Below are 56,351 nucleotides of genomic sequence, written 5' to 3'. Positions count from 1 at the left end.
AACCGCCGGGCACCACGTCGGTGCCGTACGGGCCGCCGGCGAGGACGATCGGCGGGCCGGGCGGCGCCCCCTCCCGGAGGGTGACGCGGCCGGCCGCGTCGGCGAGCGCGAGGTGCCGGCCGTCCGGACTGAAGGCGGCCGCGAAGAACGCGGATCCGCGAAGGTCCGTCGGGGTCTCGACGCGCTCGCCGGGCAAGGTGACCAGCCGGCCGTCGGACAGGACCAGCATCCCGCCGTCGGGCCGCACCGCCATCGGCAGCGCGCCGGTCGACTCGATGGTCACCAGCCGGTGGGCGGAGAGGTTCCACAGGGCGGCGACCTCCCCGAGGACGTCGAGGATCCCGTACACCACCGGTCGGCCGTCCCGCAGCACCGGAGCCAGGGCCGTGACGGTGGGGCGGCCGGACACGCCGGGTGCCGGGGGAGCGGTGGGCACCGGCAGGTCGGGAAGCGGCCGGGCGCCGGGCACGTCCCAGACCTTCACGGTCTCCCCGGCCCCGCCGCTGCGGGCCGGCCCGTAGGCGAAGAGGCGGCCGTCGGGGCTGAACGCGGCCACCACCGGGCCGCTGCCCCCGGCGGGGAGCGCCGGCAGTCTGCGCAGCGGCTCGACCCCCTCCGGGACCCGGCCGCCGGCGCACGCCGAGCCGGGGTACGCCTCGGGCACCACCGCCGCGCCGTCGCGGCGCAGGACGACGGCCACGGATCCGTCCGGTGACAGGTGGACCTGGTCGGACCCCTTCCCGGGCCACGGGACGCCGCGCAGCGGCCCCAGCCGCAGCACGGCCACGCTCCGCTGGTCGGCGCGCACGTACCGCAGCACCCCCGCCCGGTCGTCGACGCGGACGTCCGTGGGCCGTTCGCGGCGCAGCCCCTGGTGGAAGACGAGCGGGTCGGGCCGGTCGTCCGCGGTGCGCCAGACGCGTGCGGCGTCCGGCCCCACCGCCGCCAGCAGCGTGCCGTCCCGGTTGAAGGACAGACCGGTCACCCCGGCGGCGGGGAGCACCCGGTCGGGAGCGCCGCCGCCCCCGGTGGACGCCAGGAGGACGCCGGTGTCCAGACCGACGGCCAGCCGGGCCCCGTCCGGGCTCAGGCGCAGCACGTCCGAGCGGCACGAGCGCGCCGGGACCCCGGCCGCCGACCGCCCGGCCGCGACCCTGCGCCGCCCGGGTACGTCCCAGACCTCGACCCCGTGCCGTCCGCACAGTGCCGTGCGGCGGCCGTCCGCGCTGACGGCCGCGCCCGTGAAGTCCTCGGCGGCGGGCACGGTGAGCAGCGGCCGGCGGCCGCCGACGTCCCAGACCTGCACGGCCCCGGGCAGGGCCACCGCCACCACCCGGCTGCCGCCGCCCCACGCGAGGTCGGTCACGGCCGGTACGCCGGGCAGCACGAGCGAGGACGCGCTCCCGGTCCGCAGGTCCAGCAGCCGGATCCGGGCCCACCGCCGCTCCGGGTCGGTGGCGTCCCCCTGGCTGACGGAGGCCACCCGCAGGCCGTCCGGGCTCGGCCGCGCGCGCTCCGGCCAGTCCCATGCCGACGGCTCCGGCGCCGGGAACAGGCCCCCGTCCGGGGGCCGGAGCCGGCCCGGGGACGAACTGGAGGGCGAGGCCATGAACCCCGCCAGCGCGTGGACGGCCACCCGGCTGCGCGCGCGGAGGTCCCACAGCTCCACCCCCTGGTGCCGGGTCACCGTGAGCATCCCGCCGTCCGGGTCCGTGAACTCGCTGCGCACGACCGAGCCGCCCGAGCCCACGGTGACGTCGGCCGCGGTCCGGTCGGTCAGCGCGGCGTACAGTCCGGCCCTGGTCTGCGGGGTGCGGGCCAGGCGCCAGGCCGCGACGTTCAGCCGGGCGGCCGTGCGGGGGTCGCCGGCCCGCAGCCCTTCGGCGACCGCGGCGGCCCGCAGGGCGAGGGCGAGGTTCCGGCGGACCTCGGCCGTCAGGCCAGCCTGCCAGGCCAGGGTGCCGGCGACCAGGGCGGCCACGGTCAGGACGGCCAGCACCCCCCGGCCTGCCCGCCTGCGCGCCGCGGCCCGGCTCCGGGCCCGGCGGCTCGCTTCGAGGAACTCGGCCTCGACGGGCCGGAACCCCGGTGCGTCCCCGTCCGCGGTGCGCAGCGGCGCGAGCGCCACGAGCAGCGCCGCCGGGGCGAGGGCGCTGGGGTGCCGGCCGAGCCGGTCCCAGGCCTCCGCGGCCGTGGTCAGCCGGTGGCGCAGGCGCAGGTGCTCCCGGCTCTCCTCGAGCCAGCCGTGCAGGCGGGGCCAGGACGAGATCAGTGTCTCGTGGGCGAGCTCGACGGTGTCCTGGCCCAGCGTGACCAGCCGGGAGGCGGCGAGTGCGTCGAGGACCGGCCGGACGTCCTCCTCCGGGCCGAGTTCGTCCAGCCGGGCCGGGCGGCGCGTGTCGGGCAGGCCCTCCTCCCCGGGGTTGACCAGGCGCAGCAGGATCCGGCGGGCGGTGCCGGCCCGCTCGGCGTCGAGCGCGCGGTACGCCGCCTCGGCGGTACGCACGACGGCCCCGTACACCCCGCCGGCGGCCTCGTACGCCTCGACCGTGAGGCGGCGCGCCGAGCGGCGGCGCCAGGTCTCCAGCAGGGTGTGGGAGAGCAGCGGCAGGGCGGCGGCGTCGCCGTGCAGCTCGTCGACGAGCAGGGCGGTCAGCGCCCGCTCGACCACGGTGGCGCGGGCGGCCGCCGGGGCGACGATCGCCCGGCGCAGTTCGTCCCGGGTCATGGGCGTCACCGGCAGACTGGCCTCCCGCACCACCGCCGCCAGCGCGGGGTCGGCGAGGCAGGGGGCGTAGAAGTCCGCCCGGACGCCGAGGACGACCCGGACCCGTGAGCCGTCCGCCTGCGCGGCGGTCAGCAACTCCTTGATGAACCCGGCCCGTTCCTCCGGGTCGCGGCAGAGCGTGAAGACCTCTTCGAACTGGTCCACGACCAGCCAGGTGTCGCCGGGCGCGTCGGCCGGCGCGACGGCCGACCGGTGCCGCTCCAGCGGATGCGCGCCGGGGGAGAGCAGCCGGATCGCGGCCGCCCCGTCCCCGGACTCCTGTAATCGCGGCACCAGCCCGGCCCGCAGCAACGAGGACTTGCCGCTGCCGGACGGCCCGAAGACGACGACGACCCGGTGCGCCCGGGCGAGTGCGACGAGGTCGTCGACGAGTCGGTCGCGGCCGAAGAACAGCTCCCGGTCACCGGGCTCGTACCGGGCCAGGCCCCGGTACGGGGCGGGCTCGTCGTCGCGCTGCGCGGCGAGCGCGGCCAGCCCGTCGGCGGCCCGCTGCCACCGGGCCCGCCAGAGCGCCGGGTCCCCGCCGCACGCCGCGGCGTACGCGAGCACCACGGGCAGGGTGGGCAGCTGGTCGCCCGCCGCGGCCCGCGAGAGCGTCGCCACCGAGTAGGCCCCGGCCCGTCGCGCCATCGCGGCGTACGTCGGACCGCCCGCCGCGCGGCGCAGCTCCCGCAGCGCCACCGCGAACTCCGCGACCGGTCCGTCCCCCGGGTCCAGCGGCTTCTCCTGTCGGCCCATGCCACGTCCCCCCTCGACGCCGGCCCCGCCGGCCCTGCTCCCCTTGATCACGCACCCAACACGCTCGGCTCCCCGTGCCACAAGGCGTCTTCGCGCCGTGTGCGGGCGTGGCGGCCCTGTTGTTTCACGGCCCGATCGGGGCAGCGCAACAACCGTCCGGCGGCCGAGAGTCGGATCGGCCGATCGCCGGCCGGGGGCCGCACCGTCGGCCCGACCCGAGGGGGAGGAACCCCGCATGCCCCGACCCATTGCCCTGTCCACCCGTCCCCGCACCCGCCCGCCCGGGCCGCGCCGCCCGCTCCGCCTGGCGGCCGTCATCGCGGCGGTGCTGTCCGCACTGGCGCTCAACCTGCTGGCGGCGGGCACCTCGCAGGCGCGGACGGACTCGGTGTACGGCGTCCTGCTGTTCAACTACACGACGCACAAGTGCCTGGACGTGCCGGACTACGGCGCCCCGGACATGGGGAGCATCGTGCAGCAGCACGATTGCCTCCGCGGCGCCGGCGACAACCAGATGTGGGACCTCACCGACGGGGTCGACGGCTTCCTGATCCGCAACGTCAAGAACCAGTCGCTGTGCCTGGACCTGCCCGGAACGGGCGTACCCGGCAACTCGACGGTCGGCTTCTACCCCTGCCAGAACACCACGGCGGACAACCAGCTCTGGTACCAGTGGTGGGACTCCGCCGGCCGCGCCTTCCGGCTCGTCAACGCCCGTTCGTACAGCGCCGGCCGACCCGTGTGCCTGGACGTCGCCGGCCTCGCGGACGGTACCAACGACCTCCGGGTCGGCGTCTACACGTGCAGCACCAGCTACGGCGACGACCACTGGTGGCAGACCGCCTGACGGTCGCCCGCCGCGGACCGGCGCCGCCGGGCGCCGTGCGGTGCCGTGGGGGACGCGCACCGCAACGGGGGAGGGGGCGCCCGACCATCGGGGGAGGTCGGGCGCCCTTGCGGCGTGCGCGCCGCGCGGCGCACCGCTCCCTGACGCGGACCCGCGTCCCGCGAAACCCGCAGCCTCGACCGGGACCCACGACCGCTGTGACCGCCCCGGCATCGGGGACGCCCGCCGGCCGTTCGTATGATCTTCGCTCCCTCCCCAGAGCGAAGGTCGGACAATCAGCGATGTCACCCCGTAACGCCCGTCGCAGGTACGCCGGTTGGACGGCCGCCGCAGTCGCGGCGGTCCTCTCGGTTCCGGTGATCGGTTCCCCCGCCCAGGCGGCCCCCGGAGACCCGGCGCCCGCGGCCTCCTTCAACCTCACGTCCGGACCCGACCTGAGCGGCCAGGTGGCCGATCTCAGAGCGGCCCTGCCCACGGCGGGCGTTCAGCTCCTGCTCGACCAGGGCAACAGGGTCGCGAAGACGGGCGCGTCCTGCACCACGGACCCGTTCGGCTCCGGCGACGACGGCAAGGTGCTGGCGCCCGCCAGGAAACTCTGCTGGGACCCCGGCGACTCCGCCACCGAGGAATGGATACCCCAGGGCATGACCGGCGTCTCGGACGCCCAGTCCGACGAGCTGTGGGGCTCCCGCAAGCCACTGGTCACCGCCTGGTACGACAAGGTCGGCGGCAAGGGCGTGCGGCTGTCGTTCCTCGACCCGGAGACGGCCGTCCCGGGCGACCCCGACGGCCGGCGGTACCGCCACGTCCTGCTGGTGGAGCCGTACCACAACAGCTACGGACACGTCTCCTACAAGGCGATCGACGTCCACGCGGGCGGCCTGGCCTGGTACAAGTACTACCTCTACGTCGCGGACACCCTGAACGGCCTCCGGGTCTTCGACATGCGGTCCATCCTGGACCTCAACCCCGACCAGAACGCCTCCGTGGACGACACGACGCTGGACGGCCTGAAGAGCAACGTCCGGGACGACACCCGGATCGGCCGGCAGGACAACGTCTACTACAGCTACACGTACCGGTACGTGATGCCGCAGGTGGCCTCCTACACGTTCGTCAGCAGCCAGGGCAACTCCTCCGCTGCGACGTGTGCGGCCACCGGAGCCCCGAAGGCGTCGTACGTCTCCGTCGACCGCAGTGCCCCCGCCGCCCCGGCGCTGATCATGGGCGAGTACTGCGACTCCGACGACACGCACCCCGAGAAGGGCCGGGTCGGCGCACTGCCGATCGACGACACCACCGGCCTCTTGAAGTCGACCAACGGCGTGGTCACCGCGACGGGCGCGTTCTACCTGCCCCGCGACCTCACCCAGGGCGCGGCACGCTACGGAGGCATGTACTACTTCAACCGCAGCTGGACCACCCACAGCGGCAGCCTCCGCCGGGCGACCGTCTCCGGAGGCCGCCTGGTGGACTACGGAGCCAACATCACCAACGCGGTCGGTCCGGAGGACCTGTCCTTCGAGCACGGACAGGGTGTGCCGGGCGGCGGTACGCAGTACCTCTGGTCGCTGACCGAACACCGCATGGACACCGCGGACCCGACCTGCACCGATTCCGGCTCGCCCTGCGGCCGGGTGATCTACGCGCACCGCGTGACGGACATCCTGGCCCGCCCGTAGCCGCCCGTAGCCCGCGCAGGACTGCCGGCGGGCCGGTGACACGGGGAAGCCCGGGTCCCGACCGCTGATGACCGCTGACGACCGGTTGCGACGGGTTCCGGCGGCCGCTTGGCCGGCGGAACCCGGCAGCCGGTACCCGGACTGCTACCACCCTGCTACCTTCCGGGTATGAGCACTGCGAAGAAGCAGACCCAACTCCGCCTGGAGCCGGCCGTCCTGGCCGCCGGGAAGGACGCGGCCGCCGCTCGCGGCCTGGACTTCAACCAGTACGTGCAGCGGCTGATCACCGAGGACACCACCGGCGCCCGAGCCGCCGGCATGGCCGCCGCGCAGCGCCTCCTCGACGCCCACGGCGCCTTCCTCCAGGACCTGGAGGAGCAGCTCGACGCCGAGCACGCCCCCGGCATGCGCCACGGCCGGGGCGCCGCTGCCTGAGCACGTCCCTGCACACCGAACCCCGGCCTCCGCGCCGGCTACCGCCGCCGGTCCGCCAGGGTCCCGGACGACGCGTCCCGCTGGTGCGGCACCGGCGGAAGGGACGGGGGCGCTCCGCCCTGGTCCCGCTGAAGCGCGACCGTGCGCGTGGGCGCGGGGATCGAGATGCCCTCGGTCCGGTAGCGCTGGTGCAGGCGCTTGATGAACTCGTGCTTGATCCGGTACTGGTCGCTGAACTCGCCGACGCCCAGGATCACCGTGAAGTTGATCCTGGAGTCCGCGAAGGTGTGGAAGCGGACGGCGGCCTCGTGGTCGGGTACCCCGCCGGTGATGTCGGCCATCACGCTGTCGACGACGTCGAGGGTGACCTTCTCCACGTGCTCCAGGTCGCTGTCGTAGCCGACCCCGACCTGGACCAGGATCGACAGCTTCTGCTCGGGCTGCGAATAGTTCGTCATGTTCGTCCGCGCCAGCCGGCCGTTGGGGATGATCACCAGGTTGTTGGACAGGTTCCGCACGACGCTGTTGCGCCAGTTGATGTCGACGACGTACCCCTCCTCCCCACTGCTGAGCCGGATGTAGTCACCCGGCTGGACCGTCTTCGAGGCGAGGATGTGCACTCCCGCGAACAGGTTGGCGAGGGTGTCCTGCAACGCCAGCGCCACGGCCAGGCCGCCCACCCCGAGGGCGGTGACCAGCGGGGCGATGGACACCCCGAGGGTCTCCAGTGCCACGAGGACGCCCATGGTCAGCACCACGATCCGGGTGATGTTGACGAAGATGGTCGCCGACGCCGCGACGCCCGTCCGGGACGCGGCCACCGACTGCACCAGCCCGGCCACCACCCGAGCCGCGCTGAGCGTGGCGATGACGATGAGCACCGCCGTCAGCGACTGGTCGACCAGCCCCCCGACGCGCACGGTGAGCGGCAGGGCGGAAGCGGCCACCGCGGCCCCGGCGATCACGGCCGCCCAGGGGACGATCGTGCGCAGCGCGTCGACGAGGACGTCGTCCCCGCTCCACTTGGTCCTGCTCGCGTGCTTGCCCAGCCACTTCATCAGAGCCCGCAGCACCAGACCGGCCGCACAGCCGGAGGCCAGCGCGATACCGGCCACCACCCAGTCGTGCAGGACGAGGTCGCGGATCACCGGCCGGCCCCCCGAGTGCCGAGGGCGAGGGAGCGGGCCGCCGCGGCCCGCCGTATGTGCTGTGTCGTCACCTTGTCACCTGTCAGGTCGTGTCGCGCGCAGTCACGTTGAGCGGACGTACGCATTCCGAACGGACTTCCATCCTGGCCCATGGCCCCACAGCCCCCGCAGCCGGACCCCAGTCGCTCGCGCGGCACCCCTTCCCGGCCGGCCAGGTGCTCGACGAGGTCGGCGCGGGTCGCCGCGAGCAGCGCGTGGGCGGTGAAGCCGGGTTCGGCCAGGCCGGCGACGTCCGTACAGCGCCCGCAGCAGGCCGGCCCGGTCGCCGAAGGCGCGGAAGAGGGTGCCCTTGCCGACGCCGGCCGCTGCCGCCGACTGGTCGAGATCCGCTCGGTGCACACGACTCAGGAGAACGGATCCTCGGTCAGGTGGGGCGGGTGGGTCAGCGCCCGTACGTAGGCGTCGCGGTCGAACGCGTACGGCCCGAGCGGCAGTACGTCCCCCACCGGTCGGTACGGCATCCGGAAGCCGGACCAGGTCACGGTGTCGGCGGTGGCGTCGATGCGCGCGTACAGCGGCCCGCACTCCCACACCCCGCACACGCAGCCGAGCACCACCGTCGTCCCGGTCGCCAGGTCCCACAACCGGCCCCGCGCCCCGCCCAGGAAGTGGCGTGCCGCCGCGTCGGGCCCGTCGGCGAAGTCCTCGGCGGTCAGGCCGCCGTACTGGTGCCGCAGGAACTGCTCCCGCTCCTGCGGGGACTTCTCCCGGAAGAAGTCCTCGGCCTCCCACACCCCCCGGACGGCGTCGACCAGCGGCTCCCGCAGGTCCGTCCCGTCCACCCGGACGCCCCATCTGGCGTTCGCCCCGTACGTGAAGAACTCGATGCGATGCACGGCAGCATTCTGTTCGCCCGCAGACCCCTCCGCCCACCGCCGCGCGCAGCCCCCGCCCACCGGCGCGCGCAGCCCCCGCCCCACCGGTGGCGTTCCGCCGCGCGGGGTAGTCCGGCGCGCCGGTCCTGGTGCGCCGGTCCGGCGTGCAGGAGTGTGGAGCCACCCCCACGAGACGTACCCGACCGGGAGGCGTCAGGACATGCGACCCCACTTCAGGACGCAGAACGTGGCCTCGGTCCCCGGCTTCCTGTCGGCCGAGGAGTGCGCCGACGTCATCCGGGCCATGGACCGGTCACCCCGTGAGCCGGCCCAGGTCGTCCGCGCGGGCGAATCGCTCCTGGACGAGTCCCTGCGCCTCTGCTTCGACCACCACTTCCCCGAAGACCGCAAACGGCGCATCGGCGAGCGCATGGCGTCCTACTTCGACGACCACCGCGCCGCGTTCGACTCGGACGCGGACTTCCTGTACGGCCCGTACTTCATGTCGTACGAGAAGGGCAGCTACTTCCGTGCGCACCGCGACGTCGCCAACCACAAGGACGATCCGCCGCGGCTCGCGGCCCACCGCTGGTCGCTGCTCCTCTACCTCAACGGCCGCCGCGCCACCCCGGCGCTGCCGACGTTCGACGGCGGCGCACTCACCGTCTACGAGACCGACCCCCGCCTGCGCGACCGGCGCGTCGTCGTCGTGCCGGAGCCGGGGATGCTGCTGCTGTTCCGGTCCGCACTGATGCACGAGGTGGCGACCGTGCTGGACGGTACGCGCTACGCGGTCGCCGGGTGGATGTCCAGTGCCAGCTCCCCCGCGCTCGGAGGCCCGCGATGACCGTCCACTCTCCCGCCAACGAGTCGGTCCGGATGCGTGTGTCCGGTGAGGCCGACCTCGAGACGCGGACCGCGCTCGCGACGTTCTGCCGCCGCAACGGCTACCCGTACCTCTTCACCGAAGTACTGGAGCCGCTGCTGTCCGGGCGCGGCCTCGTCCTGGCGCTGGCCGCGACGGAGCGGCCGTGGCCGCCGAAGGGCATCGGGTCGCAGACGATCGAGGCGGTGGCCATCGCCGTGCTCGGAACCGAGGACCGGGCCCACCTCACACCGGTCCTGACCGACCGGCGCAACGCCACCAACATCGGCCTCGTCGGCGCCCTGACGAAGCACCTGCTCGAGTACCTGCACGAGGCCGACGTGCCGTCGGCGGGCTATCTGGTGCGCCAGGGCGACCGGGTGGTCGAGCGCGCCCTCGAGCAAGCCGGCTTCGCCGAGGCGGACTTCCGGTCGTCCACCGACTTCGCCGACTACCTGGAGTTCTCCGCCCCGCCCCGGAACGTGATCGACGCGCTGGGCCTGGCCCGACTCCGGGTCGGCGACCTGCTGGCGCTCAGCCTGGACGGTGCGGAGCTCGACCGGCTGGCGTCCTACCACTTCGCGCTCGCCGCCGGACTCACGGCCTACCTGCAGGACTCGCTCCGGTACGCGGCCGTGCTGCCCGGACTGATCGATCCGGTCGCCACGCTGCCGCCCGCGGGGGTCCCGCCGGGCACCCCCGGCCCGGCGGCGACATGAGCCGTACGTCGTCGGCGCCGTCGCCCGCTCCCGTACGGGTCGGCGCGCGGGCGTCGACGCTCTCGCTGGTCGTCTCGACGCTGGACGAGGGCGCGGAGCTGCACGCGACCCTCGAGTCCGTGTTCGCCGGATCCGTGGTCGCGGACGAGACGGTCGTCGTCGACGACGGCGGCACCGACGGCAGCTGCGAGGTGCTGCAGCGGCCGGAGTGGCGGGCCCGCGGGGTCGTGGTCCACCGCATCCGGCGCAGCGGGGTCGCGGCGGCCCGTAACGCCGGCGCCCGGCTCGCCCGCGGCACGCACCTGGTGTTCCTCGACGCACACTGCCGGCTGGACCGGGACTGTCTGGCCCTGCTGCGGGCCGCGCTGGACGCCGGGCCCGACGCCGTCCTCGCGCCCGCCGTGCGCGACGTCGGCAGCCCGGCGGAGGGCTGCGGGGCGCGGCTGGTCGACGCCCACCTACGGGTGCGCTGGCTGCCTCCCGAGCCCGGCTGCACCGCCCCGTACCCCGTGCCCCTCGCGCCCGGCGGCTGCCTCGCGGTCCGCCGGGCGACGTTCGAACGGCTGGGCGGCTTCGGTGACTTCCGCGAACTCGGCCTGGAGGACGTGGACTTCGGTCTCCGGGCGTGGCGCGGCGGGGTCGACGTGCTGGCCGTCCCGGGGGCGCGGCTGGCACACCGGTTCCGCCCGCACCCCCCGTACCGCCTGAGCTCCACGAGCCGCGCGTACAACGTGGCGCGGGTCGCCCTCGTCCACTTCGACGGTCCTCGTCGTGAGGAGTGCCTGCGCAAGGTGATCGGCACACCGAGGGCCGCCGAGGTGCTGGTCGAGGCGTTCGCGGGCGACTGGGAAGCACAGCGGGCCGCGGTCGGTGCGACCGGTGTGCGCTCCGTGGAGGCCTACTTCAAGCGGTTCGGCGACTGGAGATGACGCCCGCGTCCCGAGGCGACCCCCGTGCCGGAACGCCCGGGCCGCCGGCGAGCCGGACCCGGCGAGCAGCGCCCCGGCGAGCAGCGCCACGGGCGGGGCCCGCGGTCCGGCCCTCAGGACGGAGGGGAGCGCCGGAGCACGCGCGCCCGGCGCAGGGGCCACACCACGAGAACGACCAGGCCCGTCACCTGGCGTAAAGGGATGCACCCGTACTCCCGCGAGTCGCGCGAAACGGGCCTGTTGTCCCCGAGCACGTAGACGCTGCCCGCCGGTACGTCGACGCGTCCGACCTCGCCCACCCGTCCCTGTCCTCGTGGCCGCGCCGCGTCGTGGACCACGCCGTCCGCCGGGAGATCGGCACCGGCACTGATGCTCTCCCCGCCCGTGGCGGCCACCCGCTTGACCATCCTGCGCCGGACGCTTCCTCCCGCGGCGTCAGCGGTGAAGACCACGATCTGGCCGCGAGCCGGGAAGCACCGCGTCAGCGCGGCCCTGCGGATCACCAGGAGCCGGTCGTCGACCAGGAGCGTCGGCGCCATCGACTCGGACACCACGCGGACGACACAGGTGAACGACGTGACCACCGAGAACGCCAGCGTCAACCCGGCCAGGTAGACAAGCTCTGCCGTTCGCACCCGTCACCTCCCCGGCTCGTCGAGCCCGTTCTCTCCCTCGGCCGCCAACCCTGGGAGGGCCGACCCGACCAGCCGGCCCTCCCCGCGGCGGGGCCCGTGGCACGCGCCGACGACACGACGCGGAACGGCCCGGTCAACCCAGCGGCATCCTGAAGTCCGGGATGGCTGCTTGTTGACCTGCACCCACCTTGAAGACGGCAGAGGCGCGCCGCACCTGGTACTTGACGTCCCCGAGGAGCACGGGCCCGCTCGTCCGCCCCGAGAACGGAGCCGGCAGAAGAGCCTCGTCGAACTCCTCGGGGGTGACGATGTCCAACTCGACGTAGGAGGCCGGTTCGGAGATCAGGCGGGTCAGCTCCAACGGGAACCACGCCGTATCCGTCTTGAAGGAGTAGTGCACACTGCCACCGGGCGCGAAGTTGACGTACTCCGACGAGTCGGTCCGCGCGCTGTGGAAGTACGAACGCAGGAACAGGTCCTGCCGGCGGCCGTTGTAGACGATCACGGCCCGCTGGAGCACCAGGCTGCACGCCACGAACGATCCCGGATCCGAGACGTTCGGATGGTCCACCAGCGTCATGAGAATGCGGTGACCGGTGTCGAGATAGTTTTGGAACACGCTCATGGCCTCGGGTTCCATCTCGATTCCGTGGCGTTCCTGCCAGCGCACCAGCTCGTCAGAGGTCCACGCCATGCTCGCGTTGAAGACCTCGGATGTCCGAAGGTTCTCCAGGTATTTCTCCGGATATGCCGCCGGAATCCCCGACCCGGTCACCTGCTCCACCTGTGTGAATATGTCGCCGTTTCCCAGCTTCACCCGCGCTTCTTCGGGTGCCGGCCCCGCCCAGGTGACCACGAGTCCGTCGTCGAAATGCATCGGGGCGTCGCCGCACTTCAGGTCCGCGTGCACGGACCGCGCACAGCGCACCATCAAGCCCATCAGGCCGATTGCCGCGCACGTCATGATGACACTGAGCATGAGACCTCTCCACATCCTGGCAGTCCGAATCCCATATCCGGAGTCCCGATTGTTCTCCAACGGCCCCCGCCCGGAATTTCGCAACACCTTTACCCGGTAGAAGGCGAAGGCCCCTCGATGCGCCTTTCCGCATATCGAAATCACCGTAACTTCCGCCGCCGGGATCCGCATCTGCGCGGCGCATGCCGTCCCGGGGTCGCAGAAAAGTCGAGAACGGCGAATATTCAAGCCTTCGATCCGCAATAGTTGCCGATTGTGGCGGCTGTTCCGACGTGCGGCCGGCCCGACGTTCTCCTAGGGTGAATTCCATGCCGATCACTGCCGGTCGGAGCCCTCCCCGGGATCACCGGCCTGTCGGCACGGCCCCGGCGGGAACCGGGGGTACCACCGCGGCGCCCCCGCCGCCGTCCCCATGCGCATCCTGCCAAGGAGTACGATCATGCGCGCAGCACGCTCCCTCGTTCGCCGCTCCGGCTCCTCGTCCACCTCGTGGGCGTGGCGAACCGCCGGCGGCCTCGCCGAGTACGTCGACCGGCGCATCGGCTGGGACAGGCTGGCCGTGATACCCGGCCTGGCGGTGCTCTACGGACTCCGCGTGAGGCTCCGCCAGGAGAACCTCCACGACACCACGCACCTGCCCTCGGTCAACCTTCCCGATCCCGGGCCGAAGTCCGAGAACCACAAGGTCAACCGAAGCGCCGACGGCAGCTTCAACGACCTCGACGAGCCTCGGATGGGCATGGCGGGCACACGTTTCAACCGCAACATCCCGCTGGACAAGATCGCGCCGGCCACGCCCGAGGACGTCCTGTCCCGGCCCAACCCGCGGGAGGTCAGCCGAGCCCTGCTCACCCGTCAGGAGCTGATCCCGGCCGAGTCGGTCAACTCCCTCGTCGCCACCTGGCTGCAGTTCATGATCCGTGACTGGTTCAGTCACGGTACGGGTCCCGAGGACCGGCCCTGGGAAGTGCCCCTCATGGACGACGACCCCTGGCCCGAGAACCCGATGCGGATCATGCGGACGCGCGAAGACCCGACCCGGGACCCGCAGGCGGGTACCGACATGCCCGACACGCGCGTCAACGTCTCCTCCCACTGGTGGGACGCCTCGCAGATCTACGGGTCGAGTGAGGCGGAGCAACGCCACCTGCGCACCGGTGAGATGGGCAGGCTGCGGCTGTGGGACGACGGGCAGACCCCGTTCGCCGACCCGTCCCGCGACCCGTCGCGGGTGCCCGGCTTCTGGCTGGGCCTGATGATCATGCAGAGCCTGTTCGCCCGCGAGCACAACGCCATCTGCGACCACCTGCACGCCGCATACCCGTCATGGGGGGACGAGGAGCTGTTCCAGCGGGCGCGGCTCGTCAACTCCGCACTCATCGCCAAGATCCACACCGTGGAGTGGACCCCGGCCGTCATCAGCCATCCCACGACGGTCAAGGCCCTGCGGACCAATTGGTGGGGTCTCGCGGAGGAGCGCGTCCACGAGCTTCTCGGCCGGATCAGCGACAGCGACCTCGTCAGCGGCATCCCCGGCGCGGAGACGGACCACTACGGCGCCCCGTTCGCCCTCACCGAGGAGTTCGTCGCCATCTACCGCATGCACCCGCTGGTCCGCGACGACTGGCACCTGCGCTCGGCCGCCGACGACGGGACCCTGCGCCGGTGCTCCCTGCGAGAGATCTCCGGACCCGAAGCGCTGAAGGTCCTCGGGAGCACGAACATGGCCGACCTGCTCTACAGTTTCGGCACGCTCCACCCGGGTCTGGTCACCCTGCACAACTTCCCGAAGTTCCTGCAGGATTACCAGCGACCCGACGGGCACGTGCAGGACCTCGCCGCCACCGACATCCTGCGCAGCCGGGAGCTGGGAGTTCCCCGCTACAACGAGTTCCGGCGGCTCCTGCGGATGAAGCCGGCGGCGGACTTCGAGGATCTGACGGACAATCCGACGTGGGCCAGGGAGATCGCGCGGCTGTACGGGAACGACATCGAGAAGGTCGACCTGATGATCGGGATGTACGCCGAGAGGCTCCCGGCCGGGTTCACCTTCAGCAACACCGCGTTCCGGATCTTCATCCTGATGGCTTCGGTCAGGTTGAGCAGCGACCGCTTCTTCACCGCGCACTACACCCCGGAGGTGTACTCCAAGGCCGGCATGGCTTGGATCGAGGACAACACCATGGCCACGGTGATCCTGCGACACCACCCCGAACTGCGCGCGGCCCTGGCGGGGCTGACGAACGCGTTCGTGCCCTGGCACAGGGCGCAGGACGGCACGAGCCGTTCCTGACCGCCGAGGAGGGTCCGCTCGGCCCGGGGGCAGAGCCGCCGCACCGCAGGAGGAACGAGTCGCACGGCCCGCAGGGGGGAGCCCCCGCGGCACCTGCTCCGGGCGCCGCTCGCCGACGTGCTGCGTCGCGGGTGTCGTGTGATGATGTGCGTCCACTCCGGGGAGGCGATGGTGCTGAGCAGGGGCGCGCGGTGGGCCGCGGGCGCGATGGCCGCGGTCTGCACGGTCCTGCTCCTGGGCCCCGGTGCGCCGCCGGCCGGGACCCCTCCCACGGGGCGGCTGCCGCGTGCCGCCGCCGAGGAGGTCGTACCGGGCCGGGTCGGCACGTGGAACGTCTGCAATCCGTGCGGGAGCGGGAACGACTTCGGCCGGGCGACGGAGATCGCCACGTACGCGCCGCAGGTCATCGGCCTGCAGGAGGCGTGCGTACGTGACGTCGAGCAGATCCGCAGGTACCTGGAGGAGGTCTACGGGCTGGTCTACCGGGTCGCGTACGGGCCGGTCCTGCGGAACTGGAACCGCTGCGGGGGGCTGCCGTGGCGGCCGGGCGGTTTCGGCCAGGCGATCCTGTCGGCTGCGCCGATGACGGACCGGGTGAGCGTCGAGTACCCCGACGGCGGCTCCGAGGACCGTGGTTACCTGGCCGTCACCACGCTGGTGGGCGGCCGGCCCGTCCGCGTCTTCAACACCCACCTCGCCGAGCGTCGGCAGGAGGACGTACGGGCGGGCCAGGTGGCGGTACTCGCCGAGGAAGTCGCCCGTCACGACCGTGCGGTCGTCCTCGGCGACTTCAACGCCGTGCCGGACGCGCCCGAACTCGGCCCGATGTGGGCCCTGGCCGCGGACGCGGATCCCGGCTGCCGGCCCTCGACCGGCGGCGACGACGTCTGCACGGCGACCACCGATTGGAACAGCAAGTTCGACTACGTGTTCCTGCGCGGCATCACCAGAGCCGCACACCGCGTCCGCCCCAGCCCCTACTCGGACCACCACCTGCTGTACGCCGACCTGGACCCGACCTAGACGTAGGGCTCGACCAGTGCCCTGACCTCGGCCGCCGTCAGCGGCCCGGTGGCGGTGGCCACCGCCTTGCAGTCGCGGATGACGACCAGGGTGGGGGCGGACTTGACCTCGAAGCGGCGGGTGGTGGTGGGGCATCGGACGAGGTCCGTGCGGACCAGCGAGAGGCGGCCGGCGTACTCCCGGGCCAGTTCGCGCAGGACCGGCTCGAGCTCCTTGCAGGCCTCCGACCACACGCCCCAGAAGTACGCCAGCACCGGCCCTTCGACGTGCGCCATCACGAAGTCGAACTCCGCGTCCTCCAGTGCCTGGTGCACCCCGACCGCCGCCATCGACCGCCCTGCCTCTCCTCGATCCGCGGACGGGCGCCTCCGTGCGCTCCGCCACGGCCATTGTCCCGGACCGGGTCGCCGGGCCGTGCGGAGCCCCGCCGGGGTGGGGCCGGTGCGCAGGTGCACGGTGCGTCCATGTCGGCCCGTACCGCGAGCGCCGCCTGCCCCGCCGATGTCCGAGAGCGCGACTCGCAGTCCTCTGGCCTGCGTCAATGGTCGGTCGAGCCACCGGCATCGGCTCATAATCGTGCGGTATGCACCAGGAGTTGGAGATCGCATGGACGTGCTGGACGTGTCGGATGTCGGACTGTCGAGACGAGACCGGTTCGAGTGGTTCCGGGACACGGTCTCCGATGAACTGATGCCGTTCAGCATGGACACGAGAGACCGGACGAACTTCCGTGCCCGGATCACCGATCTGGAACTCGGGGCCACGAGGGTGTCGACCTTCACGTTCTCGCCGGTCAGCTCACGCCGCACGGCGGCCGACATCCGCCGGGGCGATCCCGAGGACTACCAGTTGGCATGGGTCCGGCGGGGGAGTCTGAAGATATCCCAACGGGACGTCAGATCGGTGATCACGGCGGCGGGGGACTTCGCGTTGACCAGCAGCTCCATGCCCTTGGCCAACGACGGGGGCAGCCCGGACGGGCTGGCCTCGGTTTCCGTGCTGAAGATTCCCCGCTCGGCTCTGGCACTGCGCCCCGACAGGGTCGACCGCCTCCTTGCACAGCCCATTCGCGGCGATCGCGGCACCGCAGCGGTCTTCAGGAGCTTCCTGAGTACCCTCCTCACGCAGGGCGCAACCTGCGAACGGCCGGAGCTGGCGGCAATGGAGTCCATCGCCGTCGACTTGGCGACCGCGTGTCTGGCGCAGCAGCTCGGCCGTCCTCAGGATGCACCCGCCGAAGCCCGCGCTCAGGAGATGTTGCAGCGGGTCATCCGGTTCATCGACACCAACCTCGGCGACTCCGAGCTGACCCCGCGAGCGGTCGCCGACCACCACAACATCTCCCTGCGCACGCTGTACAACCTCTTCCGGGACCAGCCCATGAGCGTGGCGGCCCGCATTCGCCACGGCCGACTCGAAGGCGCGCGCCAGGATCTCGAGCGCCCGGAGTCGAGCGGGCGGGCCGTGCAGACCGTTGCGCTCCGGTGGGGCTTCACCAGCGCCCCGGGCTTCGGCCGGGCCTTCCGGGAGGCGTACGGCGTCACGCCTACCGAACATCGCGCGGCTGCCCTCGCAGCACGGCCCGAGGCGGCCTAGCACCGGAGACGTCGTGGCTTCTCCCCTGGTGCGCGACCTCGGTCGTCGTCAGCCCGTGGTGTGGTTCCAGTACTGGTTGGGCTTGTCGTTGCGGTACCAGAGACCGACGGCAGAGCCGCCGGCGGTGGCTTCGCCGCCGACGTCGACGACCAGGTCGTTGGCTTGACTGGTGATGACGTGCTGGGCGTCCATGGTCCACTTCTGGGTGAGGCTGCCGTTGCAGTCGCGGATGACGAGTCTGGCGCCGGCGGCGGAACCGGCAGTCGCGTCGAGGCACTTGCTGCCGTACACGCGCAGTTCGTCGGCTTCGGTGTAGGTCCACTGCTGGTTGGCGCCGCGGTTGCAGTCCCAGATGATCAGCCCGGTGCCGTTGTCCGTCGCGGCGCCGGGGACGTCCAGGCAGCGTCCGGAACCGGTCCCGCGTATCGCTCCTGTCGGACGGGCCGGCGCCCCGGCGCCCCATGCCCAGGTGAGTCGGTGCAGCCCTGTGGGGTTCGTGACCTGCAACCTGAGGTCGGAACCGGCGCTCGCGGGATCGATCCGCGTCAGTGAGTACCAGTCGCCTGTGCGCAGCCCCGGCCACAGGACGGAGCCCATCTTCAGTTCGCGGACGGTGTTCGTGGTCGCCTGCAGGTATGCGATCGAGGCATCGCCGTTCGACGGACCGTCGTAGTCCGAACCCGTCGTCATGAGCGAGCCGAACTCGTCCAGGACGGTGCGCGCGGCGCAGCGCCCGATGTTGCTCCTGAGCTCCGCCGCCCACTGGGCGGGGCTCGTCCAGCTGGGGTGCCAGAAGCCGTAGAAGTGGAGGGAGAGGTACGTACCGTCGAGGCGCGGATCCGCGCAGACCGGTTTGACGTCGCCGTTGTAGCCGACTCCGCTGACGAAAACCCGGTTCCGGGGAACCGATGGATGCTCCCGGAGCCATGTGGCGGCCACGTCGGCCCACTGGCCCGCCGCATACCCGAAGGGTTCGTTCATGGGCTCGAAGTGGATGCGGCTGTCACCGGCGTATGCAGCGACGACTGTCCGCCACATGTTCCCGTAGGCCGCTTGGTCGTCGATGAGCCCGTCAGGTTTTCCGGTCGTCGGGCTGGGAGACTCCCAGTAGCTGAGAACGACCTTGAAGTCATGGGCGGAAGCGGCGTCGATGGCGCCCTTGTACGCCCCCCAGCGCGGCCCGTTGACCGTGTGCGGGTTGACCGGCAGTCGTACGGTGTCGGCGCCGAGTCTGGTCCGGAAGCCCTCGATCACCGCGCTCGCCTTGCGATAGACGGTGTCGTAGTCGTCGGTCGGCGCCAATCCCGACAGCACGACCGCGTCGGGAGTGAAATTGTCACGCTCATCGGCCCAGTTCACCCCCTTGAAGGCGGTGGTGCCGGGATCGGCTGCTGCTGCCGCCGGGAAACCGGCCGGGAGGGCGAGCCCGGAGTCGGAGCGGGCCGGGTGGACGCCGGCCTCGACCGCGAACGCCGCCCCGACGTGGGCGGGATGGACCGGGTCCGCCGATGCCGACGGCGCCCCGACGGCGGCCGTGAGGGCGGCGGTCAGGGTGGCCGCAGGTATCCATCTGCGCATGTGCACGAGTGGTGGTGACCTTCCAAGGCGATCCTCACGAGGAACACGTGAGGGGAGACGAACAGAAGCGACCGCGCCGCAGTGTGCGGACGGTCGGAGATCGCCTGGGGGCCGCGAAGAACACTAACCCCTCGGATACGGGTCCGCATCCCGGGGCGTCACGAAATCCGCGACCCCCCTCACGAACTCGCCGCCTCGGGGGTCGGCTGCACGGATCGTCGGGAAACCCTGCACGCCGCGCGTACCGCGAGCACGATCCAGCGTCTTGGATATTCGGTGCAAGCGACGTGCTCCAGACCGTCTTCGTCCGGAGTGGGGATCCGCCGCCTCCAGGCCTGGGGAAGCCGCAACACGGAGGCCGGCGGAGCCCCACCCGCCTCGGAGCCGGGCTGCGGGCGCGCGTGGAGCGGGACGCGCTCGCTGGCCCTGCCCGTCGGGCTGCACCGGTGTGACCGGTACGGGCGGCGGTGCGGGAACGCTCACGGACGAGCGTCGAAGGCGCAGCGCCGGCCCTGGCGCACCGAGCCCCGGACGGCGACCGCCCGATCGCTGTCTGCCCCGCGGAGCAGACGGCTTTGGCCAGGGCGCTTCCGTGGGCCGCACGGCTCGGTGGTGACCGTGCGCGGGCCGTGCCGGTGCGGCGTCGATGGGCCGGCTCATGCCGCGGCCTCCCGTCCGGGGCCCGGGGCGGTGGCGGCGCGGGCGGCGCGGCGCAGATCGACGCCGCCGGCCCGCCGGCCGCCGCCGGGGAGGGCGGTCCAGTAGGGGTGGGTGTACAGGAGCCCGGAGAGGGCGATCAGGCGGCGCCGTAGGACGGTCGTCCCCGCGGTGGCGGGGGCCTGCGCGAGGTCGGCGTACGTACGCGACCACGCTGCCTGGAGCGCGATCAGGTCCTCGGGGAAGCGGAACGTGGGCCTCACACCCCAATGGAAACACGTGTTCGATTATCTGTGCGAGTCCCACCCGGGTGGCGGCCACAGTCCGTGGCCGACCTGTCACAGCGAGGTGGCCGGCGTGCGACCGGTTCGACGTGTTCTCGGGCTCTGCCGCACCCACCGCCCGGTCCGCGGCCGTCAGGTGCCCACGGGTTCGGGTGTCACGGCTCGGCGAGGGGTGCCGGCGAGCACGGGATAGTCGGTGTACCCGGTCGCGCCGCCCGTGTACATCAGGCCCTCGTCACGCACCGGGTTCAGCGGTGCGCCGCTGCGCAGCCGTTCGACCAGGTCGGGGTTGGCGAGGAAGGAACGGCCGAGCGAGATCAGGTCGGCTCCCGCGGCGAGCAGCCGCTCGGCCTCGTGCCTGCCGCCGTCGGCGGGCAGCGGGCCTCCCCACCCCAGTACCGGGTTGGCGATCAGCGTGCCTGGCCAGCCCCTGCGGATGTCCTGGAAGAGCGGCTGGTCCGGGTCGGCGAACACGACGTGCAGATAGGCCAGGTCGGCATCGGCCAGTGCTCCGACGAGCGCCGGGTAGATGTCCTCGGTGTCGCCCTCGTCGATGCCGTTGACGGTCAGTCCGGGCGCGACCCGCACACCCACCCGCTCGGGGCCGATCGCGTCGGCGACGGCTCGGGCCACCTCGACCGTGAACCGGATGCGGCCGGCCACCGAGCCGCCGTAGGCGTCGGTGCGGTGGTTGGTCCCCTGTGCGAGGAACTGGTGCAGGAGGTATCCGTTGGCGGCGTGCACCTCCACTCCGGCGAAGCCCGCGTCCATGGCGTTGCGGGCGGCAGCGGCGAAGTCGGCCACGGTGGAGCGGATCTCGTCGACCGTCATCTCACGGGGTACGACGGCCGGTTGATGCCCGCTCGGGGTGAAGATCGTCCCCGGGAGCGGGACCGACGAGGGTGCGACCGGCGTCAGCCCGCTGTTGTCGGGGTGGCCGACCCGGCCGCCGTGCTGCAACTGCAGGAACATCCGGCCGCCCGCGGCGCGTACGGCGTCGGTGACGCGTCGCCATCCCGCCACGTGCGCCTCGTCGTGGATCGCGGTGATGTTGGGGTACGTCTGTCCCACGGCGTTCGGTGTGGAGGCCTCGGCGATGATCAGTCCTGCGGAGGCCCGCTGGGCGTAGTAGGTCGCCATGACGGGCTGCGGGACGCCGTCGGCCGTGGCGCGGTTGCGGGTCATGGGCGCCATCACCAGACGGTTGGGCAGGTGCAGGGCGCCGAGGCGGGCGGGTTCGAAGAGGCGGGAGTCAACCGGGGTGTTCGTCATGCCGGTACGGTAGAACCTGACATCAATGTCAGGTTCAAGTCCCCCATTCAGCATGCGAGGTGGAATGCGGATCGGTGAACTGGCGCGGCGCAGTGGGGTGAGCGAGCGGTCGCTGCGCTACTACGAGACGCAGGGGCTGCTGAACGCCGAACGCACTCCCGGCGGCCAACGGCACTACGGTGACTGGGCGATCGACCGGGTCATCCGCATCCAGGCACTCTACGCTGCCGGGCTGAACAGCAGGAAGATCGCGCAGTTGCTCCCGTGCATGCGCGACGCGGACGGTGCCCCGAACGAGATCGCCACACCCCAGCTGGTCGACGAACTCACCGCGGAGCGGGACCGCATCAATCGGACGATCACCGACCTGGTCCGGTCCCGCGGCGTGCTGGACGAAGTCATCGCCACGGCCGCGGCCGCCCTGCACGCCCCCGCCACCCGACGCACCGACACGGTCGAGGCTGCCCGCGGGGAGGGGGCTCGTCGCCAGGCTGCCGACACCGGCTCGGTGACCGAATCGGGCGGTGCCGGCAGCCGGATGCCGGCGGGACCGGGCTGCTGACCTGCCCGGACGGGCCCCGGCCCGGCCGGGACATGTCCCGGACAGCCGATCGCTTGTCCGCCCCCGGCGAGCTCGACCAGTCTTCCGGTCTGTCAGCCGGGCCCGGTCACGGACCCGGACGGAAGACGACGAGAGGACGGACGGATGTCCGCAACGGGGTCCATACGACGGGGTCGCACGCTGAGGGCCGTGGCCGTCACGGGGGTGGCCGCGGCCCTCACCGCGGGCGGCGCGCTGCTGGCCGGCCCGGCTCGGGCGGCCGCGGAGTTACCGTCGCAGACCGGGACCGGGACCGGGACCGGGACCGCGACGGCCGCGGCCGGCACGGGCGCCAAGGTCGCCGAGGTGGCGCTGGGCCAGTTCCTGACGACCAACCCGGAGGTCAGGAAGCGCCGGTACGAGGGCGACGCCAAGGGCGGCACCGAGCGCAACAACTGCAACTTCTACACCGGCTTCTGGACGAACAGGGCCAACTTCCGCTGGGACCGCACCAGTGCGCCCCGCCACGGCACCATCACCAACAGCCGGGCGTGCGGCACCAGCAAGGGCTTCATGAAGATCAAGAAGGGCGGCGTCTGGAAGAAGACCTGGGTCGACGTCCCCTGGACCTCCCGGGCCTGGTGCGCCGACTTCGCCAAGTTCACCTGGTACTGGGGCGGCGCGAAGATCACCGGCCTGAACGCCGGGGCCGACTCCTTCCGCCTCTACGGTCTCGATCCGCACAACAAGACCTGGCACACCAGGAGCCAGGTCGCCTCGGGTGCGTACGTGCCCAGGGCCGGCGACGTCGTGGCCTACGACGACAACCACGACGGCAGGGCCGACCACGTCGGCGTGGTCACCAAGTACAGCACGCGCCTGCGCAAGTACCACTCCATGGAGGGCAACACCTCGGTGGAGGGGCTCCAGTACAAGAAGGCCCAGAACGCCGTCGCGCCACGCGTCCTCGGGTACGTCTCGCCCCTGACGCTGTGACGCTGTGACGCGCGGCACGGACGGCCCGCTGACACGCCGACGTTGTCCTGAACGCGCGTGGCACCGATGCGGGCCCGCGACCAGCATGGCCGCATGGACCCCATGGTGCAGGCGCTGGAGGAGCTGCGGACCGCCGACGAACTGTCCGCGCTGATGCTGGAGTTGAAGGAACGGTCCCGGCTGACCTACCGACAGCTGGAGGAGCGGGCCGCGGGCCGGGGCGAGCCGCTGCCGCGCAGCACGCTCGCCTCGGTCCTGCGGCACCGCTCGCTGCCGCGCCCGGAGCTGCTCGTTGCCTTCGTGCACGCCTGCGGTGACGGCCGGCACGAGCAGCAATGGCTGGCGGCCCGGCAGCGGATCGCCGAACCGCCGGTGGACGGGGCCCTGGGGGATCACCCGGGGGCGGGCCTCGGCGCCGACCCCGCGGAGGAGGTCCTGGTGCCCGTGCCCGTGGGCGCAACCGTTCCCGTGGACGGGGCCGGCCGGCGGCGCCGCAGGGTCGTGACGGCCGCCGCCGTCGGCCTCGTCACGGTGCTGGCCGCCGTCGCCACCTGGTCGTTCCAGGGATCCGGCGGCGGCCGGCCCGCGACGGGCCCCGGCCCTGCCGGGCACGCGGCGACCGCACCGGACCCGTCGGCCCTCCCCGTACCGCTCGGCGCCGTGCGCATCCGCCCACTCGCCGCGCCCGGCCTGTGCCTGACCGACGGCCGCGTTCCCGACGGCCGCTACCGCTCGCTCGTCGCCGTACAGCGTCCCTGCACCGAGACGGCCCCGCAGCGCACCACCTTGGTCCCGTTGGGCGGGAACGCCTACCGGATCCAGTGGTACCACCCCGACTTCGGCACCGGCTGCCTGAAGGTCCGCACCGGCGGCGCGCCCGACGGTCTCCTGGAGCCGTGGGACGCGTGCGCCGCGGCGACGGCCTTCCAACTGGAGCCCGGGACGGCCCCGGCCGCCTACCGCTTCCGGGTCGCCGGCCGCGGCTGCGTGGGGATCAAGGCGGCCAGTGCCGCATCCGGCACCGAGGCCCTGGTCGAGCCCTGTTCCGCCGCCCGCGGCGAACTGTTCGTCGTGGAGCCGGCCACGTCGGCCACGTCGGCCACGCCGCCCACGCCCGGCGCCACCCCCCGCCCCGGGGGCACCACCGCTCCGGCCGGCACTGCTCACTGAGGTCCGGGGCGCGCCGGCGGTGCAGGTGCGGTGGTCGCTGCCAGTGGCCTCGGGGCCTTGGGGCTTCGGGGCTTGGGTCCCCTGGTGCCACCGCGTCGAAATGTCCTGCCGACCGCCCGAGCTCCTGAGTCGAGGCGACGAGAGGGCAGGCGAGGCGAGAGGAGGCGACCCGGAGCCCGGCGGGGCCCGACCCGCGCCGGGGTGGCGCACGAGCAGAAGCGCCCCAGGGCCGGGACGCAGGGCTCACACGTCCCGGGGCGCCCCCGTCCGCAGGCGGTCGGCGTCGAACTCCGCCCAGACCACCTTGCCGTGCTCGTGCGCACCGGCCCCCCAGCGGTCCGCGAGTCGGCGCACGATGTGCAGGCCGTGGCCGCCCGGGACCCCGGGCTTCGGAGCCGTCGACGGCCTCGGCAGGGTGGTCACCCCGTCGTACACCTCCACCCGGAGCACTTCCCCGGCAGCCAGCAGGAGTTCGTGGCAGCCGCCCGCGTGCAGGTTGGCGTTGGTGAGGAGCTCGGAGACGACCAGCTGGACGTCTTCGGCGGTGTCGTGCCCGTACCAGTCCCAGTCCTCGAGCGCCCCTCGCGTGAACTCCCGGCCGCGCGTGACCTGTCCCCGCACACCTCGCAGGACGAGCCGGCGTAGCTGGCGGAACTGGCGCGGGACCGGGCCCTGGCCGTCCGGTGCCGGATCGCCGACGGTCTCCGCTCCTACGGTGTGCACAGCGCCCTCACTCCCCCCTCGGAGTCGCCGGCGCCCGGCGGGCGCCTACCCGCGTCCAGCCTACGGACGCGGGGGCCGCGTGGCGCGGTCCGGGAAGCACTTCGCGGTTCCCCGCGCCCTGCGGCCCTCGGCCCGCCGGCCCCGCGCGCCCTTCGGTCACCGGCGGCCTCCCGCGTGCCGACCGCGGTCACGGCGGGTGAGGATGAGGAGCAGGGCCACCAGCATCGGCACGGTGAGCAGCACCATGTTTCCCATGACGGACCTTTCCTGTCGGGGAGCCGTATGCGTTCCGTCTGGCCGCTGGGAGTGCGCGCAAACCCGGCCTCCCCCGAAGGCGTGACACGGGTTTCGGACGCGGCGGCCTCCCGCGCGCCGTCCGGCCGGCCCCGGTGACCGCGCGCGCCGTCCGGCCGGCCCCGGTGACCGCTACGGCAGCCGGATGTGCACCACGCAGGTGTCGTCCCGGCGCGCGACGTGCCCGAGCAGCGGGGCGAGCAGGGCGCCGAGGGGATCGGGTGCACCGGGGGTGCAGATCTCCGCAGCCGTCTCCGCCAACCGCGCGAGGCCCTCGTCCAGGTGTTCCGCGGGCTTCTCCACCAGCCCGTCGGTGTAGAGCAGGATCTGGTCACCGCGGCGCAGCCGGTAGCGCGCCTCGGCGAACCGCGGCCGGGCGGTGGCGCCGAGCAGCACGCCGGCCGGCCGGTCGAGGTAGTGGGCGCGGCCGTCCCGGATCAGCAGCGGCGGTGGGTGGCCGGCCTGCGCCCAGGTCAGGCACCGCTCGACGGGGTCGTACACGGCCATGATCATGGTGGCGGTGCCGAACCGGACGTCCCCGGTGTGCAGCAGCAGCGTGTTCAGCCGCTGGAGTGCCTCCACCAGCGGGCTGCCGGTGATGATCATGCCCTTCGCGCTGAAGCGCAGCTGCGCCATCGTCGCCACGGCGTCCAGGCCGTGGCCGGCCACGTCACCGACCACGAACAAGGCCCTGCCGTCGGGCAGTTCGATGGCGCTGTACCAGTCCCCGCCCACGTTGACGCCGTCCTCGGACGGCGAGTACGCCACCCCCACGTCCAGCCCGGCCAGCCGTAGCGACTGCTCGGGGATCGGCAGCAGGGCGTGCTGCAGGCGCGAGGCGAGGGCGCGCTCCGCCTGCAGCAGCCCGTGCTGGTGGGCCACCGCCCGCTCGGACCGCAGCAGTTCGTCCTCGGCGTGCTGCTGCCGCGTCAGGTCCTGGAACAGGCCGTGGAGCTCGACCGGCCTCCCCGTGGCGTCGGCGACGGCCTCGGCGACGACGCGTACGTGGCGGACGCCCGCCGGCGTGGCGACGCGCGCCCTGAGGTCGAACGGAACGGCCTCGCGCAGCAGGCGGTCGACGGCACCCGCGACCTCGGGCCCGTCAGCGGGGACCAGGTGCCCGGGGAGGTCCTCGAGCGAGATCGGCCCCTGGGACGGCTCCCGTCGGAAGATCGCGTACGCCTGGTCCGACCACTCCGCCCCGCCGGTGGCCGGATCCCACCGCCCCCAGCCGAGGCCGCCCAGCCGCTGCAGGTCCGCCAGCCGCAGCGCTTCGCGCTCGCCCGGGTCGTGACGCAGCCAGGACACCACGAGCCGCCTGCCCAGCGGGACCGCCCGGACCGAGAAGGTGGAGTGGCGCGGCGGACCCACGGCGACCTCCTCGTAGCGGAACGGCTCGCCCTCGTAGGGGGTACCGCTCTCCAGGGCGTCCAGGTAGCCGTGCCACAGGGGGGTGCCCAGGACGGTGGGGTAGCTCTCCAGGACGTACTGGCCGACCAGTTCCTTGCCGCGGCGGCCCGAGACGTCGAGGGCGCCCGGCGACGCCGCGTCCACGCGGAAGTCCTCCACGCGTCCGGCCGCCCCCGTGACCGGGGTGAGCAGGATCACCGAGCCGGGCAGCGCGTCGAGCAACCGCTGCGCGGTGGCCGCCTCGGCGTCGCCCGCGGACGCGGGCGCGGGCAGGGCCACCAGAGCGGCCCCGCACAGGCGGGCAGCGTGGTGGAGGAGGTCGCGGGTGGCGCGGTCGAAGGGCTCGGCGCTGCCCCGCAGGAACCCCACGGACGCCCCGGGCGCCCGCGGAGCAGGGCACGGGAGCCACGCGCGCGAGCGCCATCGGCCGGGCCCTCCGATGAGGGCGTAGCGGTCGGCGTCCTCGGCGGCGTCCGCCAGCCACACGGGCCGTCCCGTCTCCAGGGCCCGCAGGGGCGCCACCGGCACTCCGGGCGGCACGTGCCGCCACTGCTCGGCCAGCCCGGGCTCGAGTCCGGCGTCGCCCCACAGGTCCATGCCCCCGCCCGCCGCCGCACCGTAGATGAGCACGCAGTCCACCCCCGCCGCCGCCCCGAGGTGTCTACGCAGGCCCGCGGCGGCCCCCTGTGCGGAACGGACCTGCGCCAACGTCCTGGCCAGGCCGCGGGGGATGACGACCCGCTCCGGGGGACCCGGCGTCGGCACCCCGTCGAGCCGTTCCCGCCGCGCCCGTTCCCGCCGCGATCGGTCCGGGGCGGACCGCTCGCCGTCCGCGGCGTGCGGCGTGTCGGTCCCGATGCCGTCACGGCCGACCCTCGCCCGGGCGGGCTCCGCCCCGGGCGGATGCGCCAGGACGGCCGAGCACTCGTCCACCAGCGAGCGCCCGTGCCGCTCGGCGGCCGCCGCGAGCGCCCCGTACGCCTGCCCGGCCGGGAGACCGGCGGAGCCCATCAGCACGCCCGTGGCCCGTTCCACCAGGGCGGCCTCGGCCGAATCGTGCTTCGCGCGGGCGAGCTCCTCCCGCAGTCTGGCCACCACTTTGGCCAGGGCCAACGTCTCGTCCGGGCCGTCTGGTTCCTCGGGGCGGCAGGTCATGATCCGAGCATGGCACGTGGGCGGGGCACCGACAGCGGGCATGCAAGCCTCCCCACCGTCCGGAACCCGCCACGGGAAGCCCGGTGAGTCAAACCGCCGATCCGGGGCAGGCGAGCCCCATGACGACGAACCCGCCCGCCCGCTCCGCAGCCCGCGGCCCCTGCCGACCCGGCGAAGCCCCCCTCACGCACCCTCCCTGACGCCCCGCCGCACAGATGAGCCTTCCCCCGACCGCAGCGGCCGCCGGCAGCGCCGGTAGCCGCCCGGCGCGGACCCCGGCCGCGTAGGACCCCGCACCGAGAGAGGAACTCGCTTTCATGAACGACGACATCTGGATCTACCGCCTCCCCGCCGGCCACCCCGTGGACAGGGACCTGACGGGCTACAAGGTGGAGGCCGTCGACGGCGGCATCGGCAAGGTCGACAAGCACTCGAACGAGGCCGGCGCCGGCTGGATCGTGGTGGACACCGGCCCGTGGATCTTCGGCAGGGAGGTGCTCCTGCCCGCCGGTACGATCACCCGCATCGACCCCGCCGAGGAGAAGGTCTACGTCGACCGGACCAGGGAACAGGTCAAGGACTCACCGGACTTCGTCCGGGACAAGCACCTCGGCGACCAGGACTACCACCAGCAGATCGGTGGCTACTGGGGCGACGCGCTGCGCTTCTGAGCGCCCCCGCACCGCGACCGATCCCGCTGCCCCGCTGCCCCGCCGCCCCGCCGCCCCGGCGCCGACGCCCTGCGCGTCCGCGCCGGGGCCGGCGGGCGTCCGTGCGGGGTGCGCAGGCCGGGCCGGTGATCGGCGAAGACGCGACGGACGGGCGGCCCCGCGAACGCCCGTGCCCCGGACCGAGGACCCGCGCGTCGAAGGCTTGAACCGCGTCTGACACCGTGCCGCTCCGCGGCGTAGGCTGCCCGCAACAACAGGGCGTCGGGAGGCTGAGATGGCAGAGGGACCGGAGGTGGCGTCCGCGCTGCCCCTGCTGACCGCTGCCGCGGCGCGCGACCTCACGCGCGACTTCCTCACCGCCCACGGCCTGGCGTCGGATGTGGAGGCGGACGCGCTCCTGTTGGTCGTCACGGAACTCGTCACCAATGCGCAACGCCACGCCGGCGGCGTGACCGACTTCCACCTGACCGCGTCCGGCGAGGGGATCACGGTGACGGTGGCCGACCGCAGCCCGCAGGCTCCCGTCGACGCCTCGTCGCCCGCCTGGCAACCGGGCGGCTTCGGATGGCCCGTGGTCCGATCCTTGGCCTCCCGCCTCGAAGTGACCTCGGACCCGGGGGGCAAGCACATCGTGGCGACCGTGCCCTGGACCACCGGCCGAACATGAAACCCTCCCCGGACGGGCGCCCAGCCCCGCACCACCCCGTCGCCGGCGGCCCCCGCCCGCCCCGGCCCCGTTGAAAGGCAGACCAGCCGCATGAGCGCAGACGAGTCCTCACCGGCCGACGCCACCGGCCCCGGGCACGAGGACCGCGAGCCGGCGCGTGTCGTCCGCGTACGGGGCGAATTCGACCTCGACAGGCTCGCACCACTCGAACAGGCCCTCGCCCAGGCGTCCACGGCCGCCCGCGTCGTGATCCTCGACGCCTCGCAGATCACGTTCGGCGACTCCTCCTTCCTCAACCTGCTCCTGCACGTGAACCGCCAGACCCGCCTGCGGATCCTCCGGCCGCAGTCCCAGTTCCGCCGCCTGATGGCCCTGACGGGTACTGATGCCGTCCTGGACGTGCGAGAGGACATGGAGGACGCCCTGCGGCCGTGAGGGAGCGGTCGCACCACCGGTTCGGCAGGCGGTGTCAGGTCGCGTACCCGTCCTCAATCAGTGGAGAGGGCCTGGAGCAGGTCGCCCACCTGGGGGTCGGGCAGGGCGCGGGCGACGTCGGCCTGCGCGACGATCCCCACCAGGGAGTGTCCGTCGATGACGGGCAGTCGGCGGACCTTGTGTTCGGACATGGTGCGCATGATCTCGCCGGCGTCGTCGTCGGCGCCGATCGTGACAGCCTCGCCCTGGGCGAGCTCCCCGGCCGTGCAGGTGGCGGGGTCCTTCCCGGCTCCGAGGACCTTCACGACGATGTCGCGGTCGGTCAGCATGCCCTGGAGCCTGTCGTCGCTGCCGCAGATCGGCAGCGCGCCGACACCGAGGTCGGTCATCCTCTGCGCGGCGGTCAGGACGGTCTCGTCGGCGCGGACGCACGTGGCGTCGGCGGTCATGATCTGGCGTGCGGTTGTCATGGCGGCAGGCCTCCCGATATGCGGAACCGGCGGCCCCGGCGGCCGGTGGCCGCCGCAGCGGTCAGGGAGTCGGTCGCGGAGTCGCGAAGGTGTATGGACCCAGCACCTGCCCCCGCTCCGCCCGACCATGCGTCATCACGTACCTCGGGGGCGGACGTTCTGACCGCGCACCCTCGGGGTGGCGGACCCCATGGGCCGGCAGGTCGAACGGCGGCTCGCTTCCGCTCCGCGGGGGAGCGGTCACGGGCCGGCGCGGTGGCCCGACAGGCCGGGCCACGTTCGGCACGGTCCCGGATCACCACTCGGGGTGCACGTCGTGGCTGTCGTAGCGGGTGCCCGTGGCGGTGGTCCAGGGGCGGAAGCGGCCCGGGCCCGTGCGCTCCGGGGCGTAGCCGACGGCCTCCCCGGTCTCGTCGGTGACGATCACGGCGCCGGACTTCTGGGCGCTGCGCAGGGCGTGGGTCCAATGGCGGCCTCTGCGGCCGGAGCGGTAGTCGGGCACGTGGTGCGGAGGCATCGCGGCCTCCCCCGTGGGAGAAGACGGAGCACGCCGGGGGCGGCGGAGGGGCCGCCGACGGTGTCGAACTGAGTCTTCTACCCACTCGCCCACGTCTGGAACGTGGACCGCGGGGCCGGCCTTCCCGGCGGCTCGCCCTCTCCCTTCAGTCGCCCCCCTCCGGCCCTCGGTCCAGGCGGCGGCGGTCCTCCTCGCTCCACGCCCGGGTGTCGCGGGGCTCGACGTACGTCTCCTCGTCCTCGGGCAGCCCGCCGGCGATCGCGCGCTGGCGGACCATCTCGGCGTCGAACTCCAGGCCCAGGAGGAGGGCCAGGTTGGTGATCCACAACCACACCAGGAAGATGATCACGCCCGCGAGCGTGCCGTACGTCTTGTTGTACGAGCCGAAGTTCGCGACGTAGAACGCGAAGCCGGCCGAGGCGATCATCCAGATCACCAGCGCGAGGAAGCTGCCCGGCGTCACCCACCGGAAGCCGCGGCCCCGCGCGTTCGGCGCGGCCCAGTACAGCAGCGCGATCATGACCGTGACCAGGAACAGCAGGACGGGCCATTTGGCGATCGACCACACCGCCAGCGCCGTGTCCCCGACCCCCAGTGCCTCACCCGCCTCCCTGGCCAGCCCGCCGGTGAACACCACGATCAGGGCACTGACGACGGCCAGGAGCATCAGCGTCACGGTCAGCCCGAGGCGCAGCGGCAGCACCTTCCAGACGGGTCGGCCCTCGGGCAGGTCGTAGACGGCGTTCGAGGCGCGGACGAACGCGGCGACGTAGCCGGAGGCCGACCAGATCGCGACGGCCAGACCCACCACCGCCAGCAGCGATCCGAGTCCGGCGCTGTCCTGGAGCTGCTGCACCGCGTTGCTGATCACATCGCGCGCCGCGCCCGGGGTGAGCTTCTGCAGGCTGTCCAGGACCTGTCGGGTGGCCGACTTCCCCACGACGCCGAGCAGCGACACCAGGACCAGCAGGGCGGGAAAGAGCGCCAGGACCCCGTAGTAGGTCAGTGCTGCTGCCCGGTCCGACAGGTCGTCGTCCTTGAACTCCCTGAACGTCCCGCGCAGCACGGCCTTCCAGGACCGCCCGGGCAGTTGCGAGGGCCGGTCCGGTGCCCGAGCCTCGCCATGGCGGTCCGGCCCGGCCCCGCCGGCACGGTCCGCGGCTGACTGCGGGCGGTCATGCCCCTGCCTGGGTGTCTCGATGGGTCTCATGGGGGGCGCTTTTCCATTCCGGCCGCGCCCATGCCGCTCGGATCGGCGTCGGGTCGGGCGCCGCCGGCGAGGTGCGGGGCGCGGGCGCCCGCGTCGTACCGTGACGACGCCGCAGGCGCCACCGGCCGGCGTCAGGCTGATTGGCACCCGGCAGGGCGGGCAGGCGCCCCGGCGTGACGGAAGGCGCGGACATGGGTGGGACGGCACTCATCGTGATCGACATGTTGAACACGTACGAGCACGACGACGCCGAGGTGCTCGTCCGGTCCGTCCGTGACGCCCTCCCGGGCGTCGGTGCCCTCCTCAAGCGGGCACGGGAAGCCCGCGCGCCGGTCATCTACGTGAACGACAACTTCGGCCGCTGGCGCTCCCACCACGGCGAGATCCTCGAAGCCGCCCTCGCAGGCCGGTACGGCGACCTGGTCGAACCGATCGCACCGGACCAGGACGCCCTCTTCGTCGTCAAGGCCCGCCACTCCGCGTTCTTCGAAACCCCCTTGGCCTACCTCCTGAACCAGCTCCGCGTGCGACGGGTGGTGCTGTGCGGGCAGGTCACCGAGCAGTGTGTGCTCTACTCGGCCCTGGACGCCCACATCCGGCACCTCGACGTCACCGTGGCCCTCGATGCGGTGGCCCACATCGACGCCGGCCTCGCCGAGGCCGCTCTGCGGATGATGGAACGCAACATGGCGGCCGAGCTCCGTCCGAGCGGCGGGATCACCTTCGAGGACGGCCGCGCAGGCCGCTGAAGACGGGCGCCGTGGCGGGGACGGCGAGGCCCGGTGCCGGCCGCGCGGACGAGGGACGCGGCGCCCTGTCGACGGTCGCATCGGAGGACTGGTCGCATCGGAGGACTTCGGGTTCCGGTCTGGTGAAACCGGAATCGCAAATCGTATAATTTCGGGCATGGAGCAGGTTGAGCCTCGGACCAGTTGGACGTTCGTCACGAACCATGCCCGGATCCTCGCCATGATCCTTCGGGATCCGGAGGTCCGGCTGCGTGACCTGGCCGGCGGCTGCGGCCTCACCGAACGGGCGGCCGGTGCCATCGTCGGTGATCTGGAGAACGCCGGGTACCTCACCCGGGTACGCCACGGCCGCCGCAACCACTACCAGGTGACGCCCGGGACCCTCTTCCGGCATCCGGCCGAAGGTCCCCACGAGATCGCGAACCTTCTGCACCTGTTGACCGGGCTCGCCCCCGGAGGCGGAGCGACCGGCCGCGCTTCCACGAACGGTGACTACCGTGAGCGTCAACCGCACGGCTGACCCGCGCCCCGGCGCGGGAATCGGGCCCACCGCGTGCCCGCCCCCTGCCAGGCCTTCTTCACGAGGATCGGGGATGTGAAGGGAGCAGGCGCATGACCTCTCTTCCCGAGCGGCTGCCCGTCGGCGCGGCGGAGCACATCAGCGGCACCGTGCGCCCTTCCGTCGTCGGTGTGGTCTTCGAGCCCGGGCCGCAGCGGGTGCTGGCCCGCGTGCGCGGCGAGATCGACACGGAAGACGGTGACGGGCTGCGCAGGGACCTCGTCGTGGCGCTGGAGTCCAGCCGTGACGGCCTCGACGTGGACCTGTCCGCCGTCACCTTCTGCGACACGGCCGGTCTGCACATCCTGCTGGACCTGAACCGGCTGGCCCTGGGGGCCGGGAAATCGCTGGTGCTGACCGCTGTGAGCCGCCCCGTCGCCCGACTGCTGCACCTGAGCGGGGTGCAGCACGTGCTGACCGTCCGCGCCTGGCCCGCGCCTGCCCGGCAGGGACCCGTGCCTGCCCGGCAGGGAGGCGGGCCGGTCTTCCGGGAGGCTGCCGCGCCGCGTGATCGGACCGGACTGGGCCGGGTTCTGACAGCGGCAGAGAGCGCCGCGCCGGTGCACTCCCTGGATGTGGTGGCGCGCGATCTGCGCGAGCGCTTCGATGCCAGGTACGTGTCGTTCCTGTTCGTCGACGTCGTCGGCCGGCGCCTGCTGCGCGTCCACGACACAGCGGTCGAGCAAGGGCGGCAGCCGGCCGAGCAGGTGCCGCTGGCGGGCAGCAGCGTCTACGACGACGTGCTGCACAGCCAGGAGCTGGTGGTGACGGAAGACGGCCAGGGCGGGCAGCGGGTGCTGGCCCCGGTCACCAACCGCGGCGACGCCATCGGCGTCCTGGAGGTCTTCCTCGCCCAGGCCACCCCGCAGGTACGCGCGCAGGTCCAGGACGCCGCGCACGCGCTGGCGTACATCATCGTCACCGACCGCCGCTTCACCGACCTCTACCACTGGGGCAACCGCACCGGCCCGGTCAGCCTCTCCGCGGAGATACAGCGCCAGCTCCTTCCTTCCGCCTCCTGCTGCCAGGCTCCCGAGTTCACCCTGGCCGGCGCCCTGGTCCCGGCCTCCGACATCGCCGGGGACACCTACGACTACAGCCTCGACACCCGGACCCTGCACCTGTCGATCACCGACGCCATGGGCCACGACGTGGCCGCCTCCCTCATGGCCACCCTCCTGGTCAACGCCTCCCGCGGCGCCCGCCGCGCCGGCGCAGACCTCGCGGAACAGGCCCGCCAGACCCACCAAGCCCTCCTCGACCACGGCCACCACAGCATCGCCACCGGACTACTGCTGCGCGTCGCCCTGGACGGAACCCACGCCCGCCTCGTCAACGCCGGCCACCCCTGGCCCTACCTGCTGCGCGCCGGCACGGTCACCGAGCTGCAGCTGGCCGTGAACATGCCGTTCGGGATCCCCCAGCAGGGCGCCTACCAGGTCCAGGACCTCGACCTGCGCCCCGGCGACCGGCTCCTGCTCTTCACCGACGGCATGCAGGAACGCGACGCCGCGGCGGTGGATCTCCCCGCCCTCCTGCGCACGACCGGAGGCGAACACCCCCGCGAGGTCGTGCGCACCATGGTCGGCGCGGTCACCGACGTCTACGGCGGCCACCCGCCGAAGGACGACGCCACCGTCCTGTGCCTCGACTGGTACGGGCCCCGGTCCGCTGCCGCGAGCTGACCCGAGCTGATCCCCGGTCAGGGGCGGCCTGCGCCGACCAGGACCGCACCGGCCACCGTCGTGGCCGCGGTCGCGCGGGCGCGGCTGGGCAGAGCGGGCACTGCGACCCGTGACGTGAGCCGTGCCCTTACGCGGTGCCGGGGACGTGCACGTGGATGGTCTTGCCGCCCGGAGGCGTGGAGTCGATGTCGACCTCGGAGGCCAGCCGGTGGATGAGCGGCCATCCGTAGCCGCCGGTGCCGTCCATCAGGCCCGGCGGCCGCAGCCGGGGTGCATCCGGACTGGGGTCGGTGACGGCGATGTCGATGCCGTCCTGCGACCAGGAGACGTCCAGCGAGCAGGGGCCGGGAGTGTGCCGGACGGCGTTGGTGACCAGCTCGCTGGTCACCAGCAGCGCCGCGTCCCACAAGGCGGGCGGCACCAGGTGCCCGCAGACCAGGGCATCGTCCATGAACCGGCGGACTTCCTCGCGGGCGAGGGCCGCCGCGTTGCCGCCCGCGAACTCACGGTGTCTGCGCCCAGGGTCGTGCATCACCCCTCCTCGGCATGCCCCTTTCTGCCCGTACAACGCGCCTGCCCCTCCTCGTAGGGGCCATGCCGTTCCCGCTGCCCGGGCCGGGGATCCGGCGGCGGTGTCATGCGACAGGCTGCTGGCGACTGCCGCGACGCGGCCGGCGGGCCCGGGAGCCCGCGACGGCACATGGCTCTGCTTCGTAGCCGTTTCAATTGAAAGGGCTACGAATCGAAGTCGCGCAATGCCCTATTCGGCCCGAAACTATAGACGTCGGCGATTCACGGGATTCGTCGTCGCGAGGGTGGGCGAAGGCGCCCACGGCACGTTCCTCCGCGTGTTGCTCGCCGCGGGCGGGAACGTCGACCCCGCCGCCCACGTCCTGCGGCCCGCGTTCGGCCCGCCGAGCGTCCGGGTCGTGCGGGACTGGAGATGAGAGATCCGGGAGGAGTTCCCATGACCACGCTGCGCCTGGCCACGTTCAACGTCGAGAACCTCTTCGCCCGTTGGCGGTTCAAGGACGGGGTGGACCCCGCGGAAGCCAACACGCGCGGGTGGATCGTCGACCAGACCCGCTTCAAGGAACTGGGCATGGACGACAAGGCGATCACCGGAGCGGCGGTTCGAGAGCTCGATGCGGACGTACTCGCGCTCCAGGAGGTGGAGAACGTCGACACCCTCAAGCACTTCCGCGACCGGTCGCTCGGCGGGGCCGCGAAGTACCCGTACGTGGCCGGGGTGGACGGCAACGACGTCCGGCTGATCGACGTCGCGGTCCTGTCGAAGCTGCCCATCACGCACATCCGCACGTACCAGCACCTCGTCGATCCGGCCAGTCCCACCGCGCCGCTCTTCTCGCGCGACTGCCTGGAGGTCGACGTCCTGGTCGGGGCGAACGGCGGGCCGGGCAGGACGGTGACCCTGTTCGTCAACCACTTCAAGTCCATGAGGGAAGGGCGCAGCCAAACCCGGTCGAAGCGGGAACGGCAGTCCGCCGGGGTCATGGACATCGTCACCCGCCGCTTCGGGCAGTCCCCGGGCGAGCATCCGTTCGTGGTCCTCGGCGATCTGAACGACTACCTGCAGACGAACGGGAACGGCAGCTCCGGCATCGACGGCCTGGTCGGCTGGGACCAGGTGGAGAACGTCGTGGCGCGGCTCCCCGAGGAAGAGCAGTGGACCCACTTCTTCGCCGGCGGCAACGAGTACCGCCAGCTGGACTACCTGCTCCCGTCGGCCTCGCTCGCCGCCGCGGTGCCCACGGCGACGCCGGAGATCTTCCGCAAGGGGATGCCGCTGCGGGCCGTGCGGTACAAGGGCCCCCGGTTCATGGGTGTCGGCTTCGACCGGCCCAAGGCCTCCGACCACTGCCCGGTGGTCTTCGAGCTCGAGGTCTGACGGCCCGGTCCCGCTCAGCCGCTCCACCCCCGGCCGACCGTACGGGGGTGGAGGGCTGAGCGGGGGCAAACGGGATCCGGCCGCCGACGGCCGCCGTCGCTGATCCGGCTCGACGTCCGACGTGTTCGGGCGGCTGCGCCCCGCACCCGCGGCCACCGCGGAGCCGAACCGGCCCGGGAAAGCGAGAAGGCAAGGAGAGTGATCTCCCTGCCCTCTTCAACGTATAGCGCAAGGGGGGCCTTGCGGCAAGGTCCCCACCCCGACGCACAATCGTCGGCCTCGGGCCCGCACGCCGCGGCCTGCGCAGACGCGGCACGGCGTGGGCGGGCCCTCTTCTCAGCCGTCGTTCCAGAGGTGGGTAGCGAGTGATCGAGCAGTACGTGGTGGACCTGAAGGAGATCGACGGGACGCACGTCGCGCGCGTCGGCGGAAAGGGCGCGCACCTGGGCGCCCTGGCGCGGATCGAGGGCGTCGGCGTGCCGGAGGGCTTCTGCGTGACGACGGACGCCTTCCGGCGCACCGTGGCGGGCGCGCCGTCGCTCGCGGGTCTGCTCGACCGGCTCGCCGGCCTCGACCCGGACGACCGGGACGAGGTCCGCAGCCTGAGCGCGCAGATCCGCGGCGTCATCGAGGACGTCGAGCTCCCGGAAGACCTCGGGGCGGCGGTCGCCGACGGGCTCGCCCGGCTCGGCGCGGACGTCCCCTGCGCCGTCCGTTCCAGCGCGACCGCCGAGGACCTCCCCACTGCCTCCTTCGCGGGCCAGCAGGACACCTACCTGAACGTCGTGGGGCCCGCGGAGGTCCTCCGGCACGTCAGCCGGTGCTGGGCGTCGCTGTTCACCGAACGGGCCGTCACCTACCGCCGGCGCAACGGAATCGACGACCGTGCGGTCCACATGGCCGTGGTCGTGCAGCGGATGGTGTTCCCCCAGGCGTCCGGGATCCTGTTCACCGCCGACCCCGTCTCGGGCAACCGGAAGGTCGCCACCGTCGACGCCGGCTTCGGCCTCGGTGAGGCGTTGGTCTCCGGCCTGGTCGACCCGGACGTCTTCAGGGTGCGCGACGGCGAGGTGCTCTCCCGGACGGTCGCCGCCAAGCAGCGTGCCGTGCAGCCCCTACCGGGCGGCGGTACGCACGTGGTGGCGGTCGCAGGGCAGCAGCAGCGACGGCCCGCGCTGACGGACGCTCAGGTCGTGGAGCTGGTACGGCTCGGACGGCGCATCGAGGCGCACTTCGGCCGACCGCAGGACATCGAGTGGTGCCTGGCTGCGGACGGCGGGTTCCGGATCGTGCAGAGCCGTCCGATCACGACGCTCTTTCCCGTCCCCGCAGCGGACGACCGGGACAACCACGTCTACGTCTCGGTCGGCCACGGGCAGATGATGACCGACGCCATGAAGCCCCTGGGCTACTCCATGTGGCAGTTGACGGCCCTGGTCCCGATGCAGGAGGCCGGCGGACGGCTGTTCGTCGACGTCACGGCGCGCCTCGCCGCACCCGCGACCCGCGCCGGCCTCCTGGACGTCATCGGGAAAGGCGATCCACTGGTCAGGGACGCCCTGGAAACCGTCCTCGACCGGGGCGACTTCGTCCCGTCGCTCCCGGAAGCGGGGGCCGACGGTGCTCCGCCGGCCGGGGCCGGGGCCGGGCGGAGCGGCGCGCCCGGCGCGGTCGAGACCGACCCCGCCGTGGTCGGCGAGCTGATCGAGCGCAGCCGGACGTCCGTCGCGGCGCTGGAGCGCGACATCCGGACCAAGAGCGGACCGGAGCTGTTCGACTACCTGGAAGGGGCCTTCGAGGAGCACAAGCGGGTGGTGGGCGACCCGCTGAACATGCAGGCCGTCATGGCGGGCATGGAGGCCACCTGGTGGCTCAACGACAGGCTGCAGGAATGGCTGGGCGAGAAGAACGCCGCCGACACCCTCACCCTGTCCGCCCCCGGCAACATCACCTCGGAGATGGGGCTGGCCCTGCTCGACGTCGCGGACCTGGTCCGCCCGCACCGGGACGTGGTCGCCTTCCTCCAGGACGTCCACGACCGGGGAGTCGAGGACGGCGGCTTCCTGGACGGACTCGCCGGGCTTCCCGGCGGGCCCGGCGTCCGGAAGGCCATCGAGGACTACCTCGCCCGGTACGGCATGCGCTGCGTCGGCGAGATCGACATCACCAGGCCGCGCTGGCACGAGCGTCCCGGTGCCCTCGTACCCGTGATCCTCGACCACGTCAGGAACTTCGAGGCCGGCGCTGCCGCCCGTCGCTTCGAAGACGGACGCCGGAAGGCGCACGACAAGGCGCAGGAGGTACTAGCCCGCCTGCGCGCCCTGCCGGACGGGGACCGCAAGGCCGAGGAGGCGAAGCGGATGATCGACACGGTCCGCGCCTTCATCGGCTACCGCGAGTACCCGAAGTACGGCATCGTCAGCCGCTACTCCCTCTACAAGCAGGCCCTCCTCAGGGAGGCCGACGGCCTCGTGCGCGCCGGTGTCCTGCCCGAGCGGGACGACGTCTTCTACCTCACCTTCCAGGAGTTCCGCGACCTCGTCCGCTCCGCCCCGTCCGCGTCCGCCTGCGCGTCCGCCTCCGCGTCGGGGTCCCCGTCCCCGTCCGACGCCGGCGACCGGTCCGGGCGGGCCGGTCGGCTCGGCGAGCTGATCCGGCGGCGAAAGGAGGAGTTCCGGTCGCACCAGGCGCTCACCCCGCCCCGGGTGCTCACCTCGGAGGGCGAGGCCCTCACCGGGGCGTACCGGCGCGACGACGTGCCGCCCGGGGCGCTGACAGGCCTGCCGGTCTCCGCCGGAACCGTGGAGGGGCGGGCCCGGGTCGTCCTCGACATCGCGGACGCCGACCTCGAACCGGGCGACATCCTCGTGACGACCTTCACCGATCCCAGCTGGTCCCCGCTGTTCGTCGGCGCCGCGGGCCTGGTGACGGAGGTCGGCGGTCTGATGACCCACGGAGCGGTGATCGCCCGCGAGTACGGCCTGCCGGCGGTCGTGGGCGTGGACCGCGCCACCACACTGATCCAGGACGGCCGGCGCATCCGCGTCCACGGCACCTCCGGCTACGTCGAGATCCTCTCCTGAACGGGGCGCGCCGCACCCGCCCCGCCCGGCTCCAGCAGGGCTTGCCGCAGCAGTTCGTGGCGGAACCGGTGGATCACGCCGTCCTCGCGCAGGATGCCGCCGCTCCGGGCGCTGTCGAGGAAGGCCGAGTAGCGGACGGGCAGGTCTCCCTGGAGGGCGAACACCAGGTGCGTGGCACGGAAGACGGGCCACGCCGTGAACAACGGCGGCCCCGAGACGGCGCCCGCTGCTACGGCGGACAGGACGAAGGCCGGCGGCGCGACCTCCCGTGCCGTCAGCCACCAGGGCGCCACGGCGGCGGCCGCCACCACCACCGCGAAGCTCAGGCAGGCCCCGGCGGTGGCGTGCAGGTCGCGGCTGAGGAGGGCCGCGGGGCTCGACGCCTCGGAAGGCGCGGTGCCCGCTTCCAGGCGGACGCTGCGCCGCAGACTCGTCCCCGCGCAGACGCCTCCGACCAGACCGCCCGCGACGGCGACCGCGCAGCCCCGTGCCCACAGCAGCCACCAGGGCTCCGGCGCGCCGGCACCCGGCGGCCGGAGGGTGCCGCACACGGCTGACACCGCGACCGCCGTACCGAGGAGCAGGGGCGTCATCCGGGCGGCCCGGGAGAGGATCGTGGAGAACCCCGCGATGGTCCGGAACCCCGACGGGTGGACCTGCCTGCGCTCCAGTTCGGACGCGCGCTGCAGGGTGTACCCGCCTGCGAAACCGGCGCCGGTCACCACGCCCCACAGCCCGCCGGCCGCGAGACCCGTCGCGGCGGACGGCGACACCAGGGCGCACGTCCCGGCCACGACCGCGGCCAGCACCCCGTAGACCAGGGACAGCCGGATCTGGCTGCCCCGGTGCAGCAGCCACCAGCGGAAGGCGTGGTCGTCGCCGTCCGCCCGGGCGGCGACGAACCGCAGCCACCTGCCCGCATGCCGTACCGACCAGCGCCGCACGGCCGGAGCCGCGTTCGCCGGATGCCCGTACACGGCCTCGACGAGCGAGGAGAGCAGGTGCTCCTCGACGGCCTGGGGGGTCGGGAAGGCCGCCGGGTCCGCGAGCTCCCGCGGGTCGCGGTCGCCCACCAGCACCCGCAGACCCAGCCACTGCATCAGGGGTGTGCGGAACGCGGCGTCGGGTGCGGGTGCGGCACCCGCCTCCATCAGCGCGAGCAGCGGCCGCCATCGCGTGCCTTCGTCGAAGTCGTCCAGGAACGCGCGGAAGTGGGCCGCCGTCAGGGGGAGCAGCCGCAGGACGGTCGCCCCCCGGAACCGTCCCGCGTGGCGTTCGGCCGCGTCCAGGGCCTCGCCGCGGGATGCCAGGACGTAGCGGCCCGAGGCGTCGGCGGCGTGGTTCAGCGCCTGGACGAACGCCGTCCGGCGCTGGGGGGCCATTTCGTCGAAGGTGTCGAGGAACGGCACGATCCGGCCGTCCCCGGAAAGGGCCCGCAGGAGTTCCTCGGCCGTGACGCTGCTCTGTGCGCCCACGATCCCGGGGTACCGGTCGGCGAGTTGGCCCGCGATCCACTCGTACGGGGGCGTCCGTCCGTCCCACCCGTTGAGGGCGAGGATCACGGGGACGGGCCGGTCGCCGTCGTCGTCCCCGGCTTCGTCGTCGTCCCCGGCTCCGAGGAGTTCGCGGGCCAGGAGGGCCAGGGCCACGCTCTTGCCGGAGCCGGCCGACCCGGAGAGCACGAGCCGCGGAACCGGGTTGCCCTGCCAGACCCGGATGAGTCCGGTGACGTCCCTGTCGGCGGCGGAGCCGGGGCCGCGCCCGGGCTCCGCGGCGTGCAGGGGCCCCTGCAGGTGCTGCCACGGGACCGCGATGGTCGACACACCGATGTTGCGCAGGCGCAGGTCCTTCTCGACCCTTTCCCGTTCCGCGCGCCGCAGCGCGGCGAGCCAGTGACCGCTGTCCGGTGCGCCGTCCGCGAGGGGCTGTCCCGGACCCGGTCTGCGTTTCATGAGCGTCACCACCGTGGCCAGAGCGAGTACCGCCACGACGATGATGCCCGCGGCCCTGACGGCCGGACCCCCCGAGGTGGGGCGCAGGGCCAGGGCCGCGAGGAACAGGGCACCGAACACCAGCGTGCTGCCGCCGTGGAGGTGGTAGTGCCGGCTGCTGCTGTAGGAGCTGTGGTCCCCGATGACGCTGTGGCTCACCTGTCCGCCGACGACGACGCTGCCGTCCCCGCCCCGCACGGCGGGGGAGTCCTCGCCGGCGGGGTCCTTCCGGGCCGGTCCCGCCCGGTCGCCCGGGGGCGTCATGACAGCCGGGTGGAGTCGTCGCCGATGGCCGTGTCACGGGCGTCCCGTCCCACCACCGTCGCGCCGGGTCCACCCGTCACCTCGCCGGCGCCGCCCTCGGAACCGGAGGGTGCGGCGGACGGGGGCCCTTGCACACGGGACCGGTTGCCGATCGCGCTGCCGACGGCGTCGCGGCCGATCACGACGCTGTCCGCACCGCCGCTCACCCTCGCGCCGGGTCCCGCGGTGCCGCCGGTGGTCGGGCGCAGCAGCACCACCAGCGACACCGCCAGGGCCACCGCGGAGGTCACGGCGCCGACGACGCTGGCGACCCGGTCGGTGGTCTCCAGATCCGCGGTGACGGCCACTGCGGTCAGGCCGACGGCCGCCGCCGCGGCCAGCACGGCCAACCCCCACAGCACCGTACGCACACGTGCAGACATCCCCGTCCCGCTCCCCCCGCGCAGTCGCCGGCCGACACCGTCCGGACGGCCCCCGGGCCGGCTCCGTGGGCCTGCCGCCCAGCGTATTCCGGCGCACGGCAACGCGCAGGCGGATAAAGGGGGTTCCGCCGTGGAGCCTCAAGCCTCGGTGCATGCCGCCGGCGGCTCGTGGGCGGGGCGGGACGGCGCCCCAGCGGGCCTCCAGGCCGACGCGGGGCGCGCAGCTTACGCTGCGCGGCGCCGGGCATGTCGGGCATGCTCGAGGGGCAGGGGAGGCTCGTGGTGGAATACGTGGGCACGTTCGAGATGACGTCGTCGGTGAACTTCGACGCGTATCTGCGGGCAGTGAGCGTGGGGACGGTGACGCGGAAGCTGGCGAACACCAGCAGGCCGCCCACCGTCGAGGTCGCGGTCGACGGCGAGGAGTGGACGATCCGGACGTCCACCGCCTTCAACACGGTCGAGTTGGTGTTCACCTCGGGTGTGGAGTTCACGGAGAAGACCATGGACGGTCGCACGAGCGCCACGACGATCACCGTCGAGGGGGACCGCCTGGTGCAGGTGCAGCGGGTGGACGGTCTGGAAGCCCGCACCACGTGGACGTTCGCTCAGGACGGCGGCTTGAGCATGGTCCACACCGCGGGCGATGCCACCGCTACCCGTGTCTTCCGGCGGCTCTGAAGACCCCCCGGCCCCACGCCCGGCCCGGTGCGGCCGTCGGATCGTGTCCTGAGCAAGACTGACCTCATGACGGAACGATCTTGTGATGAGGGAACGATATTCCGGACGTCGAGCGGTCCGGTGCGGGGCAGGGAAGCCGACGAGGACGGTGTGACCGCCGTCCTCGGGATCCCGTACGCCGCGCCGCCCTTCGGCGTCCTACGGTTCCGGGAGCCGCAGCCCGTGCCTGCATGGGAGGGGGTACGTGACGGTACGGCCTTCGGCCCGGTCGCCCCGCAGTCGGCGCAGCTGCCCGGTGCGCCCGTATGGCGTCCCGGGGACGAGGACGTCCTGACCGTGAACGTATGGACTCCCGACCGCGCGGACGGCCGTGGACTGCCCGTCTTCCTCTGGATCCACGGCGGGGCCAACACCTTCGGCTCCTCGGCCCAGCCCGACTTCGACGGAACCGCCCTGGCCCGTGCGGGACTCGTCGTGGTCACCTGCAACTTCCGGGTCGGCTTCGAGGGCTACGGGCACGTCCCCGGCCGGCCCGACAACCGCGGACTCCTCGACCAGGCAGCCGCGCTGCGCTGGGTCCAGGAGAACATCGGGGCCTTCGGCGGCGACCCCGCGAACGTCACCGTCGCCGGGCACTCCTCCGGAGGCGGCGCGGTCGTCTGCCTGATGGCCATGGAGCATACGCGCGGGCTGTTCCGGCGGGCCGTGGCCCACAGCGTCCCCCACCCGCTGTACTCGGCCGACCTGGCGGCGGCGGTCACCCGGCGGATCGCGGCCGAGGCAGGGACGGACCCCACGCTGGAAGGGCTGCTGTCCGTGCCGCCCGAGGCACTCGTGGCTGCCTCCGACAAGGTCGCCGAACGCTGCGCCGCCGATCCGGTGACGCCGATCCACGCCTACGCCCCGGTCGTCTTCCAGCCCGTCGTCGACGGCGAGGTGCTGCCCACGGACCCCCTGAGCGCGCTCGCCTCGGGGGCGGCACGGGACGTGGACCTGCTGGTGTGCCACGCGCTGGAGGAACAGTGGTTCCTCCACACCGTCGGGGCCGTACGGGCGGTGGCCACCGAGGCCGCGCTCGCGGAGTTCGCCGAGGCCCTGGGACTGCCCGCTGACGTGGTCGACGGCTACGCCGCGCTGATGCCGGACGCCCCGGCCCTCGACCGCTACCTCGCGCTCTTCGGCGACGTGCAGTTCGGCGAGTACACCACGAGGCTCGCCGAGCACCACGCGCACGGCGGCGGCCGGGCCCACCTGGCCCGCTTCACCCGCAGCCGGGAAGGGAGCAGGCCCTGGCACGGCGCCGACATCCCCTTCGCCTTCGGCAACCTGGACGACGCCGGCGCGGCCTTCCTCATCGGAGGCACCCCCGACGACGGCGACCGCGCCCTCTCCGGCCGCATGCTCCGCGCCTGGGCCCGGTTCGCGGCCGAAGGGGACCCGGGATGGCCGGCGCTCACCACCTCCGCCAGCCCGGTACGGCACTGGTCCGTCCCGGCTGATCACCTGACCCCCGACGACCCGTCCCCGACCCGCGTCCTGTGGCGCGGCCTGCGCTACGACCCGCTCCACCCCCGCCGGGCGGCTCCCGCCGGCCACGCGATGCCGGACGCCTGACCCCGTCGCCGCGGTCGTGGCGGGGCCGCAACGACGGAACCGTACGGAAAGGAGAAGAAGCGGGCGCAACCGTCGCGGAACCGTCGCAACCCGGGCCCGCGTCATGATCAACAACGATTGTCTGCAGAAAGAGGTCATGCCCATGCGTCCTGCCCGCCGCGGCGTTCTGGCCGCCCTCGGAGCCGGAGCCGGCGCCGTGCTCACCGCCGCGACCCCCGCCCCCGCCTCCTCGGCCCCCGCCTCGGCCTGGCCCGGGACGCGGGCCGCGGCCCCGGCCGGTCATCGGGCCGCCCGGGCCCTGGCCGCACTCGAACGCGAGCACGGTGCGCGCCTCGGGGTGTACGCCCTCGACACGGGCACCGGACGGGCCGTCACGCACCGGGCGGACGAGCTCTTCCCCATGTGCTCGCTGTTCAAGACCCTTGCCGCCGCCGCGGTCCTGCGCGATCTCGATCGCGACGGCTCGTTCCTCGACCGCCGCCTCCACTACACGCAGGAGGACATCGACCGGTCCGGCTATTCCAAGTGGACCGAGCGGGAGGACAACCTCGCGAACGGCCTGACGATCGGCGAACTGTGCCGGGTGAGCATCACGTACAGCGACAACACCGCGGCCAACCTGCTGCTGCGCGAACTCGGCGGCCCGTCCGCGATCACCCGCTTCGCCCGTTCCCTCGGTGACCGGGTGACCCGCCTGGACCGGTGGGAGCCCGACCTGAACAGCGCGGAACCGGACCGCGTCACCGACGTCACGACCCCCCCGGGCCATCGCCCGTACGTACGCCCGCCTGGTCCTGGGCGACGCGCTCGACGCTCCGGACCGCTACCTGCTGACCGCATGGCTGCGCGCGAACACGACGAGCGACAAGCGCTTCCGGAAAGGGCTGCCCACCGCATGGCGCCTGGGCGACAAGACGGGCGGCGGCTCCTACGGCACGAACAACGACGTCGGCGTCGCGTGGCGCCCGGACGGGGCACCGCTGGTCCTGGCGGTCCTGACGACGAAGCCCGAGAGCGACGCGGAGGCGGACGACGATCTGGTGGCCCGGACCGCAACCGCCCTGGCCGAGGTGTTCACCACCCCACGCGGCCACGCGGCCGGGTGACACCGGCCGCGCGGAAGGCGACCCGGCGATCAGGACGGGACACCCGGATCGCGGCTTCCGCGCGGCCGCCCCGCGGCTGTGACCGGCGTCACTCCAACCTTCTGGTGGCTTCGCGTGTCGGACACGGCAGCAGTACGAGGATCTGCCCGGGCACGCCTGTCCGGGGCGAAGAGGGGGAACGTTTTGCGTAGCAGCAGGTACCTGTCCGCGACGGCCGTCGCCGTGGCCGTGCTCGCCGCCGTCACCGGCCCGATCCCGGCGCAGGCCGCGCCGTCGGCCGCCGCGGCGGGTGTGAAGCCGGTGGTCAAGAAGGGGGCCGACGTCAACGGTGACGGCTACGCCGACCTCGCCGTCGGTGCCCCGAACGCCACGGTCGACGGGGTGAGGAGGGCCGGACTGGTGTCGATCGTGTACGGCTCGGCCGCGGGCCTGCGCTACGACAAGCAGCAGCTGGTCAGCCGTGCCACGCCCGGTGTCCCGGGCGACCTCCCGGAGTCGTCCACCGGGTGGGGCTACCGTGCCTCGTACGGCGATGTGGACACGGACGGCTTCGACGACGTGATCCTGACCCCGTCGGGCACCGCCTCGCCCCTGGTCCTGTGGGGCAGCGCGAAGGGCATTGCGGGCGGTACGCGCATCAGCCAGGGCGACGGTGCGAACACCATCGCCGCCGGCGACGTGAACGGCGACGGCAAGACCGACCTGGTCATCGCCGGCCGGGACGGCACCGGCTCCGAATCGGAGCACTGGGGCCTGCGGATCCAGTACGGCCCGATCGACCGGGCCACCGGGCTCCCCGCCGCGTCGGTGTTCCGCAACACCCAGGCCGCGGACGGCGTCGCCGTCACCGGGGTGCAGGTCGACGACATGACCGGCGACGGCGTCGCGGACATCGTCGCCACCGGCACCAGCACCAAGATGTCCGAGGGCTACCGGGGCTTCGTCCTCAAGGGCACCCGCGGGGGCCTGGTCAAGGGCGGCACGCTGGACGCCCGCTACGGCGTTCAGCTCGGCGACCTCAACGGCGACGGCTACCGGGACGTCGTGGCCGCCCCCGACTCCATGCCCGCCGGCGACGAGCACGGCGCGATCTCGGTCACGTACGGCGGCCCGGACGGCGTCAGCAAGACCCTGCCCGCCCGGCTCATCGACCAGAACACCCCTGGGGTCCCGGGGACCAACGAGAAGCGCGACCTGTGGGGCGACGACGTCGCCCTGGGCGACGTCGACCGGGACGGCTACGCGGACATCGTCGTCGGCGCCCCCGGTGAGACGGTCGGCACAGGTCCCTGGGGCTCAGGCTCGATCACCGTGCTGCGCGGGAGCAGGACGGGTGTGACCACGACCGGCGCGCAGGTCGTCACCCAGGGCACGGCGGGCGTGCCGAGCACGTCCGAGGCCAGCGACCACTTCGGCGAGGCCGTCACCCTCGTGGACGGCAACGCCGACGGACGGCCGGAGGCGTACGTCGGCGGCTCCGGCGAGGACGGCTGGGTCGGCAGGGTCTGGCAGCTGCCCACCACGGCGACGGCCCTGACCGGTACGGGGTCGAAGGCGTTCAACCTCGGCGGCGGCCACGGAGCGGCGCGCTTCGGCGCCTTCTTCGCCAAGTAGCCCCAGGACCCCCTGCGCGAGGGTCGTCGGGAACCCGGACCCGCCCTCGCGCGGCGGGTCCCGGCGACGCTCCTGGTGCCGGTGTGCCGGTGTGCCGGTGTGCCGGTGTGCCGGTCGTCGGTCGCCGGAGAGCCTGTCTGATGCAGGGCCCGAATACCGGTTGAGCGGCGTACCTCGGGGCAGGGGCGAGGACCGAGGCGGAATCGCTGATCTCAAGGAGGCCAGGCACATGCCCACCACCCCGAAGTCGCACCCCCCGCACGGTGAGGGACCCAGCCGCCACGAGGGCACCGAGCAGCACGGCTGGTCGGTCGACGTCGACTCCACCCACACCCAGGACAACCCCAGCGCCCGGCGCTCCTTCGACACCCCCGCCAAGGGCGCCTCAGGCCGGACACGCAAGGCGGCACCGTCCGACGGCGCCGACGAAGTGGCACCTGTCGAGAGCATGTCGCGCAGCGGCGAGGACCTCGCCAAGGGCAGCCGCCAGCAGGGCCACCACGACCTGGGTCCGCGCGGCCGCTCACAGCGCCCCAGTGGTGGCAAGGAAAACGACGCCTACACCGGTGTCGACCCGGAGAACCCCAAGAAGCTGCGCAAGGGCTGACGCCTGTCCGGCCTCGCTGTGGCCGGGCGCTTGGCCGCGCCACCGCCGCGCCGCCGGGGCCTGGCCCGTGCCATCCCGGCCAGGCCCGCCGCCGCCCGCGTCACGGGGGCGTGGCCCTCCAGACGCCGGCGGCGGTGTCGAACCGGACGAGTCCCATCCGGGCGAAGGCGCGCAGCCAGCCCTCCATGGGCCACCGTCCCCACCGGCGGTGGAAGAGGGCACCGTTGCGCAGGATGTCGTCGAGGTGGCCCACCGGCGGGTTCTCCACGGGGTGGTACTGGTGGTACGCGGGTGCCCCGCCGAGCCAGCACAGGTCGACTCCGGCGCGCTGTGCCAGGCGGGCGAAGTCGGTGTCCTCGCCACCGTAGCCGGTGTACTTCTCGCAGAACCCGCCGATGCGCCGCCACGTGGCCGCCGTGAGCGCGAACGACAGGGACCAGAACAGATCCGGGTCGCCCCCGGTCAGCACCCGGTCCGGTTCCGGCACCGGGCGGCCGGGATGCGGGGCGGCCAGCTCGTGCAGGTCGGCGAGGCGGTAGCCGCCTCCGGGCGGGGGAGGGAGGTAGGCGACCGTCCCGCAGAGCAGCGCCCCGTCGGTGGCCGCCTCGGCGTAGCGCGCCACGCTCGTCGGGCCCGGGACGCAGTCGACGTCGAGGAAGACGAGCACGTCCGCGCCGAGGGCGAGGGCGCGGCGGGCTCCCGCGTTGCGGGCGGCTGCGAGCGGCAGGCGCCCGCTGCGCGGCACGGCCACGGGCACCACGGTGGCCGCCGGACGGCCGCGGGCCGCGATCGCCGCCGCCGCGGGATCGTCCATCGTGACCACCACGTAGAGGTCGGGAACGCGGTCGGCCCGGGAGAGCGCCGCCTGCTGCAGGGCCAGGTGACGGTGCCGGCCCGCCACCAGGGTGATCACCGCGAGGCGGGCGGGGTCCGCGGGCGCGCCGTGGCCCGGGCGGCTCATGACGCTGCCGACGGGTCGGCCAGGGCGTCGAGGGCCCGCGCTGCGCGCCGGGCGCCGTCGCCGGGGGCCCACCGGGACCAGGAGTCGCCGTCCAGCGCCGCCGCCTCGTCGAGGAGGGACGGCCACTCCTCAGGCGCGGGCCAGTGGTCGCGCACCGCGGCCAGTCCGGCGTCGCGCAGGGCCCGGCCGGTGGCCTGCTGTTCGCCGTAGGGCCGGTCCTGGGGCAGGACGACGGTGGGGCGGCGGGCGGCCGCGCACTCCGCGACGGCGTTCTGGCCGCCGTGGGTGACGACCACGTCGGCGGCGCAGATCCGCGGCCAGGGGTCTGCCGACCAGGCGCCGCCCGGCCCGCCGAGCAGGTCCCACCGCCAGCGCGGCGTCGCCGCCCGGGCGGCCCGTACCTGCGCGAAGGTGATGCCGCTGCCGCCTGCTCCGAGCATGAGCAGCACCCGTCGGGTTCCGTCAGCCGGCGGCGGTGCGGGGACGCGCCCGTCGTCCCGGGAGAACGCGGACGCGTAGATCGTCTTGTCGTACCAGGAGGAGGGCCAGCCGGGCTCGGGGGCGGCGGCCGGCCACGGCGCGAGCAGGCGCAGCGCGATGTCGTGGCCGAGCCGGTGCGCGGCGTCGAGGCGGTGCCCGCGCATGGCGACGACGACCACGGGCACGCCCATCAGCCGGGCCAGGCAGGCCACTTCGACGGAGACGTCACTGACCATGAGTGCCGGCCGGGCCCGCCCCAGCCACCCGGCGAGGACGGACATGCGTTCCGCATAGCCGTCGTGGAAGAGGGGCGCCCAGTGCAGTCGGCCCTGGGCCCGCGTGTCGACCGCGGTGTGGCCGCCGGTGTCGAGGGGGAGACGGATCCACTCGCCCGGCCAGTCCGGGGGAGGGTCGAGGCTGGAGAGCCCGGTGACGGGGCTCTGGGCGTGCCGGGCGATGCACGAGGCGCGGTGGAGGTGGCCCAGGCCGTGGTGGTGGACGTAGTAGCCGATCACGGCAGCAGCTCCTCGTAGAGGGCCTCGTAGCGGTCGGTCATGCGGCTCAGGGAGCAGAAGGCTTCGGCCCGTTGGCGGCAGGCGCGGCGGCTGAGCCTGGTGGTCTCGTCGACCGCTGCCGCCAGCGCCGGGACGTCGGGGTACGGGACGAGCCGGCCGCAGTCAGGAGTGAGGATCTCGGCGAGGGCGCCGCGGTCGAAGCCGACCACGGGGGTACCGCAGGCCAGGGACTCGGCGACGACCAGTCCGTACGGTTCGTCCCAGCAGGGAGTGACCAGGGTGGCCCGGGCGGAACCGACGAGCGCGGCCAGTTCCGTGCGGGCCAGGTGTCCCGCGTACCGCACTGCGCCGCCGAGCCGGGGAGCCACGCGGTCGCGGAAGTAGCCGGCGTCCGCGACGGGCCCCGCCAGCGTCAGCGGCAGCCCCAGTTCGGCCGCGGCGGCGATGGCCAGGTCAGGGCCCTTCTCGGGCACGATCCGTCCGGACCACACCAGATCGCCCCCTCCGGTTCCGGCCTGCCAGCGCCGCAGGTCGATCCCGTTGTGCACCACCCGCGCGGACCGCACCAACGGCTGCCAGGAGCGCGCCGTGTGGGCGCTGACGGCCGTGTAGACCCCGGAGCCCGTCGGATCGGTCTGGATCGCGGACTCCAGCCACGGCGTGGGCGGCGTGTGCAGCGTGGTGACGACGGGAGCGGGCACGGCCGGGGCCATGGCCACGGGCAGGTAGTGGAGGCTGTTGTTGTGCACCAGGTCGTACGGCGGGCCGCCGTTGCCGTGCGCGAGGTCGAGCATGAGACGCAGGTAGGCGTGGTGCTCGTACAGCGCGGCCGGATCGGTCATGCTCTGGTCGGCCCGCGCGGCCCGGCTCAGGTGCGGCGTGTGCACGGCGAGTTCGCGGACGCCGAGGTTCGGGTCGGAGCCGGGTGCGGCGAACAGGCAGATGCGGTGGCCCCGCCGGCGCAGTGCCGTGGCGAGGGCCCAGGTGTGGGCTTCGAGTCCGCCGGCGAACGGCTCCCTGATGGGGAAGCGCGCCGAGGCGATCAGGGCGATGCGCAAGGGGCGGATCATGTAAGGCAGCGTTCGTAGAGCACGCGGTGCGCGGCTGCCAGGGCGGCGCGTTCGCCCGCCCGCGCCTGAGGGTTGGCGCGCGGCGCCGGACGGTGGGCGTGCGCCTGGCGTACGGCGGTGTCCAGGGACCGTACGTCCAGGCCGTCGGGGTCGTGCCGGTAGAGGTGGCAGGGGCGCTGCTCGGCGTAGAAGCCGCAGTCCGGGACCGCCACGGCGGTGCCGAGGTCGTAGCAGGCTTCCAGCCAGCCCGAGTGGGTGCCGAAGGTGTACGGGAGCACCGAGAGGTCCAGAGAGCTCAGGTACGCCCACAGCGCGTCGTCGTCGAAGTAGTCGTGCACCCGCAGGTCCACCGCCCCCGAGGCGGCCAGCTCGGCCAGCCCCGCCACCACCTCGGGCGCGTGGGCGCGGGCACCGGGGTCGTGGGTGTCGGTGTGGATGTCCACGCGCAGCTGTGCGTCCGGCAGTTCCGCGGAAATGCGTGCCAGCGCCCGGATGACCGGCAGCGGCGCCATGTTGGGCCGCAGGCTCTTGGCGTGCACCCCGATGACGAAGCCCGGGCGCGGGGGACGCGGATGTGACAGTCCGGGCTCCTCCACGACGTGGGGGTGCGGCAGGACGTGCGCGGTACGGTCCCAGCGTGCCGCGATCTCGGCCGCGGCGCCGGGGGTGAGGGTGATCAGGCAGTCGGCGGCGGGGATCAGCACGTCGAGGGAAGCGTCATGGGCCCGGCGGTCCGGGTGGTGGGGGTTGCGCAGGTCGTGGACGGTCTGCACCAGCGGCTTGCGGTGGCGCCGCAATTCACCGACGAGGTCCGCCAGCTGCTGCGGACTCTGCGCGTCGAACCCGAAGTGCAGGTGGTAGACGTCGAAGCTGTCGTGGTGGGCGCGGACCCACGCCGGGTCCAGCATGACCGGGGGCCACCAGCGCTGCGAGGTGCTCGGAGCCCCGTTGGGGCGCGGGTCGGCCAGCAGCACGACCCCGTCGGATCCGTCCCCGGCGTGGACGTGCCGTACGTAGACGTGCCCCGCGGGGACGGACGCGACCCGGATCTCCCGGTGTGCGGGTGGGAGCGGCAGTCGCGAAGCCCGTGCGACCGCGCGAGAGCCCTGGGCGGAAGGCATGCCGGGCGCCTAGTCTTCGCCTCTGATGATGTTCCCGTCCGGCGCCGCAGGCGCTTCCTGCCCGTCGGCGTCTTCCGGCCGTGGGCGCACGACGGCGGGGCGGCACGTCCGGACGCCCTCGTCGAGCGGAATGCGGCTCGTCACCGGCTGAGTCTCTGCCTGGCGCTCCATGACCGACATCCCCTTTCCTGCGATCACGCCGTTCGCGCGATCAGCTCCTCTTGTGGTGCGAGGCGCGTGCCCGGCATGGCGGCGACTATGCGCGTGAACCCCGGGCCCGGCCCCGGAACACGTGGTGTCCGGCCTGTCGGGTGCTCGCGGTCGGGCGGCCGTGCTCAGCCGGCGCGGGCGTACAGGGCGCGGCGGTCCTCCTCGGTCAGGCCGCCCCACACGCCGTAGGGCTCGCGGGAGTTCAGTGCGTGGCGCCGGCACTCGACCCGCACCGGGCACGGCGCGCACACCTGCCTGGCCGCCTCCTCCCGGACCGCCCGCTCCGCGCTGCTCTCGTCCGCCGGCTGGAAGAACGGGTCGGTTCCGAGACCACGGCACGCGGCACGCCCGTGCCACTCCCGGTCGTCCTCGTCTCGGCCCGGCAGCGGCGACACGTTCGTCATACGTCGGCTCCCCTTCCACGGGATCGGCTTCCCTGCACGTCAGTCCCTCGTCTGGCCCGGATCCCCGTGTCGAAACCTCTGTCGTGCAGGGGCGCTCGACATGGGCCGGGTCCGCCGCGTCCTCGGCGCCACCGGCGGGCATGCCGGTGGGCCGCGGCACCACCGCGGCCCACCGGGAGGCGAACCGACGCGAAACGGCGGCGCGTCAGGCCCGCGAGTGCCCGTGCTTCGCGGGCCCTGCCGTCTCGCGCTGGGCGCGCGGGCTCGGGCTCAGGGCGTCGCCGGCCTCACCGTCCGCCGAGCCGGGGACGACTGCCTCTTCCGCCTGGCGGCGGCTCGCGCGGTCACCGCTCTCGCCGGGTGCCTGCGACGGCGGGGTCGGCTTGGGGTGCCGGTCCTGGTCCCGCTTTCGGTTCTGGTCGTGCTGCTGGTTCCGCTCGGGGTTCCGCTCTTGGTTCCTCTTCATGGGGTGTGCTCCTCCTTCGGGGTCACTGCCCTCTGCCGCGCTCGGGCAGGGTGCCGGGTCCGGTGGGATGAGGAAGGGCGGGTCAGGGCCGTCCAGCACGCTGCGGGCGGGCCGGAGCGGCGCCGACGCAGGCCGGTGCTCCCTCCGGTTCCCGTTCAGCCCGGGGGACGACGCCCGAAGACGACATTGCCCGCTCATGCCCAGCCCCGCCCAGGGCGAACACCCTGCCCGCCGACGAGTTGATTTGAACGCGTTCAGATCGTGTGTCAGGGTAGGCACGTGTTCTTGAGCCCTCCGGTCGCGTACGCGGCCCGCGGAACCCGCCAGGGGTGGAGTGTGTCGCGCTGCCGTCGTGCCTCGCTGATCTTGGTCGCCATGGCCTTCGCTCTCACGGCCTGCGGCAGGCTGACGGTCATGCCGCCGCCCGAGGGCGAACCGGTCGTGCTGCAACCGGCCCAACTTGCCACCACGTGGACCGATGCCGACGGTGGCACCCTCACGCTGAAGCGGGACGGGACGTTCGACGCTGACAAGATCTGCGTCGCAGTGGGCTGGTACGACAGCTTGACCTGGTCCGGAACCGGCACCTGGCGGCAAGGCTCCGGCAGGGAGCAGAGCTTCGTCGGTGTGACCTTCGACGCCGGCCACTCCTTCGACGTCTACCACCCTGAGGAGGTCGAGCGGCGGCCCGACTCGTACGCCGCCTTGAAGCAGGGCCGAGTCCTGAAGCTCTGGGTCGCCGTCGGGGACCCCGACAACGACTATCCGCACTGCATCCTGACCAGCCCGGCGAACTGATCCGGCTGCCGGCGGGCCGGCGGGCCGGGCGAGGTGCGTGGGGCCGGGGCGGCCGGTCAGACGGCCTGGCAGGCCGCGCGGGGGAACACGTTGCTGTGTGGGGTGGTGGTGTGGAGGGTGAAGAGGTGGCGGCTGCCGGTGATGTCGAGGAGGCGGAGCACCTGGCGGGGGACGCTGACGAGGTGCAGGCGGTGGCCTTCGGTCGCCATCCGCCGGCGCAGGTCCAGGAGCATGTCGAGGCCGGCGGAGTCCATGAAGGTGACGCCGGACAGGTCCACGGCGAGGGCCGGGCCGTCGAGGGGGAGGGTGGCCGTGACGTCGGTGACGTAGGGGCTGGTGTCGATGTCGAGTTCGCCGCAGATGCTCACCACGATGCGTTCGGGGCGTGCGTGGACGGCGACGTCGAGGGTGGGGAACATGGTCCTCATCCGCCTCGGGGTTGGAGCCCGTCACGGTCGGCTCCCCGAGCTGGGGGCGGAGTAGGCCGTAAGGCGCGCGGCGCCGGGCCGCGCACAGCCGAGCGAGACCACCCGTACCCGCCGTCAGCCACCGCGGGTGACTGGTTGGGGGCGCGGGGTCTCCCACCAGACCAGGCTGGTATCCCTGGCGTCTGCCCCGCCCCGGCCGCCTTACGCGCGGCCCGCTCGGCGGCCGCGGTCAGGTGTTGAGGCGGCTGTTGGTGCCGTCGTGGTGGTCGGCGCTTTCGTCGTCGAACCAGTAGTCGCCGGCGGCGAGGTAGCGGAAGGCGTGGCTGGTGTGCGGGGGCAGGGCGACGGTGGCGGCGCGGGTGCCGTCGCCGCGCGGGTTGAGGGGGTGGGCGGCGGGGTTCCAGTGGTTGAAGTCCCCCCACGACGCTCACCGGTCCGGCCGGGGCGTCGGCGGGCAGGACGAAGGTGACCTGCGTGCGGTCCTTGAGCTGCTTGCGTTCGAGCACAGGTTCTCCAGTCGGTCGTCGAGGGCGTCCGGGCCTCCGCGCCGTGCGGCAGCGGGGCCAGGGGTGCAACGGGGCCGCGGGCCCGGCGGCGGCCCGGTTCCCCGAGCAGCTGCTGCGCCCCGTGGGGGCAGCTCCGTGCGGGGGGTGATGCCGTACCGGGGCGCCGGCGTCCGTGGCGGGGTCCGGCCGGGGTCTTCTCCGTCCGGCCGGGCCCCGCCGTGCGTGGACCCTCTTGTCGCCCCTCACGGTGACACGCCTGCGCCGGCGCTGCTCGGCGTGAAGGCCGGTCGGGGGAACGGCCGGGGACGGCCGTGGCCCCGCGCCATGCGGCCGCGGCGGTCACCGCCTGCCGGCCTCCCGCGGCCGACCATGTGTGCCGCCGTCGTCGACGGTCCGGTCAGGGGCTGCTTGCGTCGTCCGTGCGGTCGGTGGCGGTGCGGCGGCTCTTGTTGCTGGAGCGGCGGAGGTGGTCGGTGTGCTGGATGAGGGTGTCGATGCGGTCGGCGAGGGCGGGGTTGCCGGGGCGTACGTGTGCTTGGGCGGCGGTGAGCGGGCCGATGAGGTCGGCGGGGTCGCTGCTGGCGAGTGCTTGGCGGACCTCGCCGATGGAGGCGCGGCCGGGGGCGTCGAGGGGGGTGAGGGCGGTGATCTGGCCGGCGAGTTGGCGCAGGTCGGCGGCGTGGTCGCGGGCCCAGGCGTTGATGGTGCGTTGGGCGGCGCGGGAGTCGCGGGTGGCTTGGACGCGCTGCTCGCCGGTGGTGCCGGCGGCGCCGGGGCGGAGGCGCAGGTAGCGGCGTTCGGCGGCCTGGCGGCTTGCCACGCCGAGTGGTCCGGCGAGGTCGGCCCAGCTGGCGCCGGCGGCTCGGGCGGTCTCGATCAGTCCGGACTCCCATCCGGCGAGTTCTTCGCGGACCTCGCGCAGCAGCAGGAGTGCGGCGAGTGCCTCCCGCGGGTCGGCGGACTTGGCGCCGGCCGCGCCGTGGGCGTCCTCGAGTTCCCGCTCGATGGCGGCCAGCGCGGCGGCCGCGGCCAGGAACGAGGTGGGGGAGCCGGTAGGTCTTTCGTCAGACGCAGGGGGCACGGTGCCTCCAGGAGGGGTCGGGACCACCGAGCGCCGGGCGGGTGCGGATCGCTCCGGCCGGGTCGTCCATCGGATACCAGACACAGTTGTCATCGTTTCGATGACATGTTACAACGGTGGTACCTGAAGCGCACTGGCACCCATTGCAGAGACATCAGGAGGTTCCCATGCTGATGCGCACCGATCCGTTCCGTGAGCTCGACCGTCTCACCCAGCAGCTGATGGGTCCGGGTACGTGGTCGAAGCCGTCCCTGATGCCGATGGACGCCTACCGTGACGGCGAGGCGTACGTGATCGCCCTGGACGTCCCGGGCGTGAGCAAGGACGCGATCGAGATCGACGTCGAGCGGAACATGCTGACGGTCAAGGCCGAACGCCGGCCGGCCGCCCGCTCCGAGCAGGCCCAGATGGAGCTCTCCGAGCGG

The 56,351-nt window shown here is 73.3% G+C and carries 50 protein-coding genes and 4 pseudogenes (1 of these 54 running past the window's edge); 28 read left to right on the top strand and 26 right to left on the bottom strand.

What is annotated here, in order from left to right:
* Window positions 1-3,526, bottom strand: the 5' portion of a protein-coding gene (locus IF43_RS43375) for a hypothetical protein (RefSeq protein ID WP_030194814.1). Its footprint begins 329 nt before the window's first position; the window shows 3,526 of its 3,855 coding nt (coding positions 1-3,526); its start codon is at window positions 3,524-3,526; its stop codon lies off the left edge, out of view.
* 235 nt (window positions 3,527-3,761) lie between these two features.
* On the opposite strand from IF43_RS43375, the gene IF43_RS36105 reads away from it, so the two are divergent.
* From IF43_RS36105 to IF43_RS0105785, 3 genes are all read left to right on the top strand, one after another.
* Complete coding sequence (locus IF43_RS36105; RefSeq protein ID WP_030194810.1) at window positions 3,762-4,373, top strand: RICIN domain-containing protein; 612 nt, start codon at window positions 3,762-3,764, stop codon at window positions 4,371-4,373.
* Window positions 4,374-4,654: 281 nt separating this feature from the next.
* Window positions 4,655-6,055: a hypothetical protein gene (locus IF43_RS0105790; protein ID WP_158939174.1), complete on the top strand. Its 1,401-nt coding sequence runs from the start codon at window positions 4,655-4,657 to the stop codon at window positions 6,053-6,055.
* A gap of 168 nt (window positions 6,056-6,223) precedes the next feature.
* Window positions 6,224-6,490: a hypothetical protein gene (locus IF43_RS0105785; protein ID WP_030194805.1), complete on the top strand. Its 267-nt coding sequence runs from the start codon at window positions 6,224-6,226 to the stop codon at window positions 6,488-6,490.
* A gap of 38 nt (window positions 6,491-6,528) precedes the next feature.
* Here IF43_RS0105785 and IF43_RS0105780 read toward each other — a convergent pair whose 3' ends face one another.
* The 3 genes and pseudogenes from IF43_RS0105780 to IF43_RS41455 all read right to left on the bottom strand — a co-directional run bounded on the left by IF43_RS0105780 (window position 6,529) and on the right by IF43_RS41455 (window position 8,534).
* Window positions 6,529-7,638 (bottom strand): mechanosensitive ion channel family protein, encoded by a 1,110-nt coding sequence (locus tag IF43_RS0105780; protein ID WP_030194802.1) that lies wholly within the window; start codon window positions 7,636-7,638, stop codon window positions 6,529-6,531.
* A gap of 179 nt (window positions 7,639-7,817) precedes the next feature.
* A pseudogene (locus IF43_RS42390) lies at window positions 7,818-8,010 on the bottom strand (TetR/AcrR family transcriptional regulator); the annotation flags it as partial.
* 32 nt (window positions 8,011-8,042) lie between these two features.
* Window positions 8,043-8,534, bottom strand: coding sequence for a hypothetical protein (locus IF43_RS41455; RefSeq protein WP_051794765.1), 492 nt, complete (start codon window positions 8,532-8,534; stop codon window positions 8,043-8,045).
* A gap of 199 nt (window positions 8,535-8,733) precedes the next feature.
* Between IF43_RS41455 and IF43_RS41450 the strand changes: the two genes are divergently transcribed.
* Genes IF43_RS41450 through IF43_RS0105760 form a run of 3 tightly spaced genes read left to right on the top strand, consistent with a single transcriptional unit; the run spans window position 8,734 to window position 11,026 of the window.
* Window positions 8,734-9,360, top strand: a complete 627-nt coding sequence (locus IF43_RS41450; protein WP_158939172.1) for a 2OG-Fe(II) oxygenase — start codon at window positions 8,734-8,736, stop codon at window positions 9,358-9,360.
* Window positions 9,357-10,097: a hypothetical protein gene (locus IF43_RS0105765; RefSeq protein ID WP_030194796.1), complete on the top strand. Its 741-nt coding sequence runs from the start codon at window positions 9,357-9,359 to the stop codon at window positions 10,095-10,097. The genes IF43_RS41450 and IF43_RS0105765 overlap by 4 nt, the downstream gene beginning before the upstream one ends.
* Window positions 10,094-11,026, top strand: a complete 933-nt coding sequence (locus IF43_RS0105760; protein ID WP_030194793.1) for a glycosyltransferase family 2 protein — start codon at window positions 10,094-10,096, stop codon at window positions 11,024-11,026. Before IF43_RS0105765 ends, IF43_RS0105760 begins: the two co-directional genes overlap by 4 nt.
* A 113-nt stretch (window positions 11,027-11,139) precedes the next feature.
* On the opposite strand, the gene lepB is transcribed toward IF43_RS0105760, so the two are convergent.
* Window positions 11,140-11,661 (bottom strand): signal peptidase I, encoded by a 522-nt coding sequence (lepB, locus tag IF43_RS0105755; RefSeq protein WP_051794764.1) that lies wholly within the window; start codon window positions 11,659-11,661, stop codon window positions 11,140-11,142.
* A gap of 133 nt (window positions 11,662-11,794) precedes the next feature.
* Complete coding sequence (locus IF43_RS0105750; protein ID WP_030194769.1) at window positions 11,795-12,640, bottom strand: hypothetical protein; 846 nt, start codon at window positions 12,638-12,640, stop codon at window positions 11,795-11,797.
* 439 nt (window positions 12,641-13,079) lie between these two features.
* Here IF43_RS0105750 and IF43_RS0105745 point away from each other — a divergent pair, with 439 nt between their 5' ends.
* Complete coding sequence (locus tag IF43_RS0105745; protein ID WP_030194766.1) at window positions 13,080-14,933, top strand: peroxidase family protein; 1,854 nt, start codon at window positions 13,080-13,082, stop codon at window positions 14,931-14,933.
* Window positions 14,934-15,101: 168 nt separating this feature from the next.
* On the top strand, window positions 15,102-15,956 hold the full coding sequence (locus tag IF43_RS0105740) for an endonuclease/exonuclease/phosphatase family protein (RefSeq protein WP_107048410.1): 855 nt from the start codon (window positions 15,102-15,104) through the stop codon (window positions 15,954-15,956).
* Here IF43_RS0105740 and IF43_RS0105735 read toward each other — a convergent pair.
* Window positions 15,953-16,285: a co-chaperone YbbN gene (locus IF43_RS0105735; protein ID WP_030194763.1), complete on the bottom strand. Its 333-nt coding sequence runs from the start codon at window positions 16,283-16,285 to the stop codon at window positions 15,953-15,955. The two genes, IF43_RS0105740 and IF43_RS0105735, sit on opposite strands and share 4 nt — an antisense overlap.
* 277 nt (window positions 16,286-16,562) lie before the next feature.
* On the opposite strand from IF43_RS0105735, the gene IF43_RS0105730 reads away from it, so the two are divergent.
* A complete protein-coding gene (locus IF43_RS0105730) occupies window positions 16,563-17,552 on the top strand; it encodes a helix-turn-helix domain-containing protein (protein WP_030194760.1) in 990 nt (329 codons plus the stop codon).
* Window positions 17,553-17,600: 48 nt separating this feature from the next.
* On the opposite strand, the gene IF43_RS0105725 is transcribed toward IF43_RS0105730, so the two are convergent.
* The 3 genes from IF43_RS0105725 to IF43_RS0105715 all read right to left on the bottom strand — a co-directional run bounded on the left by IF43_RS0105725 (window position 17,601) and on the right by IF43_RS0105715 (window position 21,343).
* A complete protein-coding gene (locus IF43_RS0105725) occupies window positions 17,601-19,130 on the bottom strand; it encodes a ricin-type beta-trefoil lectin domain protein (protein ID WP_051794762.1) in 1,530 nt (509 codons plus the stop codon).
* A 656-nt stretch (window positions 19,131-19,786) separates the two neighbouring features.
* The gene (locus IF43_RS0105720) at window positions 19,787-20,050 is read right to left on the bottom strand and encodes a hypothetical protein (RefSeq protein WP_030194751.1); all 264 of its coding nucleotides are present in this window, start codon (window positions 20,048-20,050) and stop codon (window positions 19,787-19,789) included.
* 153 nt (window positions 20,051-20,203) lie between these two features.
* Window positions 20,204-21,343 (bottom strand): alkene reductase, encoded by a 1,140-nt coding sequence (locus tag IF43_RS0105715; protein WP_030194749.1) that lies wholly within the window; start codon window positions 21,341-21,343, stop codon window positions 20,204-20,206.
* 64 nt (window positions 21,344-21,407) lie between these two features.
* Here IF43_RS0105715 and IF43_RS0105710 point away from each other — a divergent pair.
* The 3 genes and pseudogenes from IF43_RS0105710 to IF43_RS0105700 form a co-directional block, all read left to right on the top strand.
* Window positions 21,408-21,758: pseudogene (locus tag IF43_RS0105710) on the top strand (MerR family transcriptional regulator); the annotation flags it as partial.
* Window positions 21,759-22,094: 336 nt separating this feature from the next.
* Window positions 22,095-22,880 carry a CHAP domain-containing protein gene (locus tag IF43_RS0105705; RefSeq protein WP_030194733.1) on the top strand — a complete coding sequence of 262 codons (786 nt, stop codon included), beginning with the start codon at window positions 22,095-22,097 and terminating at the stop codon, window positions 22,878-22,880.
* 93 nt (window positions 22,881-22,973) lie between these two features.
* The gene (locus tag IF43_RS0105700) at window positions 22,974-24,050 is read left to right on the top strand and encodes an RICIN domain-containing protein (RefSeq protein ID WP_199922677.1); all 1,077 of its coding nucleotides are present in this window, start codon (window positions 22,974-22,976) and stop codon (window positions 24,048-24,050) included.
* Window positions 24,051-24,293: 243 nt separating this feature from the next.
* On the opposite strand, the gene IF43_RS0105695 is transcribed toward IF43_RS0105700, so the two are convergent.
* Together IF43_RS0105695 and IF43_RS0105685 are read right to left on the bottom strand one after the other, a co-directional pair.
* Entirely contained in the window at window positions 24,294-24,773 is a 480-nt protein-coding gene (locus IF43_RS0105695) for an ATP-binding protein (protein WP_037887452.1), read from the bottom strand.
* Window positions 24,774-25,199: 426 nt separating this feature from the next.
* The gene (locus IF43_RS0105685; protein WP_051794758.1) at window positions 25,200-27,632 is read right to left on the bottom strand and encodes a SpoIIE family protein phosphatase; all 2,433 of its coding nucleotides are present in this window, start codon (window positions 27,630-27,632) and stop codon (window positions 25,200-25,202) included.
* 317 nt (window positions 27,633-27,949) lie between these two features.
* Here IF43_RS0105685 and IF43_RS0105680 point away from each other — a divergent pair, with 317 nt between their 5' ends.
* From IF43_RS0105680 to IF43_RS0105670, 3 genes are all read left to right on the top strand, one after another.
* A complete protein-coding gene (locus IF43_RS0105680) occupies window positions 27,950-28,303 on the top strand; it encodes a hypothetical protein (RefSeq protein WP_030194725.1) in 354 nt (117 codons plus the stop codon).
* Window positions 28,304-28,577: 274 nt separating this feature from the next.
* Entirely contained in the window at window positions 28,578-28,970 is a 393-nt protein-coding gene (locus IF43_RS0105675; RefSeq protein WP_030194721.1) for an ATP-binding protein, read from the top strand.
* A 90-nt stretch (window positions 28,971-29,060) separates the two neighbouring features.
* Window positions 29,061-29,405: an STAS domain-containing protein gene (locus IF43_RS0105670; protein WP_037887450.1), complete on the top strand. Its 345-nt coding sequence runs from the start codon at window positions 29,061-29,063 to the stop codon at window positions 29,403-29,405.
* Window positions 29,406-29,458: 53 nt separating this feature from the next.
* Here IF43_RS0105670 and IF43_RS0105665 read toward each other — a convergent pair whose 3' ends face one another.
* From IF43_RS0105665 to IF43_RS0105655, 3 genes are all read right to left on the bottom strand, one after another.
* Entirely contained in the window at window positions 29,459-29,875 is a 417-nt protein-coding gene (locus IF43_RS0105665; RefSeq protein WP_030194711.1) for a CBS domain-containing protein, read from the bottom strand.
* 295 nt (window positions 29,876-30,170) lie between these two features.
* Entirely contained in the window at window positions 30,171-30,392 is a 222-nt protein-coding gene (locus IF43_RS0105660) for a hypothetical protein (protein ID WP_030194708.1), read from the bottom strand.
* A gap of 145 nt (window positions 30,393-30,537) precedes the next feature.
* Window positions 30,538-31,602: a YihY/virulence factor BrkB family protein gene (locus tag IF43_RS0105655; RefSeq protein WP_030194705.1), complete on the bottom strand. Its 1,065-nt coding sequence runs from the start codon at window positions 31,600-31,602 to the stop codon at window positions 30,538-30,540.
* 191 nt (window positions 31,603-31,793) lie between these two features.
* On the opposite strand from IF43_RS0105655, the gene IF43_RS0105650 reads away from it, so the two are divergent.
* The 4 genes and pseudogenes from IF43_RS0105650 (at window position 31,794) to IF43_RS0105640 (ending at window position 34,595) form a co-directional block, all read left to right on the top strand.
* Window positions 31,794-32,351: an isochorismatase family cysteine hydrolase gene (locus IF43_RS0105650; RefSeq protein ID WP_030194702.1), complete on the top strand. Its 558-nt coding sequence runs from the start codon at window positions 31,794-31,796 to the stop codon at window positions 32,349-32,351.
* A 157-nt stretch (window positions 32,352-32,508) separates the two neighbouring features.
* Complete coding sequence (locus tag IF43_RS0105645) at window positions 32,509-32,871, top strand: winged helix-turn-helix domain-containing protein (RefSeq protein ID WP_051794755.1); 363 nt, start codon at window positions 32,509-32,511, stop codon at window positions 32,869-32,871.
* Between the two features lie 92 nt (window positions 32,872-32,963).
* Window positions 32,964-33,320 (top strand): annotated as a pseudogene (locus IF43_RS42385) (STAS domain-containing protein); the annotation flags it as partial.
* Window positions 33,321-33,431: 111 nt separating this feature from the next.
* Window positions 33,432-34,595, top strand: coding sequence for a PP2C family protein-serine/threonine phosphatase (locus IF43_RS0105640; RefSeq protein ID WP_030194697.1), 1,164 nt, complete (start codon window positions 33,432-33,434; stop codon window positions 34,593-34,595).
* A 127-nt stretch (window positions 34,596-34,722) separates the two neighbouring features.
* On the opposite strand, the gene IF43_RS0105635 is transcribed toward IF43_RS0105640, so the two are convergent.
* A complete protein-coding gene (locus IF43_RS0105635) occupies window positions 34,723-35,127 on the bottom strand; it encodes an ATP-binding protein (RefSeq protein WP_030194696.1) in 405 nt (134 codons plus the stop codon).
* A gap of 435 nt (window positions 35,128-35,562) precedes the next feature.
* Here IF43_RS0105635 and IF43_RS0105625 point away from each other — a divergent pair, with 435 nt between their 5' ends.
* Entirely contained in the window at window positions 35,563-36,504 is a 942-nt protein-coding gene (locus IF43_RS0105625) for an endonuclease/exonuclease/phosphatase family protein (protein WP_030194694.1), read from the top strand.
* Window positions 36,505-36,869: 365 nt separating this feature from the next.
* Entirely contained in the window at window positions 36,870-39,587 is a 2,718-nt protein-coding gene (rph, locus tag IF43_RS0105620) for a rifamycin-inactivating phosphotransferase (protein ID WP_030194692.1), read from the top strand.
* Here the strand turns inward: rph and IF43_RS0105615 are convergent.
* Together IF43_RS0105615 and IF43_RS36095 are read right to left on the bottom strand one after the other, a co-directional pair.
* A complete protein-coding gene (locus IF43_RS0105615) occupies window positions 39,566-41,842 on the bottom strand; it encodes a hypothetical protein (RefSeq protein WP_030194691.1) in 2,277 nt (758 codons plus the stop codon). The two genes, rph and IF43_RS0105615, sit on opposite strands and share 22 nt — an antisense overlap.
* Entirely contained in the window at window positions 41,839-42,264 is a 426-nt protein-coding gene (locus IF43_RS36095) for a hypothetical protein (protein WP_158939170.1), read from the bottom strand. Before IF43_RS36095 ends, IF43_RS0105615 begins: the two co-directional genes overlap by 4 nt.
* Before the next feature lie 246 nt (window positions 42,265-42,510).
* Between IF43_RS36095 and IF43_RS0105605 the strand changes: the two genes are divergently transcribed.
* The 5 genes and pseudogenes from IF43_RS0105605 (at window position 42,511) to IF43_RS0105585 (ending at window position 47,886) form a co-directional block, all read left to right on the top strand.
* Window positions 42,511-42,945, top strand: a complete 435-nt coding sequence (locus tag IF43_RS0105605) for a lipocalin/fatty-acid binding family protein (protein ID WP_030194687.1) — start codon at window positions 42,511-42,513, stop codon at window positions 42,943-42,945.
* Window positions 42,946-43,011: 66 nt separating this feature from the next.
* Entirely contained in the window at window positions 43,012-44,559 is a 1,548-nt protein-coding gene (locus tag IF43_RS0105600; protein ID WP_051794752.1) for a carboxylesterase/lipase family protein, read from the top strand.
* Between the two features lie 136 nt (window positions 44,560-44,695).
* Window positions 44,696-45,665 (top strand): annotated as a pseudogene (gene bla, locus IF43_RS38665) (class A beta-lactamase).
* Between the two features lie 183 nt (window positions 45,666-45,848).
* Window positions 45,849-47,279: an FG-GAP-like repeat-containing protein gene (locus IF43_RS0105590; RefSeq protein ID WP_030194677.1), complete on the top strand. Its 1,431-nt coding sequence runs from the start codon at window positions 45,849-45,851 to the stop codon at window positions 47,277-47,279.
* Between the two features lie 229 nt (window positions 47,280-47,508).
* The gene (locus IF43_RS0105585) at window positions 47,509-47,886 is read left to right on the top strand and encodes a hypothetical protein (protein ID WP_030194674.1); all 378 of its coding nucleotides are present in this window, start codon (window positions 47,509-47,511) and stop codon (window positions 47,884-47,886) included.
* 100 nt (window positions 47,887-47,986) lie between these two features.
* Here IF43_RS0105585 and IF43_RS0105580 read toward each other — a convergent pair whose 3' ends face one another.
* From IF43_RS0105580 to IF43_RS0105550, 6 genes are all read right to left on the bottom strand, one after another.
* On the bottom strand, window positions 47,987-48,847 hold the full coding sequence (locus IF43_RS0105580; RefSeq protein ID WP_051794749.1) for a glycosyltransferase family 2 protein: 861 nt from the start codon (window positions 48,845-48,847) through the stop codon (window positions 47,987-47,989).
* Window positions 48,844-49,842 carry a glycosyltransferase gene (locus IF43_RS0105575; RefSeq protein ID WP_030194670.1) on the bottom strand — a complete coding sequence of 333 codons (999 nt, stop codon included), beginning with the start codon at window positions 49,840-49,842 and terminating at the stop codon, window positions 48,844-48,846. Before IF43_RS0105575 ends, IF43_RS0105580 begins: the two co-directional genes overlap by 4 nt.
* Complete coding sequence (locus tag IF43_RS0105570) at window positions 49,839-50,912, bottom strand: glycosyltransferase family 4 protein (protein ID WP_030194668.1); 1,074 nt, start codon at window positions 50,910-50,912, stop codon at window positions 49,839-49,841. Before IF43_RS0105570 ends, IF43_RS0105575 begins: the two co-directional genes overlap by 4 nt.
* Window positions 50,909-52,033: a glycosyltransferase family 1 protein gene (locus IF43_RS0105565; protein ID WP_234331962.1), complete on the bottom strand. Its 1,125-nt coding sequence runs from the start codon at window positions 52,031-52,033 to the stop codon at window positions 50,909-50,911. The genes IF43_RS0105570 and IF43_RS0105565 overlap by 4 nt, the downstream gene beginning before the upstream one ends.
* 335 nt (window positions 52,034-52,368) lie before the next feature.
* Window positions 52,369-52,647 carry a WhiB family transcriptional regulator gene (locus tag IF43_RS0105555; protein WP_030194664.1) on the bottom strand — a complete coding sequence of 93 codons (279 nt, stop codon included), beginning with the start codon at window positions 52,645-52,647 and terminating at the stop codon, window positions 52,369-52,371.
* Window positions 52,648-52,852: 205 nt separating this feature from the next.
* Window positions 52,853-53,113, bottom strand: coding sequence for a hypothetical protein (locus IF43_RS0105550; RefSeq protein WP_030194660.1), 261 nt, complete (start codon window positions 53,111-53,113; stop codon window positions 52,853-52,855).
* A 375-nt stretch (window positions 53,114-53,488) separates the two neighbouring features.
* On the opposite strand from IF43_RS0105550, the gene IF43_RS0105545 reads away from it, so the two are divergent.
* Window positions 53,489-53,911, top strand: a complete 423-nt coding sequence (locus tag IF43_RS0105545) for a hypothetical protein (RefSeq protein ID WP_158939168.1) — start codon at window positions 53,489-53,491, stop codon at window positions 53,909-53,911.
* 56 nt (window positions 53,912-53,967) lie between these two features.
* Here IF43_RS0105545 and IF43_RS0105540 read toward each other — a convergent pair whose 3' ends face one another.
* Together IF43_RS0105540 and IF43_RS0105535 are read right to left on the bottom strand one after the other, a co-directional pair.
* A complete protein-coding gene (locus IF43_RS0105540; RefSeq protein ID WP_078909940.1) occupies window positions 53,968-54,339 on the bottom strand; it encodes an STAS domain-containing protein in 372 nt (123 codons plus the stop codon).
* A gap of 903 nt (window positions 54,340-55,242) precedes the next feature.
* Complete coding sequence (locus tag IF43_RS0105535; RefSeq protein WP_030194653.1) at window positions 55,243-55,926, bottom strand: hypothetical protein; 684 nt, start codon at window positions 55,924-55,926, stop codon at window positions 55,243-55,245.
* A 167-nt stretch (window positions 55,927-56,093) separates the two neighbouring features.
* Here IF43_RS0105535 and IF43_RS0105530 point away from each other — a divergent pair.
* The coding region (locus tag IF43_RS0105530; RefSeq protein WP_037887447.1) for an Hsp20/alpha crystallin family protein at window positions 56,094-56,351 on the top strand (258 nt) is incomplete at its 3' end.

This window comes from Streptomyces sp. NRRL S-87, from assembly GCF_000719335.1.
GTDB lineage: Bacteria > Actinomycetota > Actinomycetes > Streptomycetales > Streptomycetaceae > Streptomyces.
This window is presented reverse-complemented; position numbering and strand designations above follow the sequence as displayed.

Coding starts and splice junctions, on each gene's coding strand:
- IF43_RS36105 (WP_030194810.1), top strand. CDS start 3,762: ATGCCCCGACCCATTGCCCTGTCCACCCGTCCCCGCACCCGCCCGCCC.
- IF43_RS0105790 (WP_158939174.1), top strand. CDS start 4,655: ATGTCACCCCGTAACGCCCGTCGCAGGTACGCCGGTTGGACGGCCGCC.
- IF43_RS0105785 (WP_030194805.1), top strand. CDS start 6,224: ATGAGCACTGCGAAGAAGCAGACCCAACTCCGCCTGGAGCCGGCCGTC.
- IF43_RS41450 (WP_158939172.1), top strand. CDS start 8,734: ATGCGACCCCACTTCAGGACGCAGAACGTGGCCTCGGTCCCCGGCTTC.
- IF43_RS0105765 (WP_030194796.1), top strand. CDS start 9,357: ATGACCGTCCACTCTCCCGCCAACGAGTCGGTCCGGATGCGTGTGTCC.
- IF43_RS0105760 (WP_030194793.1), top strand. CDS start 10,094: ATGAGCCGTACGTCGTCGGCGCCGTCGCCCGCTCCCGTACGGGTCGGC.
- IF43_RS0105750 (WP_030194769.1), bottom strand. CDS start 12,640: ATGCTCAGTGTCATCATGACGTGCGCGGCAATCGGCCTGATGGGCTTG.
- IF43_RS0105745 (WP_030194766.1), top strand. CDS start 13,080: ATGCGCGCAGCACGCTCCCTCGTTCGCCGCTCCGGCTCCTCGTCCACC.
- IF43_RS0105740 (WP_107048410.1), top strand. CDS start 15,102: ATGGTGCTGAGCAGGGGCGCGCGGTGGGCCGCGGGCGCGATGGCCGCG.
- IF43_RS0105735 (WP_030194763.1), bottom strand. CDS start 16,285: ATGGCGGCGGTCGGGGTGCACCAGGCACTGGAGGACGCGGAGTTCGAC.
- IF43_RS0105730 (WP_030194760.1), top strand. CDS start 16,563: ATGGACGTGCTGGACGTGTCGGATGTCGGACTGTCGAGACGAGACCGG.
- IF43_RS0105725 (WP_051794762.1), bottom strand. CDS start 19,130: ATGCGCAGATGGATACCTGCGGCCACCCTGACCGCCGCCCTCACGGCC.
- IF43_RS0105715 (WP_030194749.1), bottom strand. CDS start 21,343: ATGACGAACACCCCGGTTGACTCCCGCCTCTTCGAACCCGCCCGCCTC.
- IF43_RS0105700 (WP_199922677.1), top strand. CDS start 22,974: ATGGACCCCATGGTGCAGGCGCTGGAGGAGCTGCGGACCGCCGACGAA.
- IF43_RS0105685 (WP_051794758.1), bottom strand. CDS start 27,632: ATGACCTGCCGCCCCGAGGAACCAGACGGCCCGGACGAGACGTTGGCC.
- IF43_RS0105680 (WP_030194725.1), top strand. CDS start 27,950: ATGAACGACGACATCTGGATCTACCGCCTCCCCGCCGGCCACCCCGTG.
- IF43_RS0105675 (WP_030194721.1), top strand. CDS start 28,578: ATGGCAGAGGGACCGGAGGTGGCGTCCGCGCTGCCCCTGCTGACCGCT.
- IF43_RS0105670 (WP_037887450.1), top strand. CDS start 29,061: ATGAGCGCAGACGAGTCCTCACCGGCCGACGCCACCGGCCCCGGGCAC.
- IF43_RS0105665 (WP_030194711.1), bottom strand. CDS start 29,875: ATGACAACCGCACGCCAGATCATGACCGCCGACGCCACGTGCGTCCGC.
- IF43_RS0105660 (WP_030194708.1), bottom strand. CDS start 30,392: ATGCCTCCGCACCACGTGCCCGACTACCGCTCCGGCCGCAGAGGCCGC.
- IF43_RS0105655 (WP_030194705.1), bottom strand. CDS start 31,602: ATGAGACCCATCGAGACACCCAGGCAGGGGCATGACCGCCCGCAGTCA.
- IF43_RS0105650 (WP_030194702.1), top strand. CDS start 31,794: ATGGGTGGGACGGCACTCATCGTGATCGACATGTTGAACACGTACGAG.
- IF43_RS0105645 (WP_051794755.1), top strand. CDS start 32,509: ATGGAGCAGGTTGAGCCTCGGACCAGTTGGACGTTCGTCACGAACCAT.
- IF43_RS0105635 (WP_030194696.1), bottom strand. CDS start 35,127: ATGCACGACCCTGGGCGCAGACACCGTGAGTTCGCGGGCGGCAACGCG.
- IF43_RS0105625 (WP_030194694.1), top strand. CDS start 35,563: ATGACCACGCTGCGCCTGGCCACGTTCAACGTCGAGAACCTCTTCGCC.
- IF43_RS0105615 (WP_030194691.1), bottom strand. CDS start 41,842: ATGACGCCCCCGGGCGACCGGGCGGGACCGGCCCGGAAGGACCCCGCC.
- IF43_RS36095 (WP_158939170.1), bottom strand. CDS start 42,264: ATGTCTGCACGTGTGCGTACGGTGCTGTGGGGGTTGGCCGTGCTGGCC.
- IF43_RS0105605 (WP_030194687.1), top strand. CDS start 42,511: ATGTCGGGCATGCTCGAGGGGCAGGGGAGGCTCGTGGTGGAATACGTG.
- IF43_RS0105600 (WP_051794752.1), top strand. CDS start 43,012: ATGACGGAACGATCTTGTGATGAGGGAACGATATTCCGGACGTCGAGC.
- IF43_RS0105585 (WP_030194674.1), top strand. CDS start 47,509: ATGCCCACCACCCCGAAGTCGCACCCCCCGCACGGTGAGGGACCCAGC.
- IF43_RS0105580 (WP_051794749.1), bottom strand. CDS start 48,847: ATGAGCCGCCCGGGCCACGGCGCGCCCGCGGACCCCGCCCGCCTCGCG.
- IF43_RS0105570 (WP_030194668.1), bottom strand. CDS start 50,912: ATGATCCGCCCCTTGCGCATCGCCCTGATCGCCTCGGCGCGCTTCCCC.
- IF43_RS0105565 (WP_234331962.1), bottom strand. CDS start 52,033: ATGCCTTCCGCCCAGGGCTCTCGCGCGGTCGCACGGGCTTCGCGACTG.
- IF43_RS0105555 (WP_030194664.1), bottom strand. CDS start 52,647: ATGACGAACGTGTCGCCGCTGCCGGGCCGAGACGAGGACGACCGGGAG.
- IF43_RS0105550 (WP_030194660.1), bottom strand. CDS start 53,113: ATGAAGAGGAACCAAGAGCGGAACCCCGAGCGGAACCAGCAGCACGAC.
- IF43_RS0105545 (WP_158939168.1), top strand. CDS start 53,489: ATGGCCTTCGCTCTCACGGCCTGCGGCAGGCTGACGGTCATGCCGCCG.
- IF43_RS0105540 (WP_078909940.1), bottom strand. CDS start 54,339: ATGAGGACCATGTTCCCCACCCTCGACGTCGCCGTCCACGCACGCCCC.